We start from the raw sequence: 57,671 nt of genomic DNA, 5'->3' as shown, positions 1-57,671 counted from the left end.
TATTTTACTCCTTAACTACTAAATCAAAGTTTGTAACACTTTTGAAAAGTTTTATAAAAGAATGATAATCTTTTTCATTAAGATTTAAATTTTTAATACCTAAAATGTTTATTTGTCCATAATCTCATCTTTTTTGATATCTATTATTATCTAATAGGAATAATAAATCTTCAATAAATCAATCAAAAAAATTATCATTATATTGAATATCTCTTAAAAGACCATTTACTTTGATATCTAATATTCTATTTTCATGATTTAAAATTTGAAAGTCAAAAGATAAATCTAACTCTTTACTTGTTTTAATTTGAAAAATTGTTTCCATTTTTTAATTATAACAATTTTAAAATTGGAAAATAAAAAAACCCGAAAAAATCGGGAAAAAATTAAAAATTAATTATTTTTTGCTGTAATTTAAGTTTAATGCATTTAAAATTGTTTGAATTACAAAGTTAAATGGTTTGTTGAAGTGTGGTAAGAAGTAGAAATCCATTAAAGCGATTTGTGGTAATGTTAATCCTTGTTGAATTGCAAGAGATAACATGTAAATTACTTCAGTGTGATTTGCTGCTCTACCTTCAGAACCGATTTGTGCCCCTAATAGTCTTAAAGTTTTTTTGTCATATGTAATTTTAAATCAAACTTTAAAGTGGTGTTTCATAAATTCTGGTCTGTCATTGTCTTCAAAGTATTCAACTGCAAAGTTTTCTTTAATTCCTTCTGTTTTAGCAGCAACAACTTCTGTTAAACCTGTTGATGCATAGTTGAAATTAAATACATTAATTGCATTTGTTCCTGAGTATCCTGGGAAAGGAATTCCTTCGTTTCCTGCTAAGTGGAATGCTGCAACGATTCCTGTTTTAACTGCGTTTGTAGCAAGAGCAATATGTGCATATTCTTTTGTAGCACTATTAATCATTGAAGCAGAGTCACCGATTGCATATAAGTTTTCATCACTTAATGATCTTTGGAATTTATCTACTTTTATAGCACCGTTAGCTGTTTTTTCAACACCTTGAATTAATTCTGTATTTGGTCTAAATCCGATAGCTAAAATTACTAAATCAGCTTCATATGTTCCTTTGTCTGTAACAACAGCTGATACTTTTTTACCATCTTTTGTTTCAAATTTTTGAACTTTTTCACCAAGTTGCATTTTAATTCCGTGGTGTTCCATTGAGAATTCAACTTTTTTAGTAAATTCTTCATCAAAGTAGTTAGGAATAATTCTGTCTTGCATATCGATTAGTGTTACATTTTTTCCGTATTTGTGGAATGCTTCAACTAATTCGATTCCAATGTATCCAGCACCAATAACAACTACATTTCTAACATTTTTGTCTTCTGCTTTTGCTTTAATTTCTTTAGCATGTGCAAAGATTTTTGAAACTAAAATGTTTTCTAAGTTAATGTTTTCAAATGGTGGAATAATTGGTCATGTACCACCAGCATATACTAATTTGTCATATGTGTCTTTAAAAGTTTTTCCTGTACTTAAGTCTTTAACAACTACATATTTTTCTTTTCTGTTTACTTCGATAACTTCATGAGCGATTTTAACATCGATTCCAAGTCCTTTTAATTCTTCAACGCTTGAATAAAATAAACCATCTGGGTTTTGGAATTCTCCTCCAACTCATAAAGCAATACCACAACCTAAAAAGGAAATATCGGTATTTCTGTCGTATGCTACTAATTTAGCGTTTGGAGCAACTTTTTTCATTGTTCTTAAAAATGAAGTTCCTGCGTGATTTGCTCCTATTGATATAATTTTCATTAATGTCCTCCGTTTTTTAATTAACATTATAATTATAATATTTTTATACTAAATGTTTATAAAAATTCATTTTTTGTGGAACAAATTGAAAATAGGGGTAAATTTGTTATAAAAATCAACTTTTTGGAAAAATAAAAAAAGTCTGCTAAGACTTTAATTACTTACTTTTTTCTAATTTTTCTTTAATTATTAATAAAAATTCTGCTTCACTAATTATTTTTGTGTTATATTCTTTTGTCTTATTTTCTTTGTTATTATAGTGGTGTTGTTCCTTTTTTAAAAGAGTTTAAAATATATTTTTTATCTTGTATTCTTAAATATATTTCATATAAAATTTTACAATCTTCAACACTTCGATGTGCTTTTGAATAATCTACTCCAAGCATTGAAGAAAGAAATTGTAAACTTCATTTTTCGCTCTGTCATAAATAAAAACTTCTGTTTTGAAAAAACTCTTTAGTGTCAATAAAATTATTAATTGGAAAAGGTAGTTCTACTTCGTTATAAGCTCTTTTTAGTGCAACAAAATCAAAATTTTCTCCATTATGTGCATATAAATCTAAATCACCTATAAAAGCATTAAATTCTTCTAAAACTTCTCTTGTATCTCTACCTTTTTCTTTAACTAACTTGGTAGGGATATTGTTAAAACGTTCTCATTTATTTTCTTCAAAATTCTTTGGTTTTACTAATTCGTTAAACTGTTCAACTATTTTTCCATTGTTTATTTTGATAGCACCAATTTCAATAATAGATTTATTATTATCACAAGTTTCTAAATCAAAAATAACAAAAGAATTTTTCATAAAATTGTTTTCATTATGTTTATCTATTTTATTATCAAATTCTTCTAAACTTTTTATCATATTATTCACTAACTAAAATTTCTCCTTGTCTCATAAGTTCTTCAAATTCATTTATAGTAAAATTTTTATGTAAAGATAAATAAATCTTTTGTTCAATTATTCATTGTTTTATAAATTCTCGTTTTTTACTATAATCAATAATAGGTTTATCAATTCTTATTATTTTAGTTGATAAATTTTTTAATTTAGTTGAATTATATTTACCATAATGATCTTTTAGCATATAAATTTTTAAACATTTAGCAATTTTAGAATTTATACTATATCCATTAATGTCATCATTTACTAACATATTTAGATAAAACTCATGTAAACTTATTGGAAATTTAATTGTAAAAGTTCTATTGTCTTCTAACTTTTCCTTTTGATCTATTAATGATCTAATAAATTCATCATACTTACTCATAAAATTATTCTCCTATCTTAAAGTAATTATTAATTAATAAAAACTTTAGTTATTTAATTTAATTCATCTTTCATATTCTTGCTGACAATCTTCAACTATTTTTATTATGTCTTTTGCATCATTTATAATAGCACCTGAAGCTCTTTCATGACCTCCACCATTTCATTTTACTGCAACATTTCTTACAATTGGACCATTAGATCTAAATTCTACTCTTCATTTATTTGTTTCTTCTTCTGTAAAAGAAAGTCAAATTCTGTAATTATCTATATTAGCTAAAGTATTTGGTCTAGTTGCTTCAGCAGGAGTTTTGTTGTATTGTTTTTGTTCTTCAAGAGTTATTGAATAGTAAATAACATTTTTAAATGTTTTAAAAGTGCTAAAAATAAATGATTGAAAACGTAAATCGCTTTCACTGTTTTTTGTTAGGTTTGTATGAAGTTCATCAATATTTAAGCCTGTTTCTCAAAGTTTAGCAGCTAGAGATAAGGTTCTTGGTGTTGTATTGGAGAATAAAAAACGTCCAGAATCTGTGTAAATTCCTGTATACATGTATTTTGCTGCTTTTGTTGAAACCTTTCAATTACTGCTAAAAGCTAAGTCAGCAACCATTTCAGCTGCAGCGATATAAGAAGAATCAACTCATCTAGTTGTTGTATTTAAATCATCTTCGTTTGGATGATGATCAATTCTAATTACACTTTTAAAAATATTTTTGTCTAATAACTCTATTTTTTCAATTCTTTCTTTAAAATTTGCATCAACAATTATTGCTAAAGACTCTCTTAAAATTTCTTCACTTAAATCGTTAGTGAAATTAAATTCTAAAAAATTTAAAGTATTTTTAGAATCACCAACTGCAAAAACTTTTTTATTTGGAAAATTTTCTTCTATTAATGTTTTTAAACCAAATTGTGAACCAAGACAATCTCCATCTGGTCTTATGTGATGAAATATTACAATAGAATCGTGTGCTTCTATTTGTTTAGTTATTTCTTGAATACTACCTATTTTCATTTTCTTCCTTTTCAAATTCTTTAACAAGATTAATTGCTTTATTAACTATTTCTTGGATTTTGGATTTATTTTTAATCATTGCACCAGAAGCATTATCGTGACCACCACCATTATATTCTCTTGCAATTATATTTACTTTTGGACCATTAGATCTTAGTCTTACTCTTATTGTTTTATCAGCTTGATCGATAAAGAAAATTCAAATTCTATTATCTTCAATATTAGAGAGAATATTTACTTGGTTTGCTTCTTCATAACTTAAATTAAGTTCATCTTGTAATTTTTTAGTAACATGGAATCAAATCACTTTATCTTGATTTTTAAAATTAGAGAGCACTTTTCCTTGGAATTTAATCTCTTTCATGGTTTTACCTGAAAGTGCTTTGTGAATAAAGTGAATATCTAAATTAGATTTTTTTATTAAATGCTCGACTACATTAAAAGTTCTTTTACTTGTATTACTATAAAAAAATCTGCCTGAATCAGTATAAATTCCAGTGTAAATATATTGAGCAGCTTTTAAAGAAATGTTTCATTTAGCCATTTTAGCTAAATAAGCAACCATTTCAGCAGCAGCTGAATAACTTGAATCAATTCAATTATAACTGTAGTTTATATCTGCTCCATTTGGATGATGATCAATTCTTGCCATTTTTGTAATTTTATTACTTAAAATTATTTCTTTTTTTTCTAAACGATCAGAACTAGAAGCATCTACTACAATTCCTAGTGAATTTTCAAAGTCTTTCTCATTTAATTTAGTTTCATCAAAGTGATTAAATTCTAGAAAATTTAATATTCCAGTTGAATCACCAATATAAAAAATTTTTTTGTTTGGATAATTATCTTTGATTAATTGTCCAAGACCAAATTGAGAACCAAGGCAGTCACCATCTGGTCTTATGTGATGAAAAATAAAAATGTTATCAAATTTTTCTATCGCTTCTTTTATTATTTTATATGTTCCTTTTTTCATAATTCTAATTATATTTTAATAATTTGTTTTTTGAAAAATAATTATAATTTTATCTTTTTGAGTTGCTTAAATTATTAAAAAAATGCCAAAAATTAAAATTCTATTAATATCAAGCAAAAGCAAAAGTCAAAAATTAAAATTAAAAAAAATATATATTTTTTTGATATAAAAATATTATATATCAAACCTTTTTCCCTATTTTTTGGGAAAAAAGTTCAAAAATTTGGTGGTTTTGTTCAAAAAAATAGGAAAAAAAATGAATATTTCGGCATATTTGTATTATAATTTTAATGGAAGTTATTTTACTTTCAATATTTTATGTAGAAATTAAAAAACAATGAAAAATTTATTTTTAGGAAAACCACCATTAGAAAGAAAGTATTTACCAAAAGTTATTGAACATTTATATTCTTTTTTTACAGCAATAATTTTTAGTGTTGCTTTACTATGTTTGGTATTATTATTTACTTTTAATAATAAAGAAACATTTGCAGAAAAATTTTTTGATTTATCATTAAAAACTGAATTTAGATTAGTAGTAGCAGTTTTTGTATTTGTTTTCTTTGCAAATATTATTTATATTATTAGATTAATAAGGATTTTACCGAAAACTGAAGTAGGACATACTTTAGTTTGAATAGAAATTACATTTTTAATGCTTTTTGTACTTTCACCTTTTAATATCGTGGTTTCCATAGCTTGTTTAAAATATAATGAAATTGTTTTTGAATAACTTAGGAGAAATATATAAAAATTATGAAGAAAAAATTATTTAAATTTTTAAGTTTAGCAGTGTTTGCAACTCCAATGGCTGCTTTTGTAGCTTGTGGAGCACAAAATGAGTTTGCAAATTCAAAAGACATTATTGTTGCAAGAGAAGGTAAGCAAGAAGGATTTTGAAAAGCAGTTGAAGATGAATTTGCTAAAACAGATTTATATAAAAAAGGATTTAGAATTAAATTTGTTGAAAAAGATGTTTTTGGAGCAATTGATACTATTACAAATGTTGGTAGCACAGATAAAAATGCACCTGATTTAATTTATGCACCAAACGATAGAATAACAGACTTATTAAGTAAAAGAACATTAGCTGCTTGAGACCCAAAATTAAAAGATGATATTCTTGAAGAAGTTCACGCAACTGATGCAGAAAAAAGTTTTGTAAACGAATTTGGTACATTTAAAGGTAGAGAAGGAAACAAAGACAACGGAAAATTCTACAACTTTGCTCACAACAAAGAAGGTATAGTTGTAATGTCAAGTAAAACACTTGATGAAGTTAAAACAGAATTAGCAAACACATCAACCGATGAAATGGTTGAATTAGTTAAAGCAGGAAAAGCATTCTTTAGAATTCAAGATGGATGATATGGTAATGGTGTTTTAGCATCAATTCTTAGCACAAGTGAAATGGGAAAAATCGTTTACAAAGATACTACAAAAAATAAATGATCATCTGGATTTATAAAAGGAGATCCAAACAATGCTAATTTTTCAAAAGCATTAGATGTTGTTGGAGAATTATTGTTCCCTGTTTATGAAGCGGCTTTTGTTAAAAATGCTGACGAATACAAAAGCACAGTATGAGGACAAAGAGGAATCGACCAAGGTGCTTTAAAAGTTCTTTTACAAAATAACCAAGGTGATGTTCAAAATAAAGTTGTTGAGTTGTTACATAATAAAAAACTTGATTATGCATTTGTTGGTTCATGAGATTTTGGTACAGTTTCACAACAAGGAATTACTACATTCTTTAATGCTCCAAAATTAAAAGATGATCTTAGATATACACAAGCACCAGGAACATGATCATGAGCAATTAACTCAAGAAACAATGGTGCAGTTGCTGATAGACAAGCAGCTATTGCAGAAGTATTAAAATTAATTTTCAAAACAGAATCATACTATGGATACTTTAAAGGTGATACAAAAGTTCCTTACTTTACAAATACACAAAAAGAATTAAGAGATTTTTCAGATAGAGATGCTGCAACAGGAAGTTCTAAATTAACAGCAATGGTTACAAAAACACATTATTCAAGCAATGATGCTTTATTTAAAGCATACAATGATTTATTATCAGAAGTTAATAAAAACTTAGCTAAAGTTTATGGAACTGAAAAATCTTGAAGTCAAGAACACGATAAAACAAATCCTTTAGGAGACCAAAACAAATATAAAGAAACTTATGTAAAAGAAAAAGATAAATATCCTTTTGTTTCTGATGAATTAATAAATAAATTAGGTGAATTAAAAGAAGCTACAGGAATAAGAAATGCAATTTCTGCACTACTAGGAATTCAAAATGTAGATGAATTAAAAGGTGGTACTGAACCATGACAAATCGCACCTTCTTTAGTTAAATCTGGTGCTGAGTTTGAAAAAGAATGATTAGTAGGTCAAACAGGGAATGCACACGTTAGAAAAGTTGAAACATACATTTTTGGTGGTTCAACTGAAGACGCAAAATTAATGATGGAATTTTCTTCTAAATTCAAAGAAAAAGATTCTCAAACAAAAGCTTTAGAAGAAGTTAAAAAACGTGCAAAAGAATTTTCTAATAAATATGCTAAAACAACTGTTTCAGATGAAATTATCAATAAAGCTGCAGAACTATATATGAATAACTTCTTTAATGAAGCAGATTGATTAAAATGACAAGATGAATATAAAGAAGTATTTAATTCTAAAAAAGCAACAGAAAAATTCCCTAAAGAAAGGCAACAACTAAATGGAGAAAAAACAGATGCTACAATTAAAGAAGTGGAAGATGTTATTTTAGAAGCTACAAATACATCAGTTGCTAAAAAAGTTGTTGACGTTATTTCTTCAACATCAGAATTAAAAGACGGTGGATACGGAATTCTTAAACTACAACAAGAAAGATTAGATAGAGGTAACCCACAATTTGGAAAATTCTGAGGAACATGAAATGACAATATTTTAGGAAACCAAGAATTTTATAAATCTCTTGCGGAAAATAATGTTAAAACTCTAGAAGCATTCCAAACTAAATTAAAAGAACAATTTAGTAAAAAATTCCAAGAATCAGTTGCTGCTTTAGATAGTAGTAAAGCATTAGATTACATTAAATAATAATGAAACCCAAAATACAAATAGAAAGAAGAATTTTTTACTTATTAATTATTCTTCTTTCTATTTCTAATATATTGTTACTTTTATGATTACTGGATGGATTGATATTAGGAACAAATTCTTATGATAATTTAAACTTGGAATCTCAAAAAGAAAGTATAAATAATTTTTTAACCTTTAGGTATGTAGGTTATATTAGTAATTCACTTATCTTAATAGGTTATTTGGTAAATATTTTAGTTTCTAAAAAAAATGGAATCGCATACTTATTTGGTTTTGTTTGGATAACTCTTTTTGTTGGAGTTATGCTTGTCCCCTATTTTTCAAGCGGGCCTATTACAGAAAATTGAATAAGATTAACAATTGTTATTTTTTGAAGTATCACTTTTCCATTTTTGATACTAATTAATATTTATTTAATGTTTCAATTGAGACTAAAGAGACAAAATTATTACTATGAAAAAATAAAAATACATAAAGGAGGTAAATAATGGAAAAAGTCAAGATGTGAAATTGATATGGTGAATCTTTTGACAGAAAAGTAAATGATTCTAAAATTTCTTATTCTAACTTTTTAAATCAAGCAAAAAATGTTTTTGATAGACAAAAACGAGAAATTGATTTAAAGAAAAAAATAAATAGAGAACTTTTTATTAAAGCAAAAAGAAATTTAGAATTTGAACAAAAAAGAGCATTAGAAACATTAAAAATTTCAAGTAGAAATAAACTTCAAGTTGTTAAAGAAACAAAAAAACAACTAAAAATTTCTAATAGTTTAAAATCTTTTATAATTTTTGAAATTAAAAAGATAGATAAACAAAATTTTGAATCAGCAGATTATGTAAATAATTATTACAAAATGCTTATAAAAACAGCTGATGAAGTAGAAGTAAAAGAAAAAAATATGACTTCTATTTTAGAAAAAGCTAAATCTGATGAGCATAAATTATTAAGACATAAGGCAATGCTACTAATTATTTATAAATATTTATTATTACTTAAAAAAGAAGATTTTATTTACTCTGATTTGGAGTCTTTAGTTGAAGAAAATAAAGGAAAATTCAGTAAATTAGAACAAAAATTAGTTTTAGAAGAGAAAACAAAAATTGAACAATTATTTAAAACTCTAAAAACTAAAAAAGAAAAATTTCAACTTAAAAAAGTAGAAATTGAAAAACAAATTCCTTTAATTAAACATGAAACTAAACAAGAGTATAAAAGCGAAGTGCTTAAAATAAAAAAAGAATACAAAGAAAGAATTTTAGCAGCAGAATTTTTTTATAATAAAGAATACGATGAGCAATTAGCAAAAATCAAATCAGAATTAAAAGAGAAAATTGCTAAAATTGAAAATAAAAAACAAGAAATTTCTTCTTTAAGTAAAGAAAAAGAAGAAAAATATAAAGATTATCTTCAAAATAAACAAGAACAAGCTAAAATCTTAAAACAAGAATATAAATCAGAATTAAAATTAGCTAAAGTATTATTTAAACTTAATGAAAAGTATAATAAAGCATTACTTATTAGCAAATTTTTAAAACTAAATGAAGAAAAACATTTAAAAACTATTTATTCTTTATATAAAAAAGAATTAATAAATAAATTTTTAAATAAAAATAAATACAATCAAAATATTGAACTTAAAATACAAACTCATTTTGATTCTTTAGTACAACAAATTGAAGAAAAAACTAAAGAGTTAAACAAAGATGACAAAAACAAACTAAACATCATTTTAAATAAAAATCTACCTTTATTACTAAAAGGTAAAAAAATAAAAAATGTTAAAGCTTTAGTTAAATCTAATTACTATAAAAAATTAGGTAAATTAAAACAAGAATATTCATATGATGGTGATTTTCTTCTTAAAAAATCAGAAGCCTTATATGAATATGCAACTGATTCAAATAAACAACTTAATTTTTCAGCATCTGAAATTAAAGATGCAAAACTTAAATTACACAAAATCTCATTAAATGAAACTAAAGAAGATAAAGAAAAATACAAAAAACAAATTTCTGATTTAAGAAAAGAATATAAAGAAAAACTTTCTATTTTAAAAGATCGTTTCAAAAAGAAAGACATCACTAAAAAAGCTTATGCTTTTAAATTAAAAGAAGAAAAAATCCTTTATAAAGAAAAATTAGTTTCATTAAAACTACATAATGAAAAAGAAAAAAATAAAGTTGTAGTTAAAACACAATATAGCAGATTATCTGCTCAGCTTAAAATTACTAAAAAGATTTATGAATCTAAAGTGGTTGAAGCTATAAAACAAATTCCAACTGAAAATAAAAAAGGTGCTAAATATAAAGGATTATTCCTTAATTTACTATTTCCAGGTTTAGCACAATTAATATTATTTAAAGAGTATAAAAAAGGAATCCTTTTAACTTTATTAAGTGTCTTTTTATACTTAGTATTTGTACCTTTTTCATTAGGTATTACTTGAAATAAAATTGGTGGAATTCAAGGAATTATTGATTTAGGAAAAAGTTCACATAACTTTGATTTAGGTATTTTACCAGATGCAAGGTTCTGAATGTTTGGGGCAGCAGCATCGTTTATCTTGCTTGGAATTACTATTGCTTATGTAGTTGCAAGTGCAGTGGGTGCTTATAGACAAGGAAAATTCCTTGAAGAAGGAATGAGACCGCAAAACTGAACTCAAACTAAAAAATGACTTTCAGAGCAAGGTTTCCCTTGATTAATATCAATTCCTGGTTGATTCTTGATTGCCTTTATAGTTGTAGTTCCTTTAATAACTTCACTATTTATTTCTTTATCAAACACAGGATTCCAACATACTCCACCTGCTCAAACAGTAGATTGAGTTGGGTTTACACAATACGGAAAATGATGATTATTTAGAAATAATGGTTTATTAACTTCTCTTTTAAGAGTTGTTTCATGAACATTAATTTGAACATTTGTAGCAGCATTTTCAGTAATTGTAGTAGGTACTTTATTTGCTGTATTAGTTAATATGGAAAAAATCAAAGGTAAAAAATTCTTTAGATTAATTTACATTATTCCATGAGCTATTCCTGCCTTTGTTACAATTATTTTCTTAAAATCTGCTTTCCAAGGGGATTCTAATTCATATATTAACTACATATTACTTAAATTAGGTTTAATTGAAAACAGTATTAACTTCTTTGGAAGTATTACTTGAGTAAGATTCCTATTAATAGTAATTCAAACTTGATTAGGACACTCTTACATTTTCTTATTAATTACTGGAAACTTACAAGCAATTCCAAAAGATATTTATGAAGCTGGAGAAATTGATGGTGCTAAACGTTCTAAATTATTTAGACATATTACATTACCAATTTTAGTTTCTTCATTAGCTCCATTATTAATTGGACAATTTACATTTATGTTTAATAATTTCACAATTATTTCTTTATTCTCTAATGGTGGTCCTGCTTATTCAGACCAAACAACATTTAGTGAATCAGGTTCAGATATTATTATTTCATGAATTTATAAACTAACAACTGCAGTACAAATTGATGGAAACGTTGCTTTCTCATCAGCTCTTGTTATTTTAGCATCAGTGTTCTCAGTTTCTATTGCAGCTTACGGATTTGCTAAAAACGCAGCAAAAGGAGGAAGATAAGATGAAATTTTCTTTAAAAAGTAAAATTAATGAAAACAAAATAAAGTTTTCTTCATTTAAAAACAACAAAACAAGAATTCATACTTCAGATTCTAAACCTTTAACTATAGCAGAAGCAATATTCTTATTTTTTAACTATATTCTATTAATTACTTGAACTTTTGTAATTTTATTCCCAGTAGTTTCAATGATATTAGCATCATTTAATACATTTAACAAAAAATATTTATCATTATCACCAGAATTATATAAATTTGGTTTTGATAACTTTACTTATTTATTCACTAATGTAAGAAGTAAATATGTAAATTGATATATAAATACTTTAGCAATAGCTGTTAGCACAATGCTTATAACTGTAGTATTTGTTGCCTTTAATGGTTATGCATATTCAAGATTTAAATTTGCAGGTTCAAAACATTCTCTTTCTGTAATTATGCTTTTACAAATGATTCCATCAACAGCTTCACTAATTTCTCTTTATATTATTGTTGCTCTTGGTAGGGACTCACTTGGAATCGATCCCAGAATAACCTTAACAATAATTTATTCAGGTGGAGCAATTGCAGGAAATACTTTTGTGTTTAAAAGTTATTTAGATTCCATCTCAAGAGAATTAGATGATTCAGCAAAAATTGATGGTTGTGGAAACTGAAAACTATTTACTAAAATATTATTACCAGTTGCAAGACCAATGATAGCAATTATTGCTTTATGATCATTCTTGATTCCTTTTGGAGATGTAATTCTACCAAAATTTGCAATTACAAACAGAGATCAAACAACACTTGCTGTTGGGTTAGACAGCTTTATTACAGCAGAAGATAAAGAAATTAACGTTGGTGCTTATTCAGCAGGTGCTTTACTTGCTTCTATACCACCATTTGTACTATTTATGTTCTCACAAAGACATATCGTTGGAGGACTTTCTGACGGAGCGGTGAAAGGATAATATGAAAAAAAAAACAGAAATGATTTTAGAAAATAATGAACTAGATGACATTAATTCATACGATTTAGAATTTGATAAATTCTTAAATGAAATCGGAGAAGTTGGACAAAAAACAGCTGGTGGAAAAATTGAATTAGTTAATTTATCTAAAAAATATGAAGGAAACGACAAGTGAACTTTAAAAGATATTAATTTAACAATTGAAGCAGGAAAATTCTGTATTTTCCTTGGTCCATCTGGTTGTGGAAAAACAACTTTACTAAGAATGATTGCAGGTTTAAACTCAATTACCAAAGGTGATTTACTTTTCAATGGCAAAAGATTTAACAATCTTTCACCTTCTGAAAGAAACATTGCTATGGTTTTCCAATCTTATGCTCTTTATCCACATATGAATGTTTATAATAATATGAGCTTTGGATTAAGAATTGCAAAAGAAAGAAAAGATATAATCGATCGAAGAGTTAAAGATGCAGCAAAAATTTTAAAAATTGATAATTATCTATATAACAAACCTCGTGATTTATCAGGAGGACAAAGACAAAGAGTTGCTATCGGTAGAGCTATTGTTAGAAAACCTTCTATTTTCTTAATGGATGAACCTTTATCTAACTTAGATGCTAAATTAAGAGAATCAATGCGTAGAGAAATTGTCTCTATTCATAGACTTTTAAACACAACATCAATTTACGTAACACACGATCAATTGGAAGCGATGACAATGGGTGATCAAATTGTTGTTTTAAATGAAGGAAAAATTCAACAAAACGGAACAAGTAAAGATTTATATTTTAGACCAGCAAACGTTTTTGTTGCTAAATTTATTGGTTCTCCAACAATTAACTTACTAAATGGAATAAACAACAATAATACTTTTAAATTAGATGGAATCAATTTTTCTTTAAATCTTCCAGAAGAAAATAAAGAAAAATTATCTAAATACAAAGACTTAATAGTTGGATTTAGAACAGAAGATGTTTTAATCAACGAAAAAGAAGTTGCTAATTCAGTTAAAGGAAAAATTTTCAACATTGAATCTCTTGGAAAAGAGTTATCAATTGTTGTAAAAATTTCCGATAATGTTGAAGTTGTATCTACAGTTCTTAATAATAGAGACTTTGAACTTTACCAAGAGGTATGAGTAAGCTTTAACGAAAGCAGAATTCATATTTTTGATAAAGAAACAGAAGAAAGATTAAATTAATATGCATTTTTTTAAAACTTACAAATATAGAAAAATTTTCTTTATTTTATGTATTGTTGTTTCATTAGTTAGTTTTGGTTTATTTTTTGCTTTTTACAATTCAGCAAATAAGTATTTAGAAATAGAAAAGCAAATTTATACTACAGAAGCAGCTTTTAACGAAAGTTCTGTTATTAATCCTCAAATTCCTATATTTAAAACATTTTGAGTATTAAGTTCAGTTTTATGATTAACAATAATAATAATTGCAATATATTCTTTAATTTTATTAATTAAGCAAAAAAATAATACAAGTTTATTAATTAAAATAAACATTATTCTTTTAGTATTAGTGATAATTTTAGTATCTGTTTTACTTTCTTTCCAACCCCCAATCGACGAAAGAGATGAAACAAAAATTATTTATCCACCTAACTATATTTCAGGTTGATTATTATTTGCTTTTTCTGTAGTTGTTGCTATTTTTGGAATCTTTTCTTTAAAAAATTATGGATATTTAATCAAAAATGAAAAAGAAAACTTGAAACAAATCGCTAGTTAAGTTTATGATAAAAAGCGGAGCATTTCCGCTTTTATCATATAGTTTATTAACATCATGCACCAACACAGATAATTTTCACAAAGACTTTTCTTTTTGAGGAGACAAACAATTTTATAAAGATAAAACTAATAAACTATCATATAAAGAAGATGATGAAAATGCAAAGTTAGTAGCACCTTTAGTCAAAAATGAAAAAAACTCTTCAGTTATTTATCAAGTACTGGTTTATTCCTTTGCTGATGGAAACAACGATGGTATTGGAGATTTTATAGGTTTAAAAAACAATTTAGATTATTTTACTAATTTAGGTATTGATCAATTATATCTTTCCCCAATTCATCCAGCTAGTTCATATCACGGTTATGATGTGATCGATTATACAGATGTAGCAGCAGAATTAGGTGGAAAAGAAGCATTTTTAGATTTTCTAAAAGAAGCACATAAAAAAGGAATAAAAGTTTATTTAGATTTAGTGTTTAACCACACATCTTTTGAACACCCTTGATTTCAAAAGGCACTGGAAGGTGATTCAAAATACAAGAATTTTTATCGCTTTTATAGTACAAAAATACAAGATACTAATCAAGATAGTTCAGAGTTACGCTCTTTATTTCCTAATTTAAAAGATAAACACGCAACTAATAAATTTTATACTTCTAAATTTTGAGCAGGAATGCCTGATCTCAATTTAGATAATCCAGAAGTTATTGAAGAATTAAAACACATTCAATCTTATTGAACCAAAATAGGAGTAGATGGATTTAGATATGATGCTTTTGCTGAGTTTTTCTCTTCAATGGGAGAAACAAAAAATAACTATAATGAACAAAAAATCTTTAGTGAACTTAGAAAAAGTTCTCAAGAAGCTCTTCAATCCCAAAATCTTCATAAAGATATTTTTATGATGGGTGAGTGACTAGATGATGCTTTAAAAGCTACTGTATACTTTAATTATAATAATGAAAAAGCACTTGGAACCATTTATGATGGAAAACATTGAAAAGAAAATTGATTCGTTTCAATTAATAAAGATGATTTAAATAATCAATTAACTAAAATAGGATCGCACCAAGAACATCCTTGAGTACCTTTTTTAACTAATCATGATACTGATAGATGAATTAATTCATTTAGAGTAAATATGCCAAGACCTACCAAAGATCCAGAAACCTTTGATAGTCCTTTAAAGGCAAGTGAATTAAATACGCCACTATCACAAAGAGAAAAAGACGCAATAAGAAATGCTTACTTTTACCTTTTAATATTACCATCAACCCCTATTATTTACCATGGTGATGAGTTAATGATGCATGCAAATAAAACTTTTGGTGATCCTGGTATAAGAGAACCTTTTAAATGAAAAGATACATCTAAAAGAGTAGAATTCAAAGAAAAGAAAAGTCTAAATGACTATATTCATTTAAATTTTTCAAAAGATACCCCATATGTTGAAGATCAAGTTAAAGATAAAAATTCTATTTATTCAATAATTAAATTTTTATTAGACTTTAGAAGCAAGCACCCTTTTATGTACTCTCAAGATTTAGAGACAATCGGAGATGCTTCAAATTATCTTGAAAACACTTCAGACCAAACTATTATTAGACAAAGTAAAGATAAACAAGAAAAATATCTATTTATAAACACTGTTGGAATTAATGATAATATTAATTATAAACTTAAAGATGGTGTAGAAGTAGAAACCATTTATTCTTATAATTCCAAGGTAAATAATAAGCAAATTTCAATTGGAAATATGGGATTAATAATTTTAAAAATAAAATAATTGAAATTTCAAAAAATTAGATTATAATATTTTTAATTATGAAAAAACATTAGAACAAAATTAAACAAATTTTACAAAATTCATTTGTTCTAATTTTTTTAAACAAAAAAAGAGGGGAATATGAAAAAGAAAACATTATTAACATTATCAAGTTTAACCTTAGCAGGGGCATCATTAACTGGTTTAGTATCTTGTTCCAGAGAAACAAGATTTGATCAAACTAACGATGAAACAATTAAAATAGCTAACACATTTGGTTCTACAGGTGCACAAACTGAAGCATTACAAGCAATTGTAGAAAAATGAAACAACAAAGCAGAAGTTAAAGATACAAACAACAAAAATTATTTAAAATTAGAATTATTTGCTATCAATGGTGGATATAACGGATTAACATCAGACTTAGAACAAAAATTAACAGCAAAAGCAGCAAATAGTTTATATAATGTTGCATTCAACTATCCAGCAATAGTAGGTACTTTAGCTAAATACAATATGCAACTAGATTTAAATGGTTCTACACCAGAAGAAAAAGCAGTTAAATTAGCTGAAGCTGTTAGATCTACTTTCTCAGACAAATTTTTACAAAGCAATACTCAAATAGCAGGAATTAGTAAAAAAGGGGATAAAGATTCATTATGATTAATTCCAAGTAGTAGATCATCTCAAGTTATAACTATTAACAAAGAAGTTTTTGGTTACATCATTAGACAAGCAACAGCAGAAACTTTAAGGGATAAAAAAGCTACAATTAAAGCAGAAGATAAAGCGTTTTTCGATGAAATCACAAAATCCAACCATGATGAAACATTTGTTAAAACTGTTTGAAAAGACTATGTAGCATCAACTAAAGCTGAAGGTGGTTTAGGTGGATATGAGTTTAGAAGAGATGTATTTGAAAGTTATGATTCACTATTTGACTTAGTTTCAAGAATCAAAAAATCCTTCCCAAAAGCACCAGAAGGAGATATTAACAAAAGAGCAGAAAATGTTTTTGGAGTTGACTCAATTTCAAGTTTATTATACTTAATGGCATTTTCAGATGTTGATGGAGATTACTCTAAATTCTTATTTGGATTAAATGATAAACAGACTTCCGTTGATTATGTAAATGCATTGAAAAAAGGAACAGAAAGAAACGAACTTTTCAAGAAAAGTTTTGAAAAAATAGCAAAATTAATTAATGAAAAATCTCTATTTATAAAGGAAAATTCCGATTATTCGTCAAATCGTCTAAAAGGACATCAACTTGCTTTTGCAATTGCTTCAACAGCTGGATATAGACATAATTTTTCAAAAAATGGATATTCAGAATACATTTTAACAATCAATTCTGGTTCTAAGAAAATTGAAGATAAAGTAACAGCGGACTATGCAAATTACATTTATAAACCAACAGCAGAAGAAATTGCTAAAGGTGTAATTGCTAAATTATATAGTGCAAGTAAAACTGTAGATGCTAATACCAAATATGTTTATATTTATGATAAAAATGGAACAGGGGCTTCAGAATTTAATAAAGAAGGAAACAAAAACATTGAAGCAACACAAGAATGAAAAGATGCATTGCAAAAATTATCTAAGTTTTCAAATGCAGCTGCCGGAGAAAAATTAGGAATTTCTTCTACAAATTCTAGTTTTAAAGATTTAAAAGAAGAAATAGAACAAAAATATATTATTCCAGCCGGAAAATCAGGTGGTTACGATGCTTATTTAATTGATATTAAATGAGAAAAAACAGATCAATCAGATGGATTCCGTAAAGTTTCTCATGATTCTACAGAAACTCTTCAAGAAAATGAGTTAGGATATGTTTCTAATCCTTTCTATACAACTAAAACTGATAATGCTAAAAAAACAATTATTGCTCAAGGACCTTCTTTAATTGGTATTCACTCAAATAAAGTTGAAGATTTAGCAACTTTAAATTTCTTAAAATGATATATAACAGAAAAACAAGATTGAACAGTTGGTAAAGATGATAAAGCTAAAAACTACACAAACTTAACTCCACTTGAATTCTTTGGACAACACAGTGGATACATTGTGGCTTCTGAAGGAGTTTTAAGTAAAGAAGCACCAGCAGGTTATGATAAATTCAATAAAGAAGCATTTGGATTATTTAAAAAAGCAACAGAAGGTGCAGACAAAGATCAATATGCTATTTATGAAGACCCAACAGATTCAAGATCTTCAACTTTTAGAGATGGAATAGATACTTCATTCACTAATTACGCAGATAGAGCAGCAAATAATAAAGGTAAAGCTGAAACATTTGAAGAATACTTAGCAGCTCTTAAAAACCTATTAGGAGCATCATTTACTAAATAATGAAAAAAATTATAAAAGCAACCTCATTGGTTGTTTTTCCATATATAGCGATACCTTTTGTTGTTTCTTGTAATAATAACGAAGCTAAATATTTCAAAGAATCAACTGATTTACCTCCATTTGAAAAATTAAATGCAAAAATAGTTAAATGAAAAGATGGAGATACACCTGTTTTAGATTTTGGAGATAACCAAACAATAGAAGGACAACAATCTATTAGAGTTGCTGGAATTGATACACCTGAAAAAAATTTAGGTAAAGATCATAAAATAGATGATTTTGAAAAAAGTTGAGCTGAAAAAGCATCCAAATTTGGAGAAAATACTTTACCTCCTGGAACAGAAGTAACTTTTATTTATGGAAGTAAAGTTACTAGATCTTACGAAAGAGTAGTGGGTTGAATTTTTTATAAACAAAACAATATTTGAAAAGATTATTCTGTAGAAATAATCAGAGAAGGGTTAACCTTACCAAATTTAAAAAAAGCTTGAGATGTTAGTTTTAAGACAAATGTAGAATATTATGAAGGTATAAAAATGTGAAACGCTTTTTATGATGCTATGAAAAATCATAGAAATTTTTATCAAAATATTAATTCAGAAAGTGAACTTTATGAATTTGCACAAAAAGTTTATAAATCTAGAGGTGTTCCACAATATCAAGTATTTTTAAAATCTACAGAAGATAACGTTTTATCAAGACATAAAACAAATGTTGATAATGAAGAAAGTGAGAAAAATGCAAATCAAAAAAATTAATAAAGCTGAGATATATGAATTTATAAGGAAAATCAAAAAAACAGCTGATGAAAGATATAAAAATAAAGATGAGTTAAACGCTATTGAAATAAAAAATTTAGTAATTGACTATGGAGAAACTGTAGCAGTTGATAATGCAAATATACAGATAAAAAAGGGAGAATTGGTAACTTTACTCGGTCCTTCTGGTTGTGGTAAAACTACTACTTTAAATGCTATTGCTGGATTATTAACACCTACAAGCGGACAAATTTTATTTGAAGGTGTAGATATAACTAAAACTACTCCTCAAGACAGAAAAATTGGTTTAGTATTTCAAAATTATGCTTTATATCCACATTTAAATGTTTATGATAATATTTCTTTCCCTTTAACCAATGATAAAACTTGAAAAGTTAGAATGATTGAAAAATCTACCAAAGCACAGCATGAAGCAAATTTAATTATTTTAGAAAAAAATGGTGCAACTAAACAAGAAATTGATAATTTTAATAAATTGCTTTTTAACTTCTTTGATGTTTATAAAGAATTAAATTTAGAAATTAATAATTTAAATTCTAGTGTTTATAAAAAATTAAATGAACTTAATAGTAATTATGAATTAGCTTTAATCAAAAAACAAAATGAACAGAAAAAAGCAAATTTAGATACTATTGAAAAATTAAAAGACAAAAGCTTAGATGCAAAATTAACAAGATATGAACATTCTCTTAAAATTAAAGAAATAAAAACTAAATATTCAGATTTAAGAAAATCATTGAAAAATGAAATTGAAAAAGAAAAACAATTATTAAAACAAAATAGTGAATATTTGGAGTTAAAACAACTTAAAAGCATATATAAATCAGTAGTTCAAATAACCAAAAATGACTATTATTCCTATCAAAAAGAATTAATTAAAAAATATACTCTCGATATTTCTAAATTAAATGTAGATGAAACTAATAGATTTAAAGAATTACAAACTAAAAATATTTCTATTAAAAAAGCAATAGAAAATGCTGTTTTAAATGTTGCTGAAAAAGTAGAAATTACAAAAAATTTACATAAAAAACCAACTAAATTATCTGGAGGACAGCAACAAAGAGTTGCCATTGCTAGGGGTATAGTAAGAGAACCAAAAATTATTTTAATGGATGAACCTTTATCTAACTTAGATGCTAAATTAAGAGTTCAAACAAGACAATGAATCAGAAAAATACAGTCTGAATTAGGATTAACAACTGTTTTTGTTACTCACGATCAAGAAGAAGCGATGTCAATTTCAGATAAAATAGTATGTATGTCTTTTGGAAAAATTCAGCAAATAGGAACTCCTATGGAACTTTATAATAAACCAAAAAATGAGTTTGTTGCTAAGTTTTTAGGAATACCTGAAATGACTATATTTGATGCAAATATAAAGGAAAATCACGTATTTTTAAATGATGTAGTATTAAAACACTTTGAAACTAATTTAGAAAATGTAAGAGTAGGAATTAGAGCAGAAGATATTCAAGAATCCTTAAACGGGAAACTTACAGGAAAAATAGTTTCCATTGAATATTTAGGAAAAGAGATTTTCGCTAAAATAGAAGTTGATAATGTTGCTACATTTAACATTTTCTTAAAATTGAAAAAAATGTATGAGATCAATGAAGAAGTTAAATTCAACATTCCTGCAAATAAAATTCATTTATTCGATTCAATAACTAAAGAAAGAATTGATATCTAATGAGAAAAATTTATTCATTTCTTTTGCAAAGAAAACAAAAACAAACTAAAAAAGATTTAGGGATTTTAGATAAAAAAGTTGCTTACTGAAAACCTTTTTTACTTTTATTACCTTCTTTATTCATTATAATTTTATTTACAATTTTCCCTTTTATTTTTTCAATCGGTTCATCAATTAGTTATCAATCAGATCCAAACGATGCTCAACAAATTGAATATGGATTTAATGCCTTTGTAGATGTGTTAAATGATAATAACTTTAAAATTGGTGTTAGAAATTCATTAATTTATTCCATTTTATCTTTACCAATAACTTTAGTTATTTCGATATTAATTTCTAGTGTTATTTCTTCACTTGTTCGAAAGTGAGCAAGAGGATTTTGACAAACAGTTTTCTTTTTACCTTATATAACAAGTGCAATTGCTATTTCCATAACTTTTGCCTATATATTTGATACACAAATAGGTATAGTTAACAAAATTTTTGGAATTGAAACTAGATGATTAAATTCTGGACGCTATCAATCATATAATGCTATTTTTGTGATTTTAGTATATGGAATATGAAAAAATTTAGCTTTTCAAATTTTGATCATTACAACAGCAATGCTTGGAGTTGATAGAACTCTTTACAAAGCAGCTGCTATCGATGGCGCTTCAAAAACTAAACAATTTTTCAAAATTACCTTACCATCAATAACAAAAACTTTAAATTTCTTAATTACAATAGGAATTATAGGTGGAATAAAAGTTTTCCCTATTGCTATATTTAATAATGATTTAAATGCAGCAAAAACTAATGGTGGTTCCACCATAATTCTCTTTATCTATGATATGGTAAAACAAGGACATTATGATTTAGCTGGAGCAGCTACAATTATTCTCTTTCTTCTTGGTTTAGCCTTATCAACTTTCTTAAAACAAGGAATAAAAATAATTTTATTAACAATAAATAAGTTAGGAGAAAGACATGTTCTGAATGCTGTTAAAGTTACAAAACTGAATCTCAAATAAGATTTCACAAAGAAAAATAGAAAAAATTTCTTCTGAAGTTAGAAATGTTTCTTTATGAAAATCCATTTTATCCTTGTCAGTTAAATTATTAATCTTACTGGTTTTTGGTGTAATAATTATTTTTCCTTTTTATTTTATGCTTGTTTTTGCTCTGGCACCAGATGATCAAGCAAACGAAAGAGTTAATGAAATTGTTTTATTTCCAGAAAAATTTCAATGAGATAATTTTTCAAGAGCTTTAAATGATGGTTATTGAGAAGCTTTGGGTTGAAGTCTTTTAGTAACTTTTGTATCAGTTATTGTAAAACTCTTCTTTTCTGCTACATTTGGATATGCTTTTTCATTAAAAAAATGAAAATTTAAAAAACTATCTTGATTGTTTTTTCTCTCAATACTAATTTTGCCAGAAGTTGCCCTTTTTATTGGACAATATAAAACGATAATAACACTAAAATGAGAAACAAATGCTTTTTGATTATCTATATCTTTAATTATGCCATATGCTGCTTCTGTATTTTCTGGTTTTATGTTCAGAAATGCTTTTGAAGATATTCCTGATAGAATAAAAGAAGCTGCAATGGTAGATGGATGTACAGGAATTAATTTCTTTTTCAAAGTTGCAATTCCAATGGTGACACCAACCATATGAACAGTTGGTATTTTAACTGCATTTGCTGCTTGAAATTCACTATTATGACCTTTATTAATTTTAGGAAAAGATTCACCAGTACAATTAATTAATATTTATCTATTAGATGTTGGGGTGAATCCAGATCCGGATGATCCAATAAAATTATTTAAAAATGTAAAACTTGCAGGTGCAATTTTGGCTATTCTTCCAATGTTTATAACTTACTTCTTATTTAGAAGAAAAATTCTTAACGCAATATCTAGACAAGGTTCAACAATTAAAGGATAATTAATTATGACAAAAGAAAAAGTAAAAAAAGTTAAAAAAAGAGTTTCAGTTTCTACAAAATGAGTTTTAATCTCTTTAACCGTTGCATTAGGAATAGTTTTTACAGTTTTCTCTGCTTGAGGATTTTTTAAAGTTTTTATAGAATTACTAAGTGGTAATTTTATATAAATATATAAACTAACATTAGATATATTCAACATATATATAAGTAATTTATTTACATATAACATAATTTGTATTATAATTAAATTAATATGAAAGAAAAATTTGAAAAAGAAAAATCTAAAACTAAAAAAAGCGAATTAATAGAATATTTATTATATTTAATTAAAAATAGAGTTTTAGAACCAAATGAATTGATGCCTTCAGAGCACTTTTTAATGGAAAAATTTGGTGTATCTAGAATAACAGCAATTAATGCTTATCAACAACTAGAAGGAATAGGTGCTATTTATACAAGAAGCAAATTAGGAAGATATGTAGCTGAAAATTTTAGTGGTCTTGCTAAAGCTTATTCATCTTTAATTAAATACGAATATTCCACAACACAAAAAATAGAAAGAATTGAAGGCGATGAACCACAATGATTCTATCGTCAAAATATAATTTTCTTACTTGGATTCAATGCTTTTAGAAAACAATATTTTAACAAAAACAAAGAAGAAATAATGGTTGCAGAACATTATGTATCAAGAAGATATGAACTTCCAGAAAAAATGGATCAACAATTTTCAATACTAGAACACTTAGTAAAAACACCTTTAGCAATTACTAAAATGGCTTATAAATTAAAATATGAAAAAGTTGATAAATGAGGTTTTGAATATCTTGTTGTTATCTATGCATGGGGATATGATGAAGCCGGTATTTCAGTAGCATCGCGTTATGTAGTTCATCCAGAATACTTCACATTCTTCCATACTGAAAAAAATCTTAAATAAAGGAAAAACATATAAAAAATATGTTTTTTTCTTTTGTTTTAAAACGATTTTTGTAGTATCATTTAATAAAGAAATGAGTGTAAGAAGAGGCGGAGATGAAAATAAAAAATAAAAAGAAAAAATCATTATTAATATTATTATTAATTTTAGTGCCTGGTTTTATTGCTACAGCTGCAACTCTTCCTTTTGCTTTTTTTAAAAAACAAAAGGAACAAATAGAAAAAAACCCTATTATTGGAGATCAAAAAGCATCAATTAACAAGGTAAATAAAATAGAATTTGCAAACATTACTGAAAATTCAGTAAGTGTTTCTTTACAACCTGAAAATAAATTTGAAATTTCACCAAGTTCCAAAATTACTTTAGAATTAAGTAATGGTACAAAAGCAGTTGCTGAAAAGTGAAAATTTAATGATAAAAACATTGTTTTAGAAATAAATAAACTAAAAGAAAATACTAATTATACTATTTATGGAATAGAAGTAGACAACAAACCTTTACAAATAAATAGTTTAGCTAAAAAAACTTTTAAAACAAATAAACAATTTTTTGCCCAAAATACAGAGATTATAAATATTAAAGAAACAGAAGCAACTTTAAATTTTGATTTTGAAGAAAACATAAATCATTTTAATTCTTTATCCATTGAATTTTTAAATGGAAAAGCTCAAAATTTTTCTAATGTTCATATAAATAACCATAAAGTTGATTTGAAACTTGAAAGTTTAATTGCTTCTACTGATTATACAATAACTAAAATAATGTATAATCAACATAACATATTGAAAAAAAATATTAAATTCACAACTTTAGAAAAACAAAAAGTAATTTTAAGAGACTTTAAAGTTCTAAAAAATAAAGAAAATTCAGTCAAATTAGAAATATCTATTGATAATTCAAATTTAATTTCCAATGATCAAGAGATATTTATTAATTTAAGAAGTAAAAATGGAAACGAAGAAAAAAGAATCAATAATTTTTCCGTGTTTGAAAATAAAATCACTTTTGTTATAGATGATTTACAAAGCGACACAAGTTATACAATAGATACTATAAAAAATAATCAAGATTTTTGAAATCTAAATAATAGTGATTTTAATTTTAAAACTTTAGAAAAACATTATTTTGTTTCCAATATAAAAGTTAAAGATATTGAAACCAATAGTGCAAGATTAGTTTTAGATTTAAATGAAAACATAGAGCTACAAAAAGTTGAAATAAAATTAGATAAAAAAATAGAACCTTTTGTTTTTACTTTTTCCAACACAAACAAAAATATAGAGTTACTTTTAAATGATTTAATGGATAATCAAAACTATTTCATAGAATATATAAAAATCAATGATAAAAATATTCAATTTCCTATTTTTAATTTTAAAACACAACTTTCAGCACCTATTATAAATAATATTTCTTTAGTTGAAAAGGATACAAATACAGCAACCTTAGATTTTATTTTCAGTAATAAAGAATATTTTTCTACTTCAAAAATTATCACAATAACTTTAGAATTTAAAGAAGGGGAAGAAATAAAAGAAAAAGAATTTAATTTTACCATCAATAATAATGAAAATTCTTTATCAGAACATTTTAATTTTTATAATTTATTACCTTCTACTATTTATAAAGTTAAAAAAGTTGAAGTTGAAGGGAATGTTTTAAAAAGTAAAGTTTCTAATTTTTCTTTTAGAACATCTGATATCGTTATTGAACATGAAAAAAATATTACTTTGTCTGAAATTAGTTCAACAACAAATTCAGCCGTTATTCAATTAAGTAACTTATCAGATAATTTAGATAATAATGATATTGAAAATATAAAAATTAAATTAGTTAATGAAGAAGATTATAAAAATGTTGAATTTACAAAAGAAGATAATGTAATACAAATTCATTTAAGTAATTTAAATGAAAATTCGACTTATCAAATAGAAAATTTAAAAATAAATGATGTAGTTTATAATCCAACTAACGTTTTTTCTTTTAAAACAAAAGAGGAAGAAGTAAAAAATACTAACATACAAATTTTATCTTTAAATACACACTTTGCACAACTTCAATTATCATTTAACAAAGGAAATGCCTTTATAGACGGAGATTTATTAGTAATAGAAACAAGAGATGAACAAGGACAATTTCAACAATTTTCACAAGAATGAAGAGCTTCAAATAGTTCTATTATATTAAACAACTTAAAAAGCAACACTAGCTATTACATAAATAAAATTTACAAAAATAACAAAGAGATATTTATTGAAAGTACAAATAGAAATTTTCATACTTCAGCTTTAAGAATGGAGAATTTTGAAGTTATTAATACAACAGAAAATAGTGCTAAAATAAAAGTTTCTTTAAATAACATTAGTCTTTTTGATAAAGGAAATAGAATAAAATTAATTTTATCCAACTCAGGACAGCAAGAAGAAAAAGAAGCAAAAAACTATGAAGTAAATGGAAATGATATTTATTTCACAATTGATAATTTAAACAAAAATACAACTTATAACGTTGTTAATTTTAAATATAATGAAGAAACGGTGGTTTTAGATCATAGTTTTCCAACAATTCAAACAAAAAACAGTTTGCAAATTGAAAATATTTCATATAAAGACATAAGTCAAAAATCTGCAACTGTAATTTTAACTTTTACAAATGTAATAGATAAAAACGTTAATAAACATTTAAATATAACACTTGATAATAATGAGAGATATTTTCAAACTTCTTTTATATTGAATGATTCTAATCAATTAGAAATTAGTTTTGATAATTTACAACCTAATAGAAATTATTCTATTAATTCAATAATGATTGATAATGAAGAGATTAATATTAGTAATTTAAATACTCAATTTAAAACTCTAAAAAATCCAAAAATACGGGATTTTACTGTAAATTCTATAACTTCTGATTCAGTGGATTTAACTTTAAATTTCGAAAATTTAATTTACAATTCCAATTCTATATTCAATATAAAATTCTCAAACTTAGAATCAATTTCAATTTTATCTTCTAAAATTTTAAATAATAGTTTAAATTTACACTTAAATAATTTACATTCAAACTCTTTATATGTTTTAGAAGAAATAACATTAAATAATAATAATGTAGAAAAAGAAAGGGATTTTTCATTCGAAACCCTTCCTAATTTAAACTTAACTAATAAAAGAATAACCAACATTACTCATAATTCTGCTCTTTTAGTACTAACTTTTGAAAATATAAATGATGTAGACTCTAGACAACCTATAATTGTAGAGTTAAATAATGGTGATTCATATAGATTTAATGATTATCAAAAGGAAAATGATAGTATTTCATTAAGTTTGGAAAGTTTATCAGCAAACACCACTTATAAAATATTATCAATAAGACATAAAAACCAAAATTTAATTAGTAATGAGCAAATTGACTTTAGAACATTATTAATTCCAAGTTCTCTTTCTTATGTAACTCAAAATTCAAGCACTTATAATTCCATAGACTTTACTTTAAATTTTAGAAATCCTGAGTGAATAGAGATAAATAAACCAATAACAATAGTTTTAGAGAAAAATACCACAAAAGAAGAAATTTCTAAAACTTTTAACCCTTTTAATTTAATAAACAAAGCTTCTAAATTTACATTTAACGATTTAGAAAGCAATACAATTTATAAATTAAAGAGCATAATGCATAAAAATACACAACTTTTAACTACAACAAATTCTTTTGTGTTTCAAACAACCAAAAATATTAATTTAGAAAATGGAATTATTCACTCTGTAACAACAAATTCTGCAGTTCTAAATTTAACTTTTAACTCATTGAAAGACATAGATAATACTGTTCCTATTGTTGTTGAATTTTCAAACGGTACAACCTTGGAATTCATAAACTATGAAAAACAAGGAAACCTTATTTCACTTCATTTAAATCATTTAGTTCCTTATACAAATTATTCTGTTTTTTCCATAAAATACAATAGAAAAAACATTTTAAATAACTTAAATGTTAATTCTTTTAGAACAGAACAAACTGCTTCTTCTGTAGTTAATGTTACAGAAGATAACAAAAGTTATAACTCTTTAAACTTAGCATTTGAATTTTCAAATAAAGAATGAATGAACTTAAGTTCCCCATTAACATTTGAATTAAAAAATTTATCTAATAATAAAGTGGTAAGACAAGAATTTGCACATTTTAATATTGAAAATAATTTAGCTAAATTCGTTTTTCAAAACTTAGAAAGCAATTCAAATTATCAAATAATCAAAGTTGAACATAAGCAACAAAATATTTTAAATAGTAATTCACAATATGTTTTTGCAACTACAAAACATATTCATTTACTAAGTAAGTCAGTTGATCATATTACAGCAGAGGCTGCAACTTTAAATTTAACATTTGAAAATAATAAAGATTTAAATAATTCAGAACCTATAACTATAGTATTATCTAATGGCACAAGTAAAAATTTTGCTCATTATGTTTTAAACAATAACCAAGTTTCTTTTCAATTAGATAATTTATTTGCATTTACAGATTATCAGATAACATCTATTAATTATGGAAATATTCGTTTATTAAATAATTATGAAACAATCAATTTTAAAACAAAACAAAGAATTTCTTCTTTATTAGGTATCAATAATTTATTAAGCAGTTATAATAGTTTAAAATTAAATTTTACTTTTTCAAATAAAGAATGAATAGACGTTCATCATCCTTTTGTAATAGAGTTACTAAATACTTCAAACAATCAAACCATAAGTAAAACTTTTAATGCATTTAGTGTTGAGAATAATCAAATTCACTTTGTTTTTGATAATTTAATTAGTAATACAACATATAAAGTTAAAAATGTAAAACACCAAGAAATTAATCTTTTACCAGAGAACTCTCCTTACTATTTTACAACTAATAAAGATGTTAAAATAACAAGCACTTCAATAGATAATATTACTTTAAATTCAGCAAGTTTACATTTAAATTTTAGAGCTATTAAAGACATTAATACCTACAATCCCTTTATAATCGAATTTCAAGGCGGGGAAACTAAAACAATTTCTCATTATTCTATAAACAATAATATAGTAACAATAAATTTAAGTAATTTAGTCGAATCACAAAATTACTCTATAACTCAAATTAAATATGAAAATAAAAATTTAATTGAAAACTCAATTAATTTTAGAACAGATGATTTTGTATCAATTAATAATTATTCAGTTGCTAATGTTAATGAGCATTCCGCAAGTATAAATGTTGTATTTAATAATCCTAAATATTTAAATTCAAATGAAAATATAACTTTAGAGTTTTCTAATGGATTAGTGAAAACTTTTTCACACAATTTAATCACCAACAACTCTTTATCACAAATCATTTCTGGATTAAATCCAAATACCACTTATACACTTAAAAATATAAAATTAGGTAATATAATTTTAAATCATTCTGGAGTTTATATAAGTTTTACCACAGCAAAAAGTGTTACAGTAGTTAGCGGATTAAACTTTAGTAATATAACTTATAATTCAGCAAATTTAAATATAAATTTATCTAACACTGATTGACTAGAACAAAATCAAAATTTAGTTATTTATTTGATTAAAAATAATACTAATACAGAAATTCGTAAAGAAGCAACTTTAAGTTCTAATAATAGTAATATAACACTAAATTTAAATAATTTAGATAGTAATTCTACTTATAGAATAAGCAGAATCAATTACAAGAATATTGATCTTCAAATAAATACTAATACACGAGAATTTAGCACTAAAAAGGATATTTTATTAAAAACAATACAAAGCAGTGATGTTCAAATTGCTTCTGCTAAATTAACTTTAAAATTAAGATCTACAAAAGATATTTCAACTAGCGATAGATTAACTGTTGTATTAAATAATCGTGAAAAAAATATTGATAATTTCAGAATAATTGATAGTACAACAATTGATTTAATGTTAAATAATTTAGATTTTAATACACACTATACAGTAAATAATGTTAAATACAACAATCAGTCAATGGAAAAAGATTCATCTTTTAGAACTATTTCTTTCACAACTAAAGACAACCCACAAAGAATTAAAGTTTCAAACATTTCTACAGAACATATTACAACTTCAAGTGCTAATATGATAATTTCTTTTGAAAACGCTTCTCAATTTGATAAAACAAAAGAATTGGTTTTAAATTTTAATAATAATTATTCTAAAAGATTTACAAATATCGTTTTACTTAATAATAATATAAGTTTAAGTCTTGATAATTTACTCGATAATACTGAATATGTATTGCAAAGTATTACTTATGATGGTAGAAGTTTGGAAATCAAACCAGAAGTAGTTAAAAACTTTAGAACAGAAGCTAGAAAATTAGAAGTTGCATCAATTCAAGTTAAAAATCTTGAATCTGATTATGGAGTTAGTGCAGATTTTGTTTTAAGATTTAAAAATCAAGATTTATTTACAGCCAAAAAAGAACTCAAAATCAAAATTCAAGATGTTAATGAGGCTAGAAGAACGGTTTATGCTAAATCTAAAGATATAGCTCTTGATTATGATAATAAAATAATTCTTTCAACTAATTCTTTATATAATAATAGAATTTTTAGAATAACCGATGTTTTATTTGATAATGTATCAATTAAGTTTCCAAATGTAGATGATTTTAAACCATTTAAACGGGCAAAACCTTTAATTTCAGATGGAACACCGCCTGAACCAGATTATCCAGAACCAACAATTGAAGAACCTTCAAATAATCAACCATCAACACCAAATCCTGAACCAACTCCTGCTCCGAAACCAAAACCAAACTATAACTATGATCAACCACATAATCAAGATGAGCACACTAGATACTATAGTGGAACAAGTTTAAATAATTTAGATTGAATGAAATCCTTAGATGATTCTGCGAGAATTTCAGATTTAAGTATTCCAGGAACTCATGATAGTGCGATGTTTTCAGGAACAGGTTTCTATTACTTTTTTGGTAAGGATTATGCAAAAACACAAGCTAATAACTATGATACACAACTAAAACAAGGAATTAGATTTTTTGACTTAAGAATTGATGAAAATATGAATTTAAGACATGGTGTAACTTATGCTACAACAAACTTAAGTAATGCTGTAAGAGATTTTGCTTATTTCTTACAAAGACACCCAAGTGAATTCTTATTATTAAGAATAAAAAGTGAAGATTATAAACCAGGTCAAAGTGCACAGTTTAGACAACAATATAGACAAAAATTCGAAAATGCTCTTTTAAAACATTATGATTATTTATATCAAAGAGAATCATACAAAGGAACTTTATGACCAACAGTTGCTGATTTAAGAGGAAAAATGATGATATTCAATGATCTAGATCCTGAAATTACAACCGATACTTCTTGAGGTCCAAAATATAACTCAGGTGGACAAGCAGCAAAACCTTATATTTTTTATACACAAGATAACTTTGAAGCTACGCCAAATGACAAATATGACGCTATCAAAGGACAATATGACATTAGTACCAAGTATAAAGGTAAAGGAGTGTTATTTTTAAACTTCACATCACACACTAATTTACCTACCACAATTTTTAGATTAGCTGAACAGGCTAATCTAAAAGTTTTAAATCTTCTAAAAACCTATGAAAAAGATCATAGATTTATCTCTGGAATCACAATTATGGATTTCCCAGGAGATGCACTTGTGCAACAAGTTATTAAAATGAATAGAGTTAAGTAACTGACAACTATGTCGGTTATTTTTTTAATTTTAATAAAAAAACAGAAATTATATATATAATTTTTATATGAAAATAAAAAAATTAATTATACCAGCTGCTGGGTGAGGAACTAGATTTTTACCTTTTACTAAAACGGTTCATAAAGAGTTATTACCGGTTTTAAATAGACCAACTATTGATTATTTAGTAGAAGAAGCTATTGAATCCGGAATAGAAGAAATTTGAATTATTATTTCACCTAGAAAAGAATGGATGATGGATTATTTTAGAGTTAATTATGATTTAGAAGAAGAATTAGTGGAAAAAAATAAAACTGATTTATTAAATGATTTGCAAAGAACTAATTTTATTAAAAAGCCTAATATTAAAATTAAACAAATACACCAAGATGAACAACTAGGATTAGGTCATGCTATTTGAGTTGCTGCTAAAAAAATTAAGAATGAACCATTTGCTGTTATTTTAGGTGATGATTTAATTTATAGCAGTAAAAAACCAGCAATTAAGCAACTTATGGAACAATATGAAAAATATAAATGTTCTATTTTAGGAGTATCTGCTGTAGAATGAAATGAAGTACATAAATATGGTATTGTAGTTCCTAAACATATTAATCAAGGACACGGAAAAGTTTTTGAAATAATGGATGCCATAGAGAAACCTAAGCGTTCAGAAGCACCAAGTAACAAGGCAATTATTGGAAGATATATTTTTACACCAGAAATTATGCCAATATTAAAAAACTTAGAACCTGGTTTTGGTGGTGAAATTCAGCTAGTAGATGCTTTTCCAAAATTAATGGAAACTCAAAAAATTTATGCTTGTGAGCTTGATGGAATTAGATATGATTTAGGTTCAGTAGAAGGTTTTGTTAAAGCTAATATTGATTATGCATTAAGAGAAAATAGTTTAAAAAATAGCATAAAATCCTTTATAAAAGAAAAAGAAGAGATAAAATAATATGAAAACTTTTTTATTAATTGGTGGTGCAGGTTACATTGGGTCAGTGTTTGCTTATTACCTTTTAGATAACAACTATAAAGTTATAATTATTGATAATTTAAGTTCTGGAAATAAAGAATTTTTAGATCAAAATATGATTTTTTATAATATTGATCATAACAATATTGATGAAATGGAAAAAGTTTTTGTCAATCATCAAATTGATACAGTAGTTATGTTTTCTGCTTTTATAAAAGTTGGAGAATCAGTTACTAAACCACTTGATTATTATAGAAATAATATAAATGGTATTATTAATGTTTTAACTTTAATGGATAAATTTTCTATAAATAAATTGTTATTTTCATCTACTGCTGCTGTTTATGGAAAGGGCAAAGGATTACCTTTCAAAGAAAATAATGCAAAGAAACCTATAAATCCTTATGGTAACTCTAAAGTTTTTTGTGAACAAATTATTAAAGACTACGCTAAAACCAATGAAAAATTTAAATATGGAATTTTAAGATATTTTAATGTTGCTGGATCAGATCCTCAAATAAGAGCAGGTCTTTTTTCTAAAACCAATAACTATTCTTTATTAATACCTGTTATTGCAAATAAAGTTTTAAAAGAAGAAGAATTTGAAATTTTTGGTAATGATTATAATACATCTGATGGTACATGTACAAGAGATTACATCCATGTAAAAGATTTAGCAGAAGCACACTTATTATTAGATAAATATTTAGATAAACATAAAAGTGAAATTTTTAATGTAGGAAGCAATAAAGGTTATTCTAATAAAGAAGTAGTAGATATGTTTTCTAAGATTTTAAATAGAAAAATTAATTTTAAATTTGGAGCAAGAAGAGAAGGAGATCCTGATTTCCTAGTTTCAGATTCAAATAAAATTCAGCAAAAATTAAGATTTAAATTAAAATATAGTTTAGAAGATATGATTAACCACGAAATTCAATGAAGAAAAAAATTAAAAAATCTCAAATAAAAGTATAAGAAATTAACTTTTTACAAAGTTAATTTTTATTTCATTTGTATGTGTTAAAATTGTAATACTATTATTTAATAAAAATTAATTAAAAATAAATGGAGAACAAATGAAAAATAAATTATCTATTTTGATTCCTTGTTTCAATAAAAATAAGTATTATAAAAGAGTTTTTAAATGCTTGATTAAACAAACAGATAAGAGATTTGATTTAGTTTTTTTAAACGATTCATCTACAGACAACACTTTAGAAATTTTAAATGAATTTAAAAATAAATATGATGATTTATTTAATATTAAAATAATAAATTTAGAAAAAAATGGCGGATTAGCAAATGCTAGAAACATTTTAATAAACAATTGTGATACAGAATATTTTTTATTTTTAGATCCAGATGATCTTATTACAAAAAATGCCATTTTTGAATTTAATAAACCCATCTATTCAAGTCATAAATATGATATTATTACTGCTCATTTTTCATTAATTTTTAAAAATATTCCCATTTTAAATTTAGCAAAAACAAAAATTTTAACAAAACCTAAATACAAAAATAACATTGAATATACACAAGATCAACTTGCTTTTATTTGAAACAAAGCTATAAATAGAGATTGATTTTTAAATTTAGACATTTCCTTTTTAGTTGGTTATAATTATGAAGATTTTCCTATTTCTTTCATTTCGTTATTATCGACAATAAATAGTTATCACATTAATAAAAAAACATATAAATATGATTTAAATTTACAAGGTTTATCTAAAAAACATAATATTAAAAAAATAGTTAGTATAACTAAAAATTTAGATTTCTTATATAGCGAACTTAAAAAAAGAAACATTTTTAATGTATATAAAGAAAATATTGAAAAATATTTTATAAGAAAAGTATTCACTCATATTTTTTGAGCTCACCATAATTTAAATAAAGAAAACGAGTTTCAGATAGTTTTAATTGATTTTTATAATATTTTAGAAAAATATCAAATTGATGAACGAATAATTAAATATAAAACTAAATTTTTTTCTCTTTTTAATATTGCTTTTTCTAATTATGAAAAATTAAGATATAAAAAATACAATTTAGAAAATTTACAGAAAGATTTTAATGGAAACAAAGAATAAAATAACTATTTTGATACCGATTTTTAATGGAGAGAAAACTTGTAAAAATTTGTTGTTATCAATAACTAAGCAAACAGATGTAAGATTTAATGTATTGTTTTTAAATAATGGTTCTACAGATAATACTAAAACAGTTCTACATAAATTTAAAGATGAAAATAAAAATAATATTGATATAAAAATTATTGATTTTGTTCAACACTCAGAAAGTTCTCACATAAAAAATTACTTAATTGATAATTGTGAAACTGAATTTTTTATTTTTTTAAATTTTACAGATGAACTTGAACCTAATGCTATTTCAGAATTTAATAAAGTATTGTATTCAGCAGAGAAAAAATACAATATAATCCTTTCTGATTTTTCATTTAGTAATAAAAATAATTTACTTATAAATCTATTTAAAAAAAGAATTTTTATAAGGGAAAAATACAGAAAAAATATAAATTTTGAAGTAGAGCAATTTACTTTTATTTGAAATAAAATAATTAATAAAGAATGATATAAAAGTTTATATTTACCTTTTTATTTAGGTTATGCTTATGAAGAATTTTCTGTTGCTTTGGTTTTATTTTTATTAACTGATAATATTTATTATATTCATAAAAAATTGTATAAATATGATTGAAATTCAAATGCAGATTTTAAAAGTCATACTACAGATAAAATAGTAGGAATAGCAAAAAATTTAGATTACTTGTATTTACAATTAAAAATAAGAAATAAATATGAGTTATTTGAAAAAACATTTGAAGAAACTGTTTTATGTTCAATTTTTATTCATATTTTCTATAATAAAAATAAGCAAAATATGGACAAAAAATTTCAAGATGCTTTAAAAGAATTTTATAAGTTTATTGATAAGTATGATTTAGAAACAAAACTTTCTAAATATAGAAAAGATTTTACATTTAAATTTAATAATTCATTAAGAAGTTATGATAAATTTAGACATATTAAAAGAGATTTTTAATAATTAAAATCCAGTGCTTTGATGCACTGGATTGTTTTTACTTTTATTCTTTATGTTTGAAGAAAGAAATAATTGTTTCTAAAGCATTTTGGATATCAACTTTTGATTTTAATTCTTCACTTTTTATTAAAGGAGTTACAAAATCAACAAGTTTTTTTTCTGTTTTGTCATTGATGTTAGAAAGTAAGTTTTTAATTTTTGCATTTTGTTCATCAATGTCAGGGTTTGTTAATTTTGCTTCATTATATAATTTTTGTATATTTTCTTTTAAGTATTCAGTAACAATTTTTTTCTTTTCTTCTGCTGTTGCTACTAAGTAATCTGGGCGATCTGCAGTTAATCTTTTTATGGTTTTATCAACTACTTCATTTAAAGTAGGTTCTACATTAAATGATTCAAATTGATTTTTTATAATTGGAAATACAATGTTTTGTATTCTTTGATCATTAACTAAATTAGAAACATCAGTTAATATTTTTTTAAGTGTTTCTTTATCTTCTTCGCTTAAATTTTTATAATCTTTGGTTAATAAATCTTGTAATTTGTTAATATTAGTTGCAAGATCTGCTCCATTTTTAATAATTCCATATAAGTTATGAATTCCTGTACCTTTACCACCTGTCAGTATTTTTACACCAATCTCTGTAGAATTTGAATAACTTGTTTTTTTATCAGAAGGGAAAAGCAATACATTAGAAAACAGAAGAGCACCTGGCACTGTTAACAATAGATTAGTTCCTGCAAAAACACCACCATAAATTAATTTGCTTATTTTAGTAAAAGTTTTATTGCTTTTTTTCTTTTTAATTTTACTGAAAATTGCTATTACTAGTGCAATTGTAAAGAAAATAAATCTAAAAATTCAATAAACTATTAATGCAACTACTGTTGCAGCTAAAGTAGTAAAACCTTCCGGATCATCAAAATGTTCTTTAGCATATTTATTAGCAATGCTATAAAAAATGACTGTACCAATTATAGTTATAATTATGGAAACAAACTTAAAAATGGTAAATTTAAGTTTTAAAAAATAACCGGTAACTAAAGAAAAAAGTATAGAAAAAGCAAATAAAATTGGAACTCAAATATGTGGTGAAGAACCTTTCATTGAGTTTAATGTATTTAAAATTGAACCAATAAATCCTTCCATTATTGTTCATCCTCCCAAACAAATTCATATTCATATATTCTAACTACATCACCAGCTTGTATGTTGAGTTCAATAAGTTCATTTCAAACACCAATTTCTTTTAGTTTTTGATTAAATCTCATTAAATTATCATGTGATACAATAGGAATTTTGTTGTAAATTTCTTCCACTTCAGGACCAAACACTTCAAACAGTCCTTCGTGTATTTTTTTAACTTCGTGATATTTTTCTAAAGTAATTGTAACTTCAGAGAAAGTTTTTTCAAAAATAGGGGTTTTTTCTTTTTCTAATGCTTCTCAAAGTTTGATTTTTAATGTATCAATATTTTTATTTTCAATCGCACTAATTTCCACTATTTCTAAATTTTTAAATTTCCTTTTAAATTTAGATAGTTGCTTTTTAAAAACTTCTTGATCTGATTTATTAGCAACTATTATTTGTTTTCTTTTTTCTAAATTTAAATTATAAGTTTTTAATTCTTCATTAATTTCAATATAGTCTTTTATTGGATTCTTAGTTTCGTCACCAAAATCAATTATATGAGCGATAACTCTACATCTTTCAATGTGTTTTAAAAATTGAATTCCAAGTCCTTTACCTTGTGCCGCTCCTTGAATTAAACCTGGTAAATCAGCAGCAACAAAGGAATTTTCAAAAACTTGAACAAGTCCTAATTGTGGAACTAAAGTTGTAAAATGATAATTTGCAATTTTTGGTTTTGCATTTGAAATTCTAGATAAAATTGTAGATTTTCCAGCTGAAGGTTTTCCTAAAAAACCGACATCAGCTAAAACTTTTAAATTTAGAGTTAGATTAAATTTTTCACCAAAATCACCATTTTCGCTAATTTTGGGAGCAGTATTTTTGGAAGATTTAAATTTAGTGTTTCCTCTTCCACCTTTACCACCTTTTGCTATTAAATAATTTTCTTCTGTTATGATATCGTGCAACAATTTATTTCCATCATAAATAAGAGTTCCTATTGGTACTTTGATATAAATATCTTTTCCAGCGGCTCCATATTGATTTTTTCTTCTACCATTTTCCCCGTCATTTCCTTTAATTATTTTCTTTAAATACAAAGGAAGAAGGGTGTTCATTCCAGGATCTCCTACAAAATAAATAGAACCTCCATTACCACCGTCACCGCCATCAGGGCCACCACGATCAACGTGTGCTTCTCTTCTGAAAGCAATCATTCCATTGCCGCCTTTTCCGGCTTGTACTTTCAATTTTACTTCATCTATAAATTTCATTAATTCTCCATATCTATAAATAAATGCTAATATTATTTAGTATTTTAAATAATAACACATTTACACAAATAAAAAAGAAAGAATCAAACTTGTTATAAAAGTTTTATTCCTTTTTTTGCTAATTCTTCTTTATATTCTTTAGGTCAAAAACTGGATTGTACTTCACCTATATGTTGTTTTTCAAGTAAAAGCATACTTAATCTACTTTGTCCTATTCCACCCCCAATTGTTAAAGGTAAAAGATTGTTTACAACATTAAAGTGATATGGTGAAATTTTTTCCACTTCTGCTTTTGATTTATTTGCTTGAGTACAAATGGACTCTGAATCTACTCTAATACCCATTGAAGAAATTTCAATTGCTTTTTCAAGAGTTTGAGAATAAATTATTAAATCACCATTTAAATTTCAATCATCATAATCAAACGCTCTTAATGATTGAATCAAACCTGATTTCATTTTGTGTCCTATTTGATAAATAAAGACAGTTCCTTTTGATTTGGTAATTAAATTTTCTCTTTCATTAACGGAATAGTTAGGATATAAATCCTCTAATTCTTGCGAAGAAATAAAGAAAACATTTTTAACTAATTCTTCTTTTAATACGGGAAATTGCTTTTTTAATTCTTCTTTGGTTTTCAAAATTGCTTTGTAAATTTTATTAACAATGCTTTTTAAAAAATCAATATTTCTATCAGAAGCTTTTATAATTTTTTCTCAGTCCCATTGATCTACATAGTATGAATGTAATTCATCTAAGTCTTCTTCTCTTCTGATTGCATTCATGTCTGTATAAATACCTTCATAAAAGTCATAATTATAGTCTTTTAAAGCCTGTCTTTTTCATTTAGCAAGTGAGTGAACAACTTCTAGTTTAACATCACTATTTTTAGTGGTAAAACTTACTGGTGATTCTCCGTTTAAACCATCATTTAACCCTGTTTGTTTTTCAACAAAAAGAGGAGCGGTAGCTCTAGTTAGATTTAATTCTTTTTTAATTTCTTCTTGAAATATTTTTTTTAAGTTTTGAATTGCTAATTGTGTTTCTTTTATATTTAATTTTGTTTTATTCATTTTTTTCTCCTTTTAAATAAAAATCTTTAATTATATTAAAATATTTTTCAAAGTTTTCATAGTAAATCATATGCCCAACTTTTTCAAAAACTTCTATTTGAATATTTTTAACATTATTATAAAAATATTTTATACAATTTTCCCTGTCTATAACAGCATCTTTTTCTCCAAGTAACAATAAAGTAGGAATTTTAATTGAATTTAAACCTTTTTCTATATTATTCATTAAATTTATATTTGGCAAACTTTCCCCTAATTTCACTATAGTTGGATTGTTGAATAGATAAGGATCAAAATTATTTTTTTCTTTTTCGATAAACTCTTTATTCATAAATAAAGGTGTTGGATCATAATACAAAGCTTTCAAAAATGTCTTATATTCTTCAAAAGTTTTTGGAAAATAAGAATTAAAGTAATCTTCTTTTTTAACTAGTGAAGATTTGTTCATTGGTGCTACATAAATTAATTTTGAAAATAAAGATGGTTCTTGTAAATAAGCAAGAGAAATTATTCCCCCACCCATAGAATGACCGATTAAGACCACATCTTTTAAATTATTTTCTTTAATAAATTTAATTAAAAGATTTGCAAAAGAATAAACGCTAATTTCATCGTTATTTTTAGCTTCTAATAAATCATTTCCAGGAAAAGATATAGCATAATAATCACTTAAAGTTCATTTATCCATAAAAACATTGTGTCTGCTGTGATTTGAATTAAAACCATGAACAAAAATTACGGGATTTTTGGGTTGATTATTATCTTTGAAAACAAAGGGATAATCATATTTTATTTTTTTCATTTTTTAGTTTTCCTTTTTCTTTTAATTTTAAAAAATACTTTTTTATTAAATTATATAATTTTCTTCAAAAATAAAATATAATTAAATAAGCATAATAAAAATAAACAAGGAGAAAAATGAGTTTAGTAAACGCAAAATTAATGATGAAAGATGCATATAAAAGAAAATATGCTATTCCACACATTAATATCAATAATTTAGAATGAGCAAAAACAGTTTTATTAGCAGCTCAAGAAATGAAATCACCTTTAATTCTTGCAACTTCAGAAGGTGCTGTTAAATATATGGGTGGTTTTAAAACCATTTATGGAATGGTTACAGGGTTAATTAGTGAATTAAAAATAACCATCCCAGTAGTTCTACACCTTGATCATGGTTCATATGATGCTTGTGTTAAAGCTATAAAAGAAGGATATACTTCAGTAATGTATGATGGATCACATTCTGACTTTAAAACAAACTATAACAATACTAAAAAATTAACCAAACTTGCTTTAGTACACGGAGTTTCTGTAGAAGTTGAAGTAGGAACTATTGGTGGTGAAGAAGATGGAATCGTAGGAAATGGAGATTTAGCAAACCCAGAAGAAGCTAAAAAAATGGCAGCTTTAGGAATTGATATGTTAGCTGCGGGAATTGGAAATATTCACGGTCCATACCCTGCTTCATGAAAATCATTAAATTTTGAAGCTTTACAAGAAATTTCTGCTAAAGCAAAAATTGGTCTTGTTCTACATGGTGGTTCAGGAATACCAAGCGATCAAATTAAAAAAGCAATTTCTTTAGGAATTGCAAAAATTAATGTAAACACTGAATTACAACAAGCAAATGCTAAAGCTATTTGAGCATATGTTGAATCTGGAGAAGCTAAAAAAGGAAAAAACTTTGATCCAAGAAAATTATATGCTCCAGGAACAGCAGCGATGAGACAAACAGTAATTGAAAAAATTAAAGAATTTGGATCAGAAAATAGAGTTAAATAGACTCTATTTTTTTATGCGGAAAATTTTAGGAAAAATCCTTTTCATTTTCTTTTTATTCTTTAATTTTTTTACAGTTTCATGCTCTATAAAGACTGAAACAAAAACAAAAACATATTTTGTGAATTCAGTCTATGATGGTGATACATTTACGGATAATAAGAATCAAAGGTATAGATTTTTTGGAATAGACGCTCCAGAAATAAAAGATAGAGATGGGGTCGAAACAAAAGGAAATAAACATTATTATGCTCTTTTAGCGAGAAATTTTTTAAGAAAACAGATTGATAAAAAAGAAATTCAAATTCAAATTATTAAAAAAGATAAATATAAAAGAAATGTGTCTAAAATTTTTATAAATAATATTGATATAGGACGTCAATTATTAAGAAACGGTCTAGTAATAGTCAGATACATTTCAATTGATAAAACTTCTCCTTTTTATACTGAAGATATTGATTATTATGATCAACTTCTTTCTGATTTTCATTATGCTCAAAAAAACAAGTTAGGTTTTTGAAAATTTTATTCATCACAAAAAGAAGTTGAAAAAGCCTTATATTAAGGTAATAGTTTTTATATTTTAAAAAAATAATAGTGGTATAATTTTGAAATTATGGATAAAGTTCAAATTTTTATAAAGAATAATATAAGGATAATAGTTTCTGATTTAACAAAATCAGCACAAAAAAATATTGAAGTGCAAAAATGTAATCCATTTCCAGCTTTAGTTTTAGCAAAAGCAATTTCTGTTTTTGGTCCACTTTCTTCAATTTTATCAATAAAAAGTGGAAAAGTAACTACATTTATTAAAAGTGAAAATGGAACAATAAAAAATTTGATTGTTGAATCAAGAACAGATGGTTCATTAAGGGCTTTATTAGATAATAATGATATTGTTACAGAAAAAGATGATTCAGATTTTGAAAATATACCACTTGTTCTTGGTTTAGGTAATGATGGATTTTTAAGAATTACAAGAAATAATGGATCTCAACATTTTGGTGGAGAAGTTAAACTAATGAAGTCAGATATTGTTACAGATTTAGCCTATTATTTTAAAGTTTCTGAACAAATATATACAGCAATAATTTCAAGTGTTAAATTTAAAAACAAGCAAACACTTGAAAGAGTTTATTCAGTGATTTTTCAATTATTACCAAGCCACACAGAAGAAGATATCGTGTGAATTGAAAACTTTTTAAAAAATAATAATCTAGATAATATGTCTTTAGATGAATATATAGACTCAATGGAAGCAACGTTTTTACAGGAAAAACAGTATTTTTGAGAATGTAAATTTAATAAAGAAGAAGTATTATCTTCATTAAAATTAATAGAAAAAACAGAAATTGACAAGATTCTGAATGAAGATGGGAAAATAGAAGTAGAATGTCATTTTTGTAAAGAAAATTTCTATTTTTATAGAGAGGATTTTAAATAATTATGAAAAAAATTATTTCATTAAAAAACATAAATAAGTTTTATGGACATAAAAAAGTTTTAGAAAACTTTAACTTTGATATTTATCAAGGTGAAAGAATAGCTTTGTTAGGTGGTAATGGTTCAGGAAAATCGACCACTGTTGAAATCATAGCAAGAATCAAAAAACCTACATCTGGTGAAGTTTGATGAGATGAAAATCTAAAATTAGGGATTCAATTTCAAGAATCTAAATATCCGCATGGAATAACTGTAAAAATGTTGATTGATTTTTATCTTGACAGTTATGGTAGAGAACAAGTTAGTCAAGAGTATGTTGAAGATTTAAAAAAGAAATTTAGACTAAAGGAATTAGAAAATAAACAAATCTATACATTGTCCGGTGGACAACAACAAAGAGTAAATATTTTATTATCACTTGTACATAAACCAAATTTTTTAATTTTGGACGAATTATCAACAGGATTAGATATTAAAATAAGAAGAGAAATTAGACAGTATGTTATGGATTATTTAGCGGCGAATGTTAATTGTTCACTAATTTTAATTACTCATAATACTTCTGAAGCATTGAAAATGTGTAATAAAATTGTGATATTAAATAAAGGAAAGATTTTTGTAAATGAAACAATTGATAATTTATTAAGAACAAAGGGAAATATAGATACATTTGTTGATGAGTTTTTTGATACAGTATATTCAGAAGAAGATGAAAAACAAAAGGAAAACGAAAAAACAAAAAATAAAAGTTTTTTAACTAAAATAAAGGAAAAATTAAGAAAAAGAGGATAAATATGAAAGCTATTTTTAAATTAATTAATGCTTATTACTGAAAAGGATTTTTTGGTCCATTTTTTACTGTTTTTTGACCATTTTTAGTTTTCTTACTTTTAGGAAATGTAACTTATTCAACCACACTATCTAGTTTAGAAAAAACAGGTTTACCTCAAGCAACCATTGAAACTCAAATATATTCACTAGCTAAATCAATAATTGTTGGAGTTTTAATCTCAACAATTATTTCTAATGGATTAATAGGTTTTTCAACAATAATAGTTGATTTCAAAAAATCAACACTTATAAAAAGAATTGGTTCTGCCAATATAAGTAAAACACATTTTATGATTGCTAGTTTGTTTTACCAATTTGTATGAACTTTATTTGTAATTATTTGAGTTCCTTTATTAGGTTCCTTATTACTTGGTTTTAATAAATATTTAGATTTTGGAATTGGTTTTAACATAGGATTATTGAGTATTTTGCCATTAATTGCTCTTGTTTTCTTGATTTCAATTTCTATGGGATTTTTAATAATTTCTACTATAAATAGTACAATAGGAGCATCATCAGTAGCTAATTTAATTTTCTTCCCTATCTCCTTTTTATCTGGAGGTTTTGGAAATGGACAACCAAATTTAGAATACGCGCCAGCTATTAAATATTTTTCATATTTAGTTCCTACAAAATATTCCACAGATCCTTTATTTGAGGTTTTCAAAAATGGTGGATATAGTAATTTATATGAAAACATGGGATGACAAAGTTTTGGATTTCCAATAATTGGAATAACAATTGCAGCTATTTTCATTTTAATTTCTGTTAAAAAATTTAAATGAGGTGAATAATGAAAGTAAAAACATTCGCTTCAGTAGAATCTTTTACAGGTGGGGCATTTGCAAGTAGATTGGTTTTAGAACCAGGTGCTTCTAAATATTTCAAAGGTTCATTGGTGACCTACCAAAATGAAATAAAGGAAAAATTAGGTGTTAACACATCAAAAGGTGTGGTTAATTCAGAAACTGCACTTAATATGTCTTTAAAAGGCAAAGAATTTTTTAATGTAGATTTTTGTATTTCATTTACAGGAAATGCAGGACCAACAGTTATGGAAAATAAAGCGGTAGGCGAAGTTTATATAGCTATAAATGATGAAGTTTTTCCTTTATTATTAAGCGGAAATAGAGAACAAATAATTAATCAAGCAGTAGATTTTGCTTATGAAAAATTTCTAAAATTAAAATCTTAAAATAGGAAAATTCAACGTTTTTTCCTATTTTTGTTTTTTTATCAATAGAAAAGTAAATTTTAAGAAATTTTAATAGAGGTGAAAAATATGGAAAATAATAAAATTTTAAAAGAAGCATTAAATGAAATAGAAAAAAAATTCGGTAAAGAATCAATTATGTTATTAGGGGAAAAACCTCCAGTAGATACAGAAACTTTTTCTTCAGGTTCTATAGCTATTGATCACGCTTTAGGTATTAAAGGTTTTCCTAAAGGCAGAATTATCGAAATTTTCGGTCCTGAATCTTCAGGAAAAACAACAATTAGTTTACATGCAATAGCAGAAATACAAAAAAATGGTGGAATAGCAGCATTTATAGATGCTGAACATTCTATCGATCCAACATATGCAAAAAATCTTGGAATAAATATAAATAATTTGATTTTATCACAACCTGATTCTGGAGAGCAAGCTCTCGAAATTGTTGATACCTTAGTGAGAACAGGTGCAATTGATTTAATAGTTGTTGACTCTGTTGCTGCTTTAGTTCCTGAAGCAGAATTAAATGGGGAAATGAGAGATCAAACAATAGGTGCTCAAGCACGTTTAATGTCAAAAGCTTTAAGAAAAATAACAGGTTCTTTAAATAAAAATAAAACAACTGTAATTTTTATTAATCAAATTAGAGAAAAAGTTGGTGTAATTTTTGGTAATCCTGAAACAACCCCTGGTGGAAGAGCACTTAAATTTTATTCTTCTATTAGAATGGAAGTTAGAAAATCTACACAATTAACAACAGGAAGTGATATAACAGGAAACCTTGTAAAAATTAAAGTAGTAAAAAACAAATTATCTATACCTTTTAAAACAGCAAATGTGGAAATTATTTTTTCTCAAGGAATTTCAAAATATGCTGAAATTGCACAATTAGCTGAAGATTTTGGAATTTTAATAAAAAAAGGTGCTTGATACTCATATAATGGAGAAAACATAGCACAAGGAAAAGTAAATTTAAGATTATATTTAGAAAATTCCCAATCATTTTTTGAAGAAATTAAACAAAAAGTATTAGATAAATTAGAAGAAAATTAAAAATGCTATAAAATATATTTATTATGAAAAAAGAAATAGGTATATTGTTTATTGGAGATGTTTTTGGAACTCCTGGAATAAAATGTATTGAAAAATTTTTACCAGTAGTTAAAGAAAAATATGAAATAGATTTAATTATCGCTCAATCTGAAAATGTTTCAGGAAGAAAAGGACTAAATTCTGAAGACTATGAAAAGATGATGGAAATCGGAGTAAATGTTTTTACACTTGGAAATCATGTTTGAGCAAATGAAGATATATATAAAATTATTGATAATAAAAATGTTTTAAGACCTTACAATGTAATAACAAGCGATTATCCTGGCTCTGGTTCTAGTGTTTTTTCCATAAATGGTTTTAATATTAGAGTCACTTCTATGCTTGGAAAAACATTTAATAAACTAAACTCTCCTTGAAAACAAGAAGAAGCTAATTCTTTTTTTGATGCAATAGATGAAATAATAAGTAAACAAGAAGAATCCGAAGATTTTCATATTATAGATTTTCATGCTGAAACAACTTCTGAAAAAAATGTTTTTGGTTTATATTTAGATGGAAAAGTTGATGCATTATTAGGAACTCATACACATGTTCAAACTAATGATGATAAAAAACTACCTAATGGAACTTTATATATTAGTGATGTCGGTATGACGGGACCCAAAAATAGTGCAATTGGTGCTAATTTTGAAGAAGTTTATGAAAAAATGAGATTTAACAAAAAAGTAAGATTCAAAGTTTCTGATAACGATGTACAATTTAATGCAGTATTTTTAAAATTAAACAAAGAAAATAAAAAATTAAACCAAATAGAAAAAATTTTTTTAAACAAGTAAAACAAAACACAAATCCTTTTTGATTTGTGTTTTTAAATAACTTTATTTTAATTTTTTCTTTTTTCAAAATCAGTAATATATAAGAAATCCACCTAATGTAAAAATGGATAATAAAGCAAAAGTTGTACCTAAAGCTATAGATGTAATATTATTTGTTTTACTAATTTTATCAGTTTGTTTATTTTCAGATGTTTTATTGTAATTGATGATTTCTTCTTTTAGGTTGTCTAAAGAATTTTTATTATAAGATTTATTTATATTAGAAAATAACGAGTTATATAATGATTTGTCTTTTATTGATTCTATTGATTTTCTTAATAAATCTTTATATTCGTTTATGCTTTTTAAGAAATCTGGATTTTGGTAATTATATAGATCATCTAAAAATTTAAGAGATTGCTGATGAGTATTAACGTTTTTATAAACTTGATTCAACCAATCTTGAACTTCTTTTTCTTTAACTAAATTTATCTGTTGTTTTAGATAGTTTTCATCAATTTTTAATTGACTAATAGAACTTTTAATTTCTGTTAAATTGTTAGATATATTAGTTTCTGAAATTTCTAAATTATTTATTTTATTATTTATATTTTTTAATGTTTGTTTATAATTTGCAAAAGTTTCTTTAATAAAATAATCTTTTAAATATAAATAATTATTATCAATATGAGTTTTTAAAGAATCAATTTTCTTTTGTTTTTCTTTTTCATATTCTTTAATAGTTTTATGTAGAATATTTATTTGCTCTTCTATTGAAGAAAAAGTTTTATTTTTATTTTGAATTAAATCATTTGTTTTTTGAATTTCATTTTGAAGATGAGTAAGTAAAGTTGTTCAGTTTTTAAAATCTTCTTTTTTTATGGCTTCAGCTTCAAATAAAATATTTTTTAATTCTTTTAGTTTTTCACCACTTTCATTTAATTTTAATAAATTAATTTTTTCTTTAAAAGAATTGTTAGCAACTAAAAAAGTTGATGGATGAGTTTCGACTGTATCTAGTAATTTTTTCAAATCAGTTGCTACAATATCTAAATTTTTTATTGAATCAGTAGTGTATAAAACTCTCTCCAAGTTAGTATATATGAAATAATTTTCATAAGCTATTGATTTTTGCTTTATAGAGAAAATTAATTGAGATTTTGCTGAATTAATTTCATTTTTAATTTTCTCTAATTTAGAATTATTTATATTAGTACTTTTTGTTAATAATTTTTCAGCATCTGTTATGCTATTTTTATATTTTATAAAGGAATTTTCTGTATAAAATTCATTTATATTAGTTATTTTGTTATCAATTAATTCTTTTATTGGACTATAATCAGCTACTAATTCAGCCTTATTTTTAATAAAGTTTAAATGGTTTTGTAAATCTATAAAAGTAGCATCTAAAAGATATTTGGAATTTAAAGCAATACTTGAGTTTTCCTTTATTTCGTTATATTTATCTTTGTATTCATCTGTTCAATTATCAAAGTTTTCAGGTTGGTTGTTAATAAATTCTCTTAAAGAATTTTTAGCATTGCTGCTATCATTGTTAGAATTGTTCATAAAGGAAATTTCGTTTATATTTGGTTTAAAATCATTCCATTCAATTATTAATTCGATAATTTTTTCATTAATATTAGAAGGTAAGTTAAAAAACATTAAATTATTAACTAATGAACCAATTAAAATTTCTTTTTCAGAGTTACTTTCTAGATTAAACATCCTTGCTTTAAATTGAACATTTTTAGATGTATTTTCACTTAAAATTCTAACCATTTTATTTTTAATATCATCAGAATTTAAAGCAATTTTGATAATTCCGTTGGAATTTGTAGGAATAAAACTTGTTGTCAAATCTTTATCAAACATAAGATTAGGATTACTATCTAGGTTAGTTCCGGATAAGTTAAAATCGTACTCATCTTTTGGCGAACTTTGATCATTGATGATAATTTCATTTATTTCTAATTTTTTATTTTCTGGATAATTATGAGTTATTTTTAGTCTTAAATATCTTACATTTAATAAGTTTAAATCAGAAGATTCTCAATATTTAAAATCAGGATATTTAGGATCGTTTAAACCAAAAGTGGTTTCAGATAGTTTTGCATTATTATTTATTGAATCATCGCTAATATCAAAAGCTTTTGTTCAAGTGATTTTATCACTAGAAACTTCAACACTTATAAATCTTGGAAAATCATAACTTTCTTTAGAATTGAAAATTTTTATTGAATCAATATCGATATTTTTAGATAAATCATATGTTACAAATTTTCCATCACTTGGATTTTCAAAAACTCTACTTGTATTGATATTGTTGTCAAATTCAACCTTTTTATCGATATTTTTAGAATTTAGATTAGTGTCTATGATTTTTCCAAATTCAATCTTATTTTCTGTATAAACGACTAATTTTTGAAAAGAAATTTCTTGACTAACCTCTGAAATATTTCTAATAATTAAGTATCTAGCTTTTGTATTTGTGTCTATATTGTTAGCATCTGTAATTTCTGTTCATATTACACCATTTATGGAATAGAACAATTTTAAGTTTGGATCATTTAACTGATTTTCTATTTGTTTGAGTTTATATATTTTTTTAAAATCAATCCCTATATACTCATTTGATTCTAATGTATAAGTTTGGTTTTGACTTAAATCAGCATTTAATAAAGTAAATTTATTATTTTCTACAAGAACATTGAAATTATTTCTTTTATTTTTGTTGGACACAAAAACATTTTCATTTGTAGGAACTTCTTTATTAATGATATCAACTGATTTTAATGCTCATCAAGTTAAAGAATTTCTAGTAGAAATAATTCTAATTCCATTCATTTTTCCTGAATTTTCAGGAATAGCAATTGAAATTTCATCATTGTTATTGGAATTAATTTCTTGCGTTAAATCTGTATAAGTGTTATTAATAATTTTTTGAATTTTAAAATGATTTAAAGTATTACCTTCTTTTTGTAATAATCTTACTGCTTTAATTTCTCTGTAATCATTAAATAAAATATCTAAATAGTCATTTTCTTTAATGGTTCCATTATCGTTTATACAGGAAATTAAGGCATATGTGGAATCATCTTTATCAGTTATATAATCAAAAAGATTGTTTTTAGATTCATTATTAACGGTTTCGCTATTGGCAATTTGTAAATTTGGACTTTTGATAGTAAATTCGGGTTTTAATGATTTTTGTTCTCCGCCTGCTACAAAAGTTCCAAGACGTCACCAAATAGGTCTGGAAACATCATTAACTATTCTTAGTTTATCTGTGAAACCAATTCCAGAAATTATTTGTCTTTTTTTATTATTTAAATGATATGAACCAAATTGTTTTCAAGAATTTGAATCATAATCAAAATATTCAATATGAAAATCAGTTAGAGTATCTGATTCTTTTGAAGCACCTTGCTCAACTAAAACTTTTGTAATATACCTTCTAGAAGGGTATGAAATAGAAACAGCAGCATTTTGTGCAAAATTACCTGAACCATTAGATGTAATTCATCATTCTGTATTTTCGTTGTTATCTAAAATATTGTTTGAATTACCGCCGTGAGTTTGTAAATTTGGAGAATCCGTTTGATTAAAGACTCCGTCCTTGAATCATTCATAAATAGAGTCTTTTTCGTCATAATCATTTATTACAAAATTAAATAATCTTATCCATCCATTGTCGCTGTTATCTTGTAAATTTCTAACTCTTACTGATTTTACATTTTGAATATTTAAATTTTCAATAGTTATAGGATTAAAATTTCCTCTATTAGAAACGTAAGCATCTCCAATGCTTTTTCATTCTTGTTCACCATCTTGGAGATATTCAAAAACAAAATTATAAAAATGATCTGCTCCACCACCCATTTTTAGATAAATTTTATTTAAAGAAATAGGACTGGAAAATTCTGAACCTATATATTCATTAGCATTAATTCTATTGTTGTTACCATCAAATACTGCGACTGATTCATTTGATTTTTTGAATATATTCTCTATAGACACACCTAAAGAAAGATTGGAATTATTACCTCTATTACTAATAAATTTTTGAGTTACACTATGAATATCTTTATTTATTAAAATTTCTGAAGAATTTTTTAAATATATTATTATCTTTTCAAGATAAGGAATAAATTTATCAAATTCTCCATTTATTTTTATATTTGAATCACTAAAAACCATTGTTTTAGCTTGATTCAACATTTTTTCAGTTATTACAAGATTTTTACTAGATTCTGAAATTATATTATGACTTTTATATACAATTGAGTTAGCTAAATTTAAAAAACTATTTGATAATAATGATAATTTTGTTAATCAAGGTTTTAAAGATGTTATAAAATCATTATTTAAATTTAACAATAATTTTACATTACTATCAAAATTTTGAAACATAGTTTTCAATTCATTTAAATCTGATTCAGTAATGTTTTTATTTTTGATTTTTTGAATCAAAACATCAAATAAAGCACTAAAATTATCATTTTGATTTTGGTTAATAATATATTTGTAAGTTTCTAAAAATGCCTGAATTGAATTATCATTTATTGAATTTACTTTTAAAATATTTTTAATTATATTTTTTTGTAAGAGTTCTTTATTTTGAATATTATATAAAAATTTAAGATTAAATTGTTTAAGATAAAAATCATTAACTTGTGTATTATTTGAAACAGTTACAATATAAGAATTTAATTTTTCTAAAAAATTATTTTCAATATTATTATCAATAATATTTCATTTAATAGTTCCTTTATTATAGGAACTTATGGTATTAAACATAATATTAGCTTTTTTACTAGTTACACGATTAAAACTATCAATAAATTCATTATTAAAATTGTAGTGATTTTCTTTTCCTGTCATTACAATTTTTATTTTTTCATTAAAATTAGAAACATAATTAGGAATAGATTCATCACTAGAATTGTTTAAAAAGTAGTAAATGTTGTCGTTTAAATCATAATTTTCTTTTATTTCTGTAAGTCAATTTGTTAAATCATTTAAAGATTTTACTTGAAGATCGGTAGTTAAATTATTTTCAGAAGAAGCAACAAATCCAAAAGATTTAATACCTATATTAATTAATTGTTTAAGTTTTCCTTTTAAAATTTCTAAATCAGAACTATAATTATCGCCACCATTTATAGTTTCATATTGAAAAAAATCAATATTGTAAATAAAATCAATATTATGTTTTTGTGCAAAATTAGAAAGTTCTTTTATATTCTGAAGTTCCTTTTCAGAATATAATTCTCTTCATTTTTCGCTATTTTTAGGATTGTTTTTATCAAAGAAAGAATAAATATTAAAACCATTTTTGCTAGAAATTTGAATATTTTCTTTAATTGTTTCCATACTTAAATTTAAATCATCATAAATGGCCCTGTTAGGAATGTCAAAAAAATCATTTAATTTAAAATTTTGAATAGCTAAATTATCACTATTTTCAATAATATCTTGAATTTTTTGAATACCATAGTATATTCCTCTATCGTTTTGTGCTGTTAAAAAGAAAATATTTGCATCATTACTTTCAATAAAGTATTCATCATTATGATTAGTTTGAAATTCAAAAGAAACAGAATAATTTTTAAATAAAGAATCTATATAATCATTTTTTGTACTTGAGTTTGAAATAACAATATTGGTCTTATTCTCTTCTATTTTAGAAGAAATGGAAATATTAAATTCTTTTGCTTTTAAAAAATCTATTAAAGAATTTAATTCATCATTAATTTTGCTTTCACTAGTTACAAAATTGATATCCTTTTTTATTACTGTGTAACTATCTTTATATTGAATATTTTTAGCTAAAATATTTAGGTTAAAATTGTAAATATCACTCTTTTGATTATCTGTATTTTGCTCTGCAGAAAGGAAAAATGAAAGAGGAATTATTGGTGATAAAACAAAAGAAGATTTGATTATATTTTTAATTTTTATTTTCATAAAAACTCCTATAATTAAAAATTATTTTTGATAAACTTAAAAAATATAAAATTTATATTTTTATTGCAAGATTGGTGATTTTAATATAATTACTTATATTTTAATTATAATGAATATATTTAAAATTAACCAAAAAAATGATTTTTATATAAAAAAAATGTAATTTTTTGATAATTTTTAATCGAATAGATAAAAAGTGTTAAAATTTTTAATATGAAAAAGAGTGCTAAAAAAACAATATTAATTCTTGCTCTTTTAGGAACTACATTAACATCTGCTTCGCTCTCTACATATTTTTTTGTAACTTCTAAACAAAGTAAGAATGATAATAAAGATCATAAAAATGACTTATCTAATTTAAATAATTTTCATTTTAATACTAATGAAAATTCTAAAAAAGATGTTGTAGATAAAAAAGATAATTCTACACAAAATGAAAATAAAGAAAATGTTAAATTTTTTAATTTTTCCATTTTAAAAAAAGATGAAAATCTTTTAATGTTATCTATGAATTTTTCAGGATTTAAAACAATATCCACAAAAAAATTTAAATTAAAATTATTGGATAACAATAAAATAGAACAAACTGTAGATAGCTTTACAATTAATGAGCAAACTAAAACACTTAGTTTTTATATGAAAAACCTAACTAAAAATAGAAATTTTGATGTGCAGTCAGTTGTTATTGAAGAAAACGAAAATAAAGAAATTATCAATATAAAAGGAATTTCCATCACATCTCAACCTTCATTAACACAAATAAATTTTAAAAATAGTAAAATATCAAATTTAAGTGAAAATTCAGCAATTTTAAATTTTGAATTAGATTCAAAAGATGGAATAATGATAGATGATAATAAGCAATTAGAACTTAAATTTAGTTATAAGCAAAATAATTTAAGAAATTATATTATTTATAAAGGAATTTTAAACGAAATACAAGGAAAAACCTTTATAAAAGTAAATTTAAATAATTTATCATCTGGACAAACTTATTATCTTGAAGATATAAAATTTGTTAAAAAACCAGAAGAGTTATTTAAAAATATCAATAATAATTTTGACAATAATATTTATAATTTGCACTCTAATAATCCTTCAAACATCCTTTTTAAATTCAAGACTTATTCTGATACTCATTTTAAATCCAATGCTAAATTTGATTTAAAAATTTCTAGTAAACTAAATGCAAATCCTTTTGAAAATGAAAATAGTGAACTTACATATGTTTTAAATGGAGTAGTTTTAGATACAAGAAAAATTGAATTAAGTAAAATTAACGATAGTATAAAATTAAAATTTACTAAAAATAATAATGGACAAAACGAAGAAATATATGCTTCTGATTTAGAATACGATGAAGATAATAATTCTTTATCTTTTAAAATACAAAATTCCCAAAAAGGGGAAGATTATGTTTTAGAAGATGTTTCCATCAAAAATAAGGGAGAATCTTCTTTTCAAACTTTAAATATTGATAGCGTTAATAGGGAATTTAATGTGGAATTTCCTTTATCTAAAACTTTAGAACCCGATTTAGTAAATTCTAGTGCTTGAGAAAAATCACAATATAAAGACTATGTTTTTGTGGACTTAAAATTAAAAAATAACTGAAATAATCAAAAAATTACTAATCTTCTTAATGATTTGTTTTCAAACAATTTTGACCAACAAAAAAGTAAATCTATAAAAAATGCTTTAGTAAATTTGATAGAAAACAATTATGAAAAACTTATTGATAATTACGGAATAAAAATTGATAATAAAGCAGTAATTTTAAGATTATCAATAAGTGATAAATCAAATTTTTATACAGAAGATAATGGAATATTTTATTTTGTACTAAATAATACGGCTTTAGTACTAAAAAATACAAGTGACATTGATGAAAAATTTGAAATAGCCAATAAAAATAATTCAAAAAACATAATAGTGCTAAAAAACCCGTATATTAGTCACAATATTAAGGGAAAAGTAATTGAAAATGAACACTTTAAATTAAAAAGACTTTCTAGTGAAACATTATTTAAACACAATGAAGATCACTCACACTCGTATCGTATTCCAAGTGTTATAAAATTAGCAAATGGTGATTTAGTAAGTTCTGCTGATAAAAGAATTGAAAGTGAAAGGGACTATAATAACTCTATTTCTCAAGTAGTTAAAATTTCAAAAGACAATGGTAAAACTTGAAGTCAAAATTATGATGTAGTCAAAATTGTAGTTCCAAAAAGAAACAATGGAGGAATTGCAATAGATGGAATAATTAGCGAAATAAAATATTTAGATACCACTAGCAATAGTTATAAACATAAATTACAGTTAATTTTCGATGTTTTCCCTGGAAAAGATACATCTGTTGTCAACTTAAAAAGGGGAAATCCTTGATTTTACGTTGGAAATAATGCTTATTTAAAACTATGAACTAAACTCAACGATCCTAACTCATTTGATTCTAGAGTTTCAGTCTTGAAAGAAGTAGATGGAAGAAAAAATTGATTCAGAAGATACATTTTACCAGCAGGAGTTGGATTTAATAGTAGCTTTACAGAAAGAACTGTTTTAGAAGAAACTAACACATATGTGGATTTAAGTTATCACAGTGACACAAGAACCATCACTGGTTCGGTTTATGAAAATGTTCAAGAAACTGATTTTGATAATCCAGAAATTTTAAATTCTAAAAAAACAATCCACAGTGTTCTTGATGAACCATACAAAAGTGGAGCGGTTAGACCAGAATATGCAATTTACGCTCTTGCTCTTAATAGCCACGTTGCATCTTTAGAAAGTTTTGATGGCGGTCAAACATGAACTAACTTGACTTGAATGGATGAAAAATTTAGTAGTTCGAGAAACGAACATCCTTTTGTTGGAACTGGAGTAGGAAATGGAATTCAATTACACCATCAACAAAATTCTAATTTAAATGGAAGAGTAATTATACCTATGTATTCACTTTCAGACATGTTTTTATTATATAGTGATGACAATGGTCAAACTTGAAATGAAATTAGTAAACCTACCGGTTTTAAAGCAAATTTATCAGAATCATCCCTAATAGAAGCTAATGATGGAGCAATTTATTGATTTTTAAGAAACGCAGGTGGATGAAGCACAGACAGAAACAAATTTTATGTTTCTAAAAGTATAGATGGTGGTTTAACTTGAAGTTCTCCAGATGGAAATTCTTTGGCAAAAGGTAAGGATATAGTTATTGATCAAAACTATGATGGAAATGTTTTTTCAGGTATTAGTTATTTTAATTGAAAAAATAAAGATTACTTTTTATTTGCTTTACCAAAAACAGTTGCTAGAAGAAATGGAGCACTTTTCATAGCTAATAGTAATTTTGATCAAATAACCGAATTATTTAAATATGATGATGAACAAAAAGAACATTTTGCATACAATTATCCTTTAGTGGTTAACCAAACAAATGATTATATAGATTTTATTTCTTTATATGAATCTTCTCAAATTTTTAAAATTTTTAATGGAGGATTTGATGGTGCAAGAGAGCAAGGTGAAGAAATACAAATCGATAGATTTAGATTATGAATAAAATAGTAATTTCAATTTACTATATATATAATATAAAAGACATAAAAAAGAAAAAAATTTCACAAAAATATTTTGATTTTTTCAAAAATATTGTAGAATAATAAAGCAATTTAATTTTGCGACACTTTATAAAAAATAAAAAAACATAAAATATTTGGTTTTTTTGAAAAAAGTGTTATAATTAAACTTGTATGATTTTCACGCAAAATCATTATGAAAATTAGATCTTTCAAAACTAGATGCAATAACCATAATAAACACACAAATCAATTTCAAGAGTTTGATCCTGGCTCAGGATGAACGCTGGCTGTGTGCCTAATACATGCATGTTGAACGAAGCAGTGCTTGCACTGACTTAGTAGCGAATGGGTGAGTAACACGTACCTAACCTACCTTTAAGATTGGGATAACTACTGGAAACAGTAGCTAATACCGAATAGGGGTTTTCTTCGCATGAAGAAAATTTAAAAGAAGCCTCAAAGCTTCACTTAGAAATGGGGGTGCGGAACATTAGCTAGTTGGTAGGGTAAAGGCCTACCAAGGCGATGATGTTTAGCCGGGCCGAGAGGCTGTACGGCCACACTGGGACTGAGATACGGCCCAGACTCCTACGGGAGGCAGCAGTAGGGAATTTTCCACAATGAGCGAAAGCTTGATGGAGCGACACAGCGTGCAGGATGAAGGCCTTCGGGTTGTAAACTGCTGTTGCAAGGGAAGAAAAAATAGAGTAGGAAATGACTTTATATTGACGGTACCTTGTTAGAAAGCGATGGCAAACTATGTGCCAGCAGCCGCGGTAATACATAGGTCGCGAGCGTTATCCGGAATTATTGGGCGTAAAGAGTTCGTAGGTTGTTTGTTAAGTCTGAAGTTAAATACTGGAGCTCAACTCCAGCCCGCTTTGGATACTGGCAAACTGGAATTACAAAGAGGTTAGCGGAATTCCTAGTGAAGCGGTGGAATGCGTAGATATTAGGAAGAACACCAATAGGCGAAGGCAGCTAACTGGTTGTACATTGACACTGAGGAACGAAAGCGTGGGGAGCAAACAGGATTAGATACCCTGGTAGTCCACGCCGTAAACGTTGATCATTAGTTGGTAGAGAATTTACCGATGCAGCTAACGCATTAAATGATCCGCCTGAGTAGTATGCTCGCAAGAGTGAAACTTAAAGGAATTGACGGGGACCCGCACAAGCGGAGGAGCATGTGGTTTAATTTGAAGATACGCGTAGAACCTTACCCACTCTTGACATCCCTTGCAATGCTATAGAGATATAGCGGAGGTTAACAAGGTGACAGATGGTGCATGGTTGTCGTCAGCTCGTGTCGTGAGATGTTAGGTTAAGTCCTGCAACGAGCGCAACCCTTGTCTTTAGTTACTAGATTATGTTGAGGACTCTAGAGAGACTGCCTGGGTAACCAGGAGGAAGGTGGGGACGACGTCAAATCATCATGCCTCTTACGAGTGGGGCAACACACGTGCTACAATGGTTGGTACAAAGAGAAGCAATATGGTGACATGGAGCAAACCTCAAAAAACCAATCTCAGTTCGGATTGAAGTCTGCAACTCGACTTCATGAAGTCGGATTCGCTAGTAATCGCAGATCAGCTACGCTGCGGTGAATACGTTCTCGGGTCTTGTACACACCGCCCGTCACACCATGGGAGTTGGTAATGCCCGAAGCCGGTTAGTTAACTTCGGAGACGACTGTCTAAGGCAGGACCGATGACTGGGGTGAAGTCGTAACAAGGTATCCCTACGAGAACGTGGGGATGGATCACCTCCTTTCTACGGAGTACATATAGACATCTTT

40 protein-coding genes and 1 rRNA gene are annotated in these 57,671 nt (G+C 25.3%); 30 read left to right on the top strand and 11 right to left on the bottom strand.

The features are described from left to right. Positions 1-4: 4 nt before the first annotated feature. From ACXX87_RS00875 to ACXX87_RS00850, 6 genes are all read right to left on the bottom strand, one after another. Positions 5-325, bottom strand: a complete 321-nt coding sequence (locus tag ACXX87_RS00875; RefSeq protein WP_436358769.1) for a hypothetical protein — start codon at positions 323-325, stop codon at positions 5-7. A gap of 72 nt (positions 326-397) precedes the next feature. Continuing rightward, on the bottom strand, positions 398-1,777 hold the full coding sequence (locus ACXX87_RS00870) for an FAD-dependent oxidoreductase (RefSeq protein ID WP_458560588.1): 1,380 nt from the start codon (positions 1,775-1,777) through the stop codon (positions 398-400). Between the two features lie 254 nt (positions 1,778-2,031). Further along, complete coding sequence (locus ACXX87_RS00865) at positions 2,032-2,643, bottom strand: 3'-5' exonuclease (protein ID WP_458573102.1); 612 nt, start codon at positions 2,641-2,643, stop codon at positions 2,032-2,034. Between the two features lies 1 nt (position 2,644). Then, the gene (locus ACXX87_RS00860) at positions 2,645-3,049 is read right to left on the bottom strand and encodes a hypothetical protein (protein ID WP_458573098.1); all 405 of its coding nucleotides are present in this window, start codon (positions 3,047-3,049) and stop codon (positions 2,645-2,647) included. A gap of 45 nt (positions 3,050-3,094) precedes the next feature. Next, positions 3,095-4,066, bottom strand: coding sequence for a DHH family phosphoesterase (locus ACXX87_RS00855; RefSeq protein ID WP_458573097.1), 972 nt, complete (start codon positions 4,064-4,066; stop codon positions 3,095-3,097). Further along, positions 4,053-5,042 (bottom strand): DHH family phosphoesterase, encoded by a 990-nt coding sequence (locus ACXX87_RS00850; RefSeq protein ID WP_458573096.1) that lies wholly within the window; start codon positions 5,040-5,042, stop codon positions 4,053-4,055. The genes ACXX87_RS00855 and ACXX87_RS00850 overlap by 14 nt, the downstream gene beginning before the upstream one ends. Positions 5,043-5,379: 337 nt before the next feature. Here ACXX87_RS00850 and ACXX87_RS00845 point away from each other — a divergent pair, with 337 nt between their 5' ends. From ACXX87_RS00845 to ACXX87_RS00750, 20 genes are all read left to right on the top strand, one after another. After that, positions 5,380-5,775: a hypothetical protein gene (locus ACXX87_RS00845; RefSeq protein WP_458560592.1), complete on the top strand. Its 396-nt coding sequence runs from the start codon at positions 5,380-5,382 to the stop codon at positions 5,773-5,775. Positions 5,776-5,798: 23 nt separating this feature from the next. After that, entirely contained in the window at positions 5,799-8,138 is a 2,340-nt protein-coding gene (locus ACXX87_RS00840; RefSeq protein ID WP_458573095.1) for a hypothetical protein, read from the top strand. A 2-nt stretch (positions 8,139-8,140) separates the two neighbouring features. Further along, complete coding sequence (locus tag ACXX87_RS00835; RefSeq protein WP_458561017.1) at positions 8,141-8,629, top strand: hypothetical protein; 489 nt, start codon at positions 8,141-8,143, stop codon at positions 8,627-8,629. After that, positions 8,629-11,763, top strand: coding sequence for an ABC transporter permease subunit (locus tag ACXX87_RS00830; protein ID WP_458573094.1), 3,135 nt, complete (start codon positions 8,629-8,631; stop codon positions 11,761-11,763). Before ACXX87_RS00835 ends, ACXX87_RS00830 begins: the two co-directional genes overlap by 1 nt. A 1-nt stretch (position 11,764) precedes the next feature. Further along, positions 11,765-12,715: a sugar ABC transporter permease gene (locus tag ACXX87_RS00825; protein ID WP_458560596.1), complete on the top strand. Its 951-nt coding sequence runs from the start codon at positions 11,765-11,767 to the stop codon at positions 12,713-12,715. 1 nt (position 12,716) lies between these two features. Then, positions 12,717-13,919 carry an ABC transporter ATP-binding protein gene (locus tag ACXX87_RS00820; RefSeq protein ID WP_458560597.1) on the top strand — a complete coding sequence of 401 codons (1,203 nt, stop codon included), beginning with the start codon at positions 12,717-12,719 and terminating at the stop codon, positions 13,917-13,919. A 1-nt stretch (position 13,920) separates the two neighbouring features. Continuing rightward, positions 13,921-14,460 carry a hypothetical protein gene (locus ACXX87_RS00815; protein WP_458561020.1) on the top strand — a complete coding sequence of 180 codons (540 nt, stop codon included), beginning with the start codon at positions 13,921-13,923 and terminating at the stop codon, positions 14,458-14,460. Next, entirely contained in the window at positions 14,426-16,246 is a 1,821-nt protein-coding gene (locus ACXX87_RS00810; protein ID WP_458561021.1) for an alpha-amylase family glycosyl hydrolase, read from the top strand. Before ACXX87_RS00815 ends, ACXX87_RS00810 begins: the two co-directional genes overlap by 35 nt. Positions 16,247-16,366: 120 nt before the next feature. Further along, a complete protein-coding gene (locus tag ACXX87_RS00805; RefSeq protein ID WP_458561022.1) occupies positions 16,367-18,577 on the top strand; it encodes a P68 family surface lipoprotein in 2,211 nt (736 codons plus the stop codon). Then, positions 18,577-19,335: a thermonuclease family protein gene (locus ACXX87_RS00800; protein ID WP_458560412.1), complete on the top strand. Its 759-nt coding sequence runs from the start codon at positions 18,577-18,579 to the stop codon at positions 19,333-19,335. The genes ACXX87_RS00805 and ACXX87_RS00800 overlap by 1 nt, the downstream gene beginning before the upstream one ends. Then, positions 19,316-21,049 (top strand): ATP-binding cassette domain-containing protein, encoded by a 1,734-nt coding sequence (locus ACXX87_RS00795; protein ID WP_458560411.1) that lies wholly within the window; start codon positions 19,316-19,318, stop codon positions 21,047-21,049. Before ACXX87_RS00800 ends, ACXX87_RS00795 begins: the two co-directional genes overlap by 20 nt. After that, positions 21,049-22,062, top strand: a complete 1,014-nt coding sequence (locus ACXX87_RS00790) for a carbohydrate ABC transporter permease (protein ID WP_458561023.1) — start codon at positions 21,049-21,051, stop codon at positions 22,060-22,062. Before ACXX87_RS00795 ends, ACXX87_RS00790 begins: the two co-directional genes overlap by 1 nt. Beyond that, a complete protein-coding gene (locus tag ACXX87_RS00785; RefSeq protein ID WP_458559289.1) occupies positions 22,028-22,981 on the top strand; it encodes a carbohydrate ABC transporter permease in 954 nt (317 codons plus the stop codon). The genes ACXX87_RS00790 and ACXX87_RS00785 overlap by 35 nt, the downstream gene beginning before the upstream one ends. A 6-nt stretch (positions 22,982-22,987) precedes the next feature. After that, a complete protein-coding gene (locus tag ACXX87_RS00780) occupies positions 22,988-23,149 on the top strand; it encodes a hypothetical protein (RefSeq protein WP_436358788.1) in 162 nt (53 codons plus the stop codon). Between the two features lie 86 nt (positions 23,150-23,235). Next, the gene (locus tag ACXX87_RS00775; protein ID WP_436358789.1) at positions 23,236-23,922 is read left to right on the top strand and encodes a winged helix-turn-helix domain-containing protein; all 687 of its coding nucleotides are present in this window, start codon (positions 23,236-23,238) and stop codon (positions 23,920-23,922) included. Between the two features lie 95 nt (positions 23,923-24,017). Continuing rightward, positions 24,018-31,655: a hypothetical protein gene (locus ACXX87_RS00770; protein WP_458573093.1), complete on the top strand. Its 7,638-nt coding sequence runs from the start codon at positions 24,018-24,020 to the stop codon at positions 31,653-31,655. A gap of 67 nt (positions 31,656-31,722) precedes the next feature. Further along, positions 31,723-32,616: a UTP--glucose-1-phosphate uridylyltransferase gene (locus ACXX87_RS00765; RefSeq protein WP_458573092.1), complete on the top strand. Its 894-nt coding sequence runs from the start codon at positions 31,723-31,725 to the stop codon at positions 32,614-32,616. A gap of 1 nt (position 32,617) precedes the next feature. Next, complete coding sequence (gene galE / locus ACXX87_RS00760) at positions 32,618-33,604, top strand: UDP-glucose 4-epimerase GalE (protein ID WP_458559286.1); 987 nt, start codon at positions 32,618-32,620, stop codon at positions 33,602-33,604. Between the two features lie 109 nt (positions 33,605-33,713). Continuing rightward, positions 33,714-34,730, top strand: a complete 1,017-nt coding sequence (locus ACXX87_RS00755; protein WP_458573091.1) for a glycosyltransferase family 2 protein — start codon at positions 33,714-33,716, stop codon at positions 34,728-34,730. Beyond that, positions 34,714-35,703, top strand: a complete 990-nt coding sequence (locus tag ACXX87_RS00750) for a glycosyltransferase family 2 protein (protein ID WP_458573090.1) — start codon at positions 34,714-34,716, stop codon at positions 35,701-35,703. The genes ACXX87_RS00755 and ACXX87_RS00750 overlap by 17 nt, the downstream gene beginning before the upstream one ends. Before the next feature lie 43 nt (positions 35,704-35,746). Here the strand turns inward: ACXX87_RS00750 and ACXX87_RS00745 are convergent, their stop codons facing one another. The 4 genes from ACXX87_RS00745 to ACXX87_RS00730 form a co-directional block, all read right to left on the bottom strand. Continuing rightward, entirely contained in the window at positions 35,747-36,853 is a 1,107-nt protein-coding gene (locus ACXX87_RS00745; protein WP_458573089.1) for a hypothetical protein, read from the bottom strand. Further along, positions 36,853-38,109 carry a GTPase ObgE gene (obgE, locus tag ACXX87_RS00740; RefSeq protein WP_458573088.1) on the bottom strand — a complete coding sequence of 419 codons (1,257 nt, stop codon included), beginning with the start codon at positions 38,107-38,109 and terminating at the stop codon, positions 36,853-36,855. The genes ACXX87_RS00745 and obgE overlap by 1 nt, the downstream gene beginning before the upstream one ends. A 92-nt stretch (positions 38,110-38,201) precedes the next feature. Further along, positions 38,202-39,182, bottom strand: coding sequence for an aspartate--ammonia ligase (locus ACXX87_RS00735; protein WP_458557510.1), 981 nt, complete (start codon positions 39,180-39,182; stop codon positions 38,202-38,204). Beyond that, the gene (locus ACXX87_RS00730; protein ID WP_458560408.1) at positions 39,175-39,984 is read right to left on the bottom strand and encodes an alpha/beta fold hydrolase; all 810 of its coding nucleotides are present in this window, start codon (positions 39,982-39,984) and stop codon (positions 39,175-39,177) included. Before ACXX87_RS00730 ends, ACXX87_RS00735 begins: the two co-directional genes overlap by 8 nt. 116 nt (positions 39,985-40,100) lie before the next feature. On the opposite strand from ACXX87_RS00730, the gene fba reads away from it, so the two are divergent. From fba to ACXX87_RS00690, 8 genes are all read left to right on the top strand, one after another. Further along, complete coding sequence (fba, locus tag ACXX87_RS00725) at positions 40,101-40,967, top strand: class II fructose-1,6-bisphosphate aldolase (protein WP_458573087.1); 867 nt, start codon at positions 40,101-40,103, stop codon at positions 40,965-40,967. Between the two features lie 13 nt (positions 40,968-40,980). Continuing rightward, positions 40,981-41,529 carry a thermonuclease family protein gene (locus ACXX87_RS00720; RefSeq protein ID WP_458559278.1) on the top strand — a complete coding sequence of 183 codons (549 nt, stop codon included), beginning with the start codon at positions 40,981-40,983 and terminating at the stop codon, positions 41,527-41,529. A 51-nt stretch (positions 41,530-41,580) separates the two neighbouring features. After that, positions 41,581-42,408 carry an Hsp33 family molecular chaperone HslO gene (locus ACXX87_RS00715; protein WP_458573086.1) on the top strand — a complete coding sequence of 276 codons (828 nt, stop codon included), beginning with the start codon at positions 41,581-41,583 and terminating at the stop codon, positions 42,406-42,408. 2 nt (positions 42,409-42,410) lie between these two features. Further along, positions 42,411-43,199: an ABC transporter ATP-binding protein gene (locus ACXX87_RS00710; protein ID WP_458557515.1), complete on the top strand. Its 789-nt coding sequence runs from the start codon at positions 42,411-42,413 to the stop codon at positions 43,197-43,199. Between the two features lie 2 nt (positions 43,200-43,201). Continuing rightward, entirely contained in the window at positions 43,202-44,032 is an 831-nt protein-coding gene (locus ACXX87_RS00705; RefSeq protein WP_458557516.1) for an ABC transporter permease, read from the top strand. Beyond that, the gene (locus ACXX87_RS00700) at positions 44,032-44,433 is read left to right on the top strand and encodes a CinA family protein (RefSeq protein WP_436358804.1); all 402 of its coding nucleotides are present in this window, start codon (positions 44,032-44,034) and stop codon (positions 44,431-44,433) included. The genes ACXX87_RS00705 and ACXX87_RS00700 overlap by 1 nt, the downstream gene beginning before the upstream one ends. An 87-nt stretch (positions 44,434-44,520) precedes the next feature. Next, a complete protein-coding gene (gene recA, locus ACXX87_RS00695) occupies positions 44,521-45,504 on the top strand; it encodes a recombinase RecA (RefSeq protein ID WP_458557517.1) in 984 nt (327 codons plus the stop codon). A 23-nt stretch (positions 45,505-45,527) separates the two neighbouring features. Next, entirely contained in the window at positions 45,528-46,340 is an 813-nt protein-coding gene (locus ACXX87_RS00690) for a TIGR00282 family metallophosphoesterase (RefSeq protein ID WP_458573085.1), read from the top strand. Between the two features lie 42 nt (positions 46,341-46,382). On the opposite strand, the gene ACXX87_RS00685 is transcribed toward ACXX87_RS00690, so the two are convergent. Continuing rightward, positions 46,383-52,289, bottom strand: a complete 5,907-nt coding sequence (locus ACXX87_RS00685) for a beta-N-acetylglucosaminidase domain-containing protein (RefSeq protein ID WP_458573084.1) — start codon at positions 52,287-52,289, stop codon at positions 46,383-46,385. A gap of 213 nt (positions 52,290-52,502) precedes the next feature. On the opposite strand from ACXX87_RS00685, the gene ACXX87_RS00680 reads away from it, so the two are divergent. Together ACXX87_RS00680 and ACXX87_RS00675 are read left to right on the top strand one after the other, a co-directional pair. Continuing rightward, positions 52,503-55,859, top strand: coding sequence for an exo-alpha-sialidase (locus tag ACXX87_RS00680; RefSeq protein ID WP_458573083.1), 3,357 nt, complete (start codon positions 52,503-52,505; stop codon positions 55,857-55,859). Positions 55,860-56,121: 262 nt separating this feature from the next. Beyond that, positions 56,122-57,646: ribosomal RNA gene (locus ACXX87_RS00675) — 16S ribosomal RNA — on the top strand. The last annotated feature ends 25 nt before the right edge of the window (positions 57,647-57,671 follow it).

Source organism: Mycoplasma sp. 613B, from assembly GCF_054343485.1.
Note: the sequence above shows the minus strand (reverse complement) of the source record. Positions and strands in the feature narration are given on the sequence as shown.